General features: G+C 33.9%; 61 protein-coding genes, 2 pseudogenes, 1 riboswitch and 1 other annotated feature (2 of these 65 cut by a window edge). Of the genes and pseudogenes, 29 read left to right on the top strand and 34 right to left on the bottom strand.

From position 1 onward, the window contains the following. On the bottom strand, nt 1–1,129 hold the 5' portion of the coding sequence (pbuX, locus tag IDG63_RS05375) for a xanthine permease PbuX (RefSeq protein ID WP_000793023.1). The gene continues 140 nt to the left of window position 1, outside the view; 1,129 of the gene's 1,269 nt are visible here — the first part of the coding sequence; it begins with the start codon at nt 1,127–1,129; its stop codon lies off the left edge, out of view. Beyond that, nucleotides 1,129–1,707: a xanthine phosphoribosyltransferase gene (xpt, locus tag IDG63_RS05370; RefSeq protein ID WP_000421410.1), complete on the bottom strand. Its 579-nt coding sequence runs from the start codon at nt 1,705–1,707 to the stop codon at nt 1,129–1,131. Before xpt ends, pbuX begins: the two co-directional genes overlap by 1 nt. Nucleotides 1,708–1,937: 230 nt before the next feature. Next, nucleotides 1,938–2,040, bottom strand: a riboswitch (purine riboswitch). A gap of 179 nt (nt 2,041–2,219) precedes the next feature. On the opposite strand from xpt, the gene IDG63_RS05365 reads away from it, so the two are divergent. From IDG63_RS05365 to IDG63_RS05355, 3 genes are all read left to right on the top strand, one after another. Then, the gene (locus IDG63_RS05365; RefSeq protein WP_000763768.1) at nt 2,220–2,627 is read left to right on the top strand and encodes a general stress protein; all 408 of its coding nucleotides are present in this window, start codon (nt 2,220–2,222) and stop codon (nt 2,625–2,627) included. 142 nt (nt 2,628–2,769) lie between these two features. Next, nucleotides 2,770–3,432, top strand: coding sequence for a hypothetical protein (locus IDG63_RS05360; protein ID WP_000394698.1), 663 nt, complete (start codon nt 2,770–2,772; stop codon nt 3,430–3,432). 117 nt (nt 3,433–3,549) lie between these two features. Beyond that, nucleotides 3,550–4,506 (top strand): prolipoprotein diacylglyceryl transferase, encoded by a 957-nt coding sequence (locus tag IDG63_RS05355; protein WP_000956136.1) that lies wholly within the window; start codon nt 3,550–3,552, stop codon nt 4,504–4,506. A 715-nt stretch (nt 4,507–5,221) separates the two neighbouring features. Here the strand turns inward: IDG63_RS05355 and IDG63_RS05350 are convergent. Next, the gene (locus IDG63_RS05350; RefSeq protein WP_001792089.1) at nt 5,222–5,320 is read right to left on the bottom strand and encodes a hypothetical protein; all 99 of its coding nucleotides are present in this window, start codon (nt 5,318–5,320) and stop codon (nt 5,222–5,224) included. Between the two features lie 84 nt (nt 5,321–5,404). Between IDG63_RS05350 and IDG63_RS05345 the strand changes: the two genes are divergently transcribed. Then, on the top strand, nt 5,405–6,793 hold the full coding sequence (locus tag IDG63_RS05345; RefSeq protein ID WP_000991020.1) for an L-cystine transporter: 1,389 nt from the start codon (nt 5,405–5,407) through the stop codon (nt 6,791–6,793). 79 nt (nt 6,794–6,872) lie between these two features. Here the strand turns inward: IDG63_RS05345 and nfsA are convergent, their stop codons facing one another. Beyond that, a complete protein-coding gene (gene nfsA, locus IDG63_RS05340) occupies nt 6,873–7,628 on the bottom strand; it encodes an oxygen-insensitive NADPH nitroreductase (RefSeq protein WP_001289312.1) in 756 nt (251 codons plus the stop codon). A 491-nt stretch (nt 7,629–8,119) separates the two neighbouring features. Here nfsA and ahpC point away from each other — a divergent pair, with 491 nt between their 5' ends. The 5 genes and pseudogenes from ahpC (at nt 8,120) to IDG63_RS05315 (ending at nt 11,937) form a co-directional block, all read left to right on the top strand. Then, nucleotides 8,120–8,689, top strand: coding sequence for an alkyl hydroperoxide reductase subunit C (ahpC, locus tag IDG63_RS05335; protein ID WP_000052781.1), 570 nt, complete (start codon nt 8,120–8,122; stop codon nt 8,687–8,689). A gap of 15 nt (nt 8,690–8,704) precedes the next feature. Then, complete coding sequence (ahpF, locus tag IDG63_RS05330) at nt 8,705–10,228, top strand: alkyl hydroperoxide reductase subunit F (RefSeq protein ID WP_000930487.1); 1,524 nt, start codon at nt 8,705–8,707, stop codon at nt 10,226–10,228. A gap of 135 nt (nt 10,229–10,363) precedes the next feature. Next, nucleotides 10,364–10,600, top strand: a pseudogene (locus tag IDG63_RS05325) (hypothetical protein); the annotation flags it as partial. Nucleotides 10,601–10,672: 72 nt separating this feature from the next. Continuing rightward, complete coding sequence (locus IDG63_RS05320; protein WP_000746687.1) at nt 10,673–11,299, top strand: NDxxF motif lipoprotein; 627 nt, start codon at nt 10,673–10,675, stop codon at nt 11,297–11,299. Between the two features lie 254 nt (nt 11,300–11,553). After that, nucleotides 11,554–11,937, top strand: coding sequence for a hypothetical protein (locus tag IDG63_RS05315; protein ID WP_000868251.1), 384 nt, complete (start codon nt 11,554–11,556; stop codon nt 11,935–11,937). Nucleotides 11,938–12,002: 65 nt separating this feature from the next. On the opposite strand, the gene IDG63_RS05310 is transcribed toward IDG63_RS05315, so the two are convergent. Next, entirely contained in the window at nt 12,003–12,584 is a 582-nt protein-coding gene (locus IDG63_RS05310) for a histidine phosphatase family protein (RefSeq protein WP_000158374.1), read from the bottom strand. A gap of 177 nt (nt 12,585–12,761) precedes the next feature. On the opposite strand from IDG63_RS05310, the gene IDG63_RS05305 reads away from it, so the two are divergent. Beyond that, a complete protein-coding gene (locus IDG63_RS05305; RefSeq protein ID WP_000211676.1) occupies nt 12,762–12,971 on the top strand; it encodes a hypothetical protein in 210 nt (69 codons plus the stop codon). Nucleotides 12,972–13,009: 38 nt separating this feature from the next. Here the strand turns inward: IDG63_RS05305 and IDG63_RS05300 are convergent, their stop codons facing one another. After that, entirely contained in the window at nt 13,010–13,261 is a 252-nt protein-coding gene (locus IDG63_RS05300; RefSeq protein ID WP_000466748.1) for a GlsB/YeaQ/YmgE family stress response membrane protein, read from the bottom strand. A 299-nt stretch (nt 13,262–13,560) separates the two neighbouring features. Here IDG63_RS05300 and IDG63_RS05295 point away from each other — a divergent pair, with 299 nt between their 5' ends. Next, nucleotides 13,561–13,824, top strand: a complete 264-nt coding sequence (locus IDG63_RS05295) for a helix-turn-helix domain-containing protein (RefSeq protein WP_001055897.1) — start codon at nt 13,561–13,563, stop codon at nt 13,822–13,824. 137 nt (nt 13,825–13,961) lie between these two features. On the opposite strand, the gene IDG63_RS05290 is transcribed toward IDG63_RS05295, so the two are convergent. The 3 genes from IDG63_RS05290 to selX all read right to left on the bottom strand — a co-directional run bounded on the left by IDG63_RS05290 (nt 13,962) and on the right by selX (nt 16,063). Beyond that, nucleotides 13,962–14,534, bottom strand: a complete 573-nt coding sequence (locus IDG63_RS05290; RefSeq protein ID WP_000769720.1) for a PepSY domain-containing protein — start codon at nt 14,532–14,534, stop codon at nt 13,962–13,964. Between the two features lie 180 nt (nt 14,535–14,714). Further along, a complete protein-coding gene (locus IDG63_RS05285) occupies nt 14,715–15,083 on the bottom strand; it encodes a YxeA family protein (protein ID WP_000849169.1) in 369 nt (122 codons plus the stop codon). A gap of 368 nt (nt 15,084–15,451) precedes the next feature. After that, nucleotides 15,452–16,063 carry an enterotoxin-like toxin X gene (selX, locus tag IDG63_RS05280; RefSeq protein ID WP_000475328.1) on the bottom strand — a complete coding sequence of 204 codons (612 nt, stop codon included), beginning with the start codon at nt 16,061–16,063 and terminating at the stop codon, nt 15,452–15,454. A gap of 206 nt (nt 16,064–16,269) precedes the next feature. On the opposite strand from selX, the pseudogene IDG63_RS05275 reads away from it, so the two are divergent. Then, nucleotides 16,270–16,970 (top strand): annotated as a pseudogene (locus tag IDG63_RS05275) (tyrosine-type recombinase/integrase); the annotation flags it as partial. Between the two features lie 38 nt (nt 16,971–17,008). Beyond that, the gene (locus IDG63_RS05270) at nt 17,009–17,947 is read left to right on the top strand and encodes an Abi family protein (RefSeq protein WP_001817700.1); all 939 of its coding nucleotides are present in this window, start codon (nt 17,009–17,011) and stop codon (nt 17,945–17,947) included. A 265-nt stretch (nt 17,948–18,212) separates the two neighbouring features. On the opposite strand, the gene rpsR is transcribed toward IDG63_RS05270, so the two are convergent. From rpsR to rpsF, 3 genes are read right to left on the bottom strand one after another with little or no spacing between them, the layout of a single operon-like run. Next, a complete protein-coding gene (rpsR, locus tag IDG63_RS05265) occupies nt 18,213–18,455 on the bottom strand; it encodes a 30S ribosomal protein S18 (protein ID WP_000897044.1) in 243 nt (80 codons plus the stop codon). A 51-nt stretch (nt 18,456–18,506) separates the two neighbouring features. Further along, nucleotides 18,507–19,010 carry a single-stranded DNA-binding protein gene (gene ssb / locus IDG63_RS05260; RefSeq protein ID WP_000934799.1) on the bottom strand — a complete coding sequence of 168 codons (504 nt, stop codon included), beginning with the start codon at nt 19,008–19,010 and terminating at the stop codon, nt 18,507–18,509. Nucleotides 19,011–19,030: 20 nt separating this feature from the next. Continuing rightward, the gene (gene rpsF, locus IDG63_RS05255; RefSeq protein ID WP_001261460.1) at nt 19,031–19,327 is read right to left on the bottom strand and encodes a 30S ribosomal protein S6; all 297 of its coding nucleotides are present in this window, start codon (nt 19,325–19,327) and stop codon (nt 19,031–19,033) included. 243 nt (nt 19,328–19,570) lie between these two features. On the opposite strand from rpsF, the gene IDG63_RS05250 reads away from it, so the two are divergent. Next, nucleotides 19,571–19,762 carry a hypothetical protein gene (locus IDG63_RS05250; RefSeq protein ID WP_001052483.1) on the top strand — a complete coding sequence of 64 codons (192 nt, stop codon included), beginning with the start codon at nt 19,571–19,573 and terminating at the stop codon, nt 19,760–19,762. A gap of 85 nt (nt 19,763–19,847) precedes the next feature. Here the strand turns inward: IDG63_RS05250 and ychF are convergent, their stop codons facing one another. From ychF to IDG63_RS05230, 4 genes are all read right to left on the bottom strand, one after another. Beyond that, complete coding sequence (ychF, locus tag IDG63_RS05245) at nt 19,848–20,945, bottom strand: redox-regulated ATPase YchF (protein WP_001218732.1); 1,098 nt, start codon at nt 20,943–20,945, stop codon at nt 19,848–19,850. Between the two features lie 11 nt (nt 20,946–20,956). Continuing rightward, nucleotides 20,957–21,160, bottom strand: coding sequence for a DUF951 domain-containing protein (locus tag IDG63_RS05240; protein WP_000157349.1), 204 nt, complete (start codon nt 21,158–21,160; stop codon nt 20,957–20,959). A 29-nt stretch (nt 21,161–21,189) separates the two neighbouring features. Continuing rightward, on the bottom strand, nt 21,190–22,071 hold the full coding sequence (locus IDG63_RS05235) for a mechanosensitive ion channel family protein (protein ID WP_001077602.1): 882 nt from the start codon (nt 22,069–22,071) through the stop codon (nt 21,190–21,192). Between the two features lie 156 nt (nt 22,072–22,227). Then, nucleotides 22,228–23,073, bottom strand: a complete 846-nt coding sequence (locus IDG63_RS05230; RefSeq protein ID WP_001566903.1) for a ParB/RepB/Spo0J family partition protein — start codon at nt 23,071–23,073, stop codon at nt 22,228–22,230. 228 nt (nt 23,074–23,301) lie between these two features. Further along, nucleotides 23,302–23,671 (top strand) — a binding site (T-box leader). A 65-nt stretch (nt 23,672–23,736) separates the two neighbouring features. Between IDG63_RS05230 and IDG63_RS05225 the strand changes: the two genes are divergently transcribed. The 5 genes from IDG63_RS05225 to IDG63_RS05205 are packed head-to-tail and all read left to right on the top strand — an operon-like array spanning nt 23,737 to nt 30,827. Next, complete coding sequence (locus IDG63_RS05225; protein WP_000655703.1) at nt 23,737–24,840, top strand: aminotransferase class I/II-fold pyridoxal phosphate-dependent enzyme; 1,104 nt, start codon at nt 23,737–23,739, stop codon at nt 24,838–24,840. Further along, nucleotides 24,837–25,997, top strand: coding sequence for a cystathionine beta-lyase MetC (metC, locus tag IDG63_RS05220; protein WP_000175846.1), 1,161 nt, complete (start codon nt 24,837–24,839; stop codon nt 25,995–25,997). The genes IDG63_RS05225 and metC overlap by 4 nt, the downstream gene beginning before the upstream one ends. After that, nucleotides 25,966–27,807: a bifunctional homocysteine S-methyltransferase/methylenetetrahydrofolate reductase gene (locus IDG63_RS05215; protein WP_000077320.1), complete on the top strand. Its 1,842-nt coding sequence runs from the start codon at nt 25,966–25,968 to the stop codon at nt 27,805–27,807. The genes metC and IDG63_RS05215 overlap by 32 nt, the downstream gene beginning before the upstream one ends. Continuing rightward, nucleotides 27,804–30,032: a 5-methyltetrahydropteroyltriglutamate--homocysteine S-methyltransferase gene (metE, locus tag IDG63_RS05210; protein WP_000207619.1), complete on the top strand. Its 2,229-nt coding sequence runs from the start codon at nt 27,804–27,806 to the stop codon at nt 30,030–30,032. Before IDG63_RS05215 ends, metE begins: the two co-directional genes overlap by 4 nt. Before the next feature lie 42 nt (nt 30,033–30,074). Next, nucleotides 30,075–30,827, top strand: a complete 753-nt coding sequence (locus tag IDG63_RS05205) for a cyclase family protein (RefSeq protein WP_000195904.1) — start codon at nt 30,075–30,077, stop codon at nt 30,825–30,827. Between the two features lie 82 nt (nt 30,828–30,909). On the opposite strand, the gene IDG63_RS05200 is transcribed toward IDG63_RS05205, so the two are convergent. Further along, the gene (locus IDG63_RS05200; protein WP_000199069.1) at nt 30,910–32,091 is read right to left on the bottom strand and encodes an acetyl-CoA C-acetyltransferase; all 1,182 of its coding nucleotides are present in this window, start codon (nt 32,089–32,091) and stop codon (nt 30,910–30,912) included. Between the two features lie 538 nt (nt 32,092–32,629). Between IDG63_RS05200 and IDG63_RS05195 the strand changes: the two genes are divergently transcribed. Then, nucleotides 32,630–33,763 carry a low temperature requirement protein A gene (locus IDG63_RS05195; RefSeq protein ID WP_000245682.1) on the top strand — a complete coding sequence of 378 codons (1,134 nt, stop codon included), beginning with the start codon at nt 32,630–32,632 and terminating at the stop codon, nt 33,761–33,763. 389 nt (nt 33,764–34,152) lie between these two features. On the opposite strand, the gene IDG63_RS05190 is transcribed toward IDG63_RS05195, so the two are convergent. From IDG63_RS05190 to IDG63_RS05175, 4 genes are read right to left on the bottom strand one after another with little or no spacing between them, the layout of a single operon-like run. Continuing rightward, complete coding sequence (locus IDG63_RS05190; RefSeq protein ID WP_000677710.1) at nt 34,153–34,782, bottom strand: ABC-2 transporter permease; 630 nt, start codon at nt 34,780–34,782, stop codon at nt 34,153–34,155. Next, nucleotides 34,782–35,624 (bottom strand): ABC transporter ATP-binding protein, encoded by an 843-nt coding sequence (locus IDG63_RS05185; RefSeq protein WP_000209547.1) that lies wholly within the window; start codon nt 35,622–35,624, stop codon nt 34,782–34,784. The genes IDG63_RS05190 and IDG63_RS05185 overlap by 1 nt, the downstream gene beginning before the upstream one ends. A gap of 24 nt (nt 35,625–35,648) precedes the next feature. Beyond that, nucleotides 35,649–36,362, bottom strand: coding sequence for a DUF3169 family protein (locus IDG63_RS05180; protein ID WP_000698766.1), 714 nt, complete (start codon nt 36,360–36,362; stop codon nt 35,649–35,651). After that, entirely contained in the window at nt 36,359–36,562 is a 204-nt protein-coding gene (locus IDG63_RS05175; RefSeq protein WP_001246014.1) for a helix-turn-helix transcriptional regulator, read from the bottom strand. The genes IDG63_RS05180 and IDG63_RS05175 overlap by 4 nt, the downstream gene beginning before the upstream one ends. A 240-nt stretch (nt 36,563–36,802) precedes the next feature. Here IDG63_RS05175 and IDG63_RS05170 point away from each other — a divergent pair, with 240 nt between their 5' ends. The 3 genes from IDG63_RS05170 to tatC all read left to right on the top strand — a co-directional run bounded on the left by IDG63_RS05170 (nt 36,803) and on the right by tatC (nt 38,234). Further along, complete coding sequence (locus tag IDG63_RS05170) at nt 36,803–37,192, top strand: DUF1398 domain-containing protein (protein WP_000886005.1); 390 nt, start codon at nt 36,803–36,805, stop codon at nt 37,190–37,192. Between the two features lie 99 nt (nt 37,193–37,291). After that, entirely contained in the window at nt 37,292–37,516 is a 225-nt protein-coding gene (locus IDG63_RS05165; RefSeq protein WP_001794540.1) for a twin-arginine translocase TatA/TatE family subunit, read from the top strand. Further along, on the top strand, nt 37,476–38,234 hold the full coding sequence (tatC, locus tag IDG63_RS05160) for a twin-arginine translocase subunit TatC (RefSeq protein WP_072414207.1): 759 nt from the start codon (nt 37,476–37,478) through the stop codon (nt 38,232–38,234). Before IDG63_RS05165 ends, tatC begins: the two co-directional genes overlap by 41 nt. A gap of 91 nt (nt 38,235–38,325) precedes the next feature. Here tatC and IDG63_RS05155 read toward each other — a convergent pair whose 3' ends face one another. The 5 genes from IDG63_RS05155 to IDG63_RS05135 all read right to left on the bottom strand — a co-directional run bounded on the left by IDG63_RS05155 (nt 38,326) and on the right by IDG63_RS05135 (nt 43,321). Further along, nucleotides 38,326–40,038, bottom strand: a complete 1,713-nt coding sequence (locus tag IDG63_RS05155; RefSeq protein WP_180295465.1) for an FTR1 family iron permease — start codon at nt 40,036–40,038, stop codon at nt 38,326–38,328. Beyond that, entirely contained in the window at nt 40,019–41,248 is a 1,230-nt protein-coding gene (efeB, locus tag IDG63_RS05150) for an iron uptake transporter deferrochelatase/peroxidase subunit (protein ID WP_000186225.1), read from the bottom strand. The genes IDG63_RS05155 and efeB overlap by 20 nt, the downstream gene beginning before the upstream one ends. Further along, complete coding sequence (efeO, locus tag IDG63_RS05145; RefSeq protein WP_000737196.1) at nt 41,245–42,099, bottom strand: iron uptake system protein EfeO; 855 nt, start codon at nt 42,097–42,099, stop codon at nt 41,245–41,247. Before efeO ends, efeB begins: the two co-directional genes overlap by 4 nt. A 267-nt stretch (nt 42,100–42,366) precedes the next feature. Further along, a complete protein-coding gene (locus IDG63_RS05140) occupies nt 42,367–42,912 on the bottom strand; it encodes a GNAT family N-acetyltransferase (protein WP_000467653.1) in 546 nt (181 codons plus the stop codon). Nucleotides 42,913–42,991: 79 nt separating this feature from the next. Beyond that, nucleotides 42,992–43,321 (bottom strand): hypothetical protein, encoded by a 330-nt coding sequence (locus IDG63_RS05135; RefSeq protein WP_136817978.1) that lies wholly within the window; start codon nt 43,319–43,321, stop codon nt 42,992–42,994. 64 nt (nt 43,322–43,385) lie between these two features. Between IDG63_RS05135 and IDG63_RS05130 the strand changes: the two genes are divergently transcribed. Next, the gene (locus tag IDG63_RS05130) at nt 43,386–44,381 is read left to right on the top strand and encodes a YeiH family protein (RefSeq protein WP_000157630.1); all 996 of its coding nucleotides are present in this window, start codon (nt 43,386–43,388) and stop codon (nt 44,379–44,381) included. A 59-nt stretch (nt 44,382–44,440) separates the two neighbouring features. Here IDG63_RS05130 and IDG63_RS05125 read toward each other — a convergent pair whose 3' ends face one another. The 3 genes from IDG63_RS05125 to IDG63_RS05115 are packed head-to-tail and all read right to left on the bottom strand — an operon-like array spanning nt 44,441 to nt 47,022. Continuing rightward, nucleotides 44,441–45,007 carry an NADPH-dependent FMN reductase gene (locus IDG63_RS05125; protein WP_001028431.1) on the bottom strand — a complete coding sequence of 189 codons (567 nt, stop codon included), beginning with the start codon at nt 45,005–45,007 and terminating at the stop codon, nt 44,441–44,443. Nucleotides 45,008–45,020: 13 nt separating this feature from the next. Further along, nucleotides 45,021–46,082 carry an LLM class flavin-dependent oxidoreductase gene (locus IDG63_RS05120; protein WP_001096117.1) on the bottom strand — a complete coding sequence of 354 codons (1,062 nt, stop codon included), beginning with the start codon at nt 46,080–46,082 and terminating at the stop codon, nt 45,021–45,023. 13 nt (nt 46,083–46,095) lie between these two features. Then, nucleotides 46,096–47,022 carry a VOC family protein gene (locus tag IDG63_RS05115; protein WP_001028204.1) on the bottom strand — a complete coding sequence of 309 codons (927 nt, stop codon included), beginning with the start codon at nt 47,020–47,022 and terminating at the stop codon, nt 46,096–46,098. 311 nt (nt 47,023–47,333) lie between these two features. Here IDG63_RS05115 and glpT point away from each other — a divergent pair, with 311 nt between their 5' ends. Beyond that, the gene (gene glpT, locus IDG63_RS05110; RefSeq protein WP_001010111.1) at nt 47,334–48,692 is read left to right on the top strand and encodes a glycerol-3-phosphate transporter; all 1,359 of its coding nucleotides are present in this window, start codon (nt 47,334–47,336) and stop codon (nt 48,690–48,692) included. 82 nt (nt 48,693–48,774) lie between these two features. Here the strand turns inward: glpT and IDG63_RS05105 are convergent, their stop codons facing one another. The 3 genes from IDG63_RS05105 to mepR form a co-directional block, all read right to left on the bottom strand. Beyond that, nucleotides 48,775–49,215: a MepB family protein gene (locus IDG63_RS05105; RefSeq protein ID WP_000335330.1), complete on the bottom strand. Its 441-nt coding sequence runs from the start codon at nt 49,213–49,215 to the stop codon at nt 48,775–48,777. Between the two features lie 102 nt (nt 49,216–49,317). Then, a complete protein-coding gene (gene mepA, locus IDG63_RS05100) occupies nt 49,318–50,673 on the bottom strand; it encodes a multidrug efflux MATE transporter MepA (RefSeq protein ID WP_000651052.1) in 1,356 nt (451 codons plus the stop codon). Between the two features lie 106 nt (nt 50,674–50,779). Beyond that, complete coding sequence (gene mepR / locus IDG63_RS05095) at nt 50,780–51,199, bottom strand: multidrug efflux transporter transcriptional repressor MepR (RefSeq protein WP_000397416.1); 420 nt, start codon at nt 51,197–51,199, stop codon at nt 50,780–50,782. Nucleotides 51,200–51,410: 211 nt separating this feature from the next. On the opposite strand from mepR, the gene IDG63_RS05090 reads away from it, so the two are divergent. Genes IDG63_RS05090 through IDG63_RS05075 form a run of 4 tightly spaced genes read left to right on the top strand, consistent with a single transcriptional unit; the run spans nt 51,411 to nt 55,461 of the window. Continuing rightward, on the top strand, nt 51,411–53,366 hold the full coding sequence (locus IDG63_RS05090) for a BglG family transcription antiterminator (protein WP_000954264.1): 1,956 nt from the start codon (nt 51,411–51,413) through the stop codon (nt 53,364–53,366). A gap of 4 nt (nt 53,367–53,370) precedes the next feature. Beyond that, nucleotides 53,371–53,814, top strand: a complete 444-nt coding sequence (locus tag IDG63_RS05085; RefSeq protein WP_000050767.1) for a PTS sugar transporter subunit IIA — start codon at nt 53,371–53,373, stop codon at nt 53,812–53,814. 1 nt (nt 53,815) lies between these two features. Beyond that, nucleotides 53,816–54,100, top strand: coding sequence for a PTS sugar transporter subunit IIB (locus IDG63_RS05080; protein WP_000699542.1), 285 nt, complete (start codon nt 53,816–53,818; stop codon nt 54,098–54,100). A gap of 14 nt (nt 54,101–54,114) precedes the next feature. Then, on the top strand, nt 54,115–55,461 hold the full coding sequence (locus IDG63_RS05075) for a PTS ascorbate transporter subunit IIC (protein ID WP_001147984.1): 1,347 nt from the start codon (nt 54,115–54,117) through the stop codon (nt 55,459–55,461). Between the two features lie 92 nt (nt 55,462–55,553). Here the strand turns inward: IDG63_RS05075 and IDG63_RS05070 are convergent, their stop codons facing one another. Further along, nucleotides 55,554–56,579, bottom strand: coding sequence for an SDR family oxidoreductase (locus tag IDG63_RS05070; RefSeq protein ID WP_086095907.1), 1,026 nt, complete (start codon nt 56,577–56,579; stop codon nt 55,554–55,556). A 315-nt stretch (nt 56,580–56,894) separates the two neighbouring features. Next, nucleotides 56,895–57,671, bottom strand: partial view of a lipoate--protein ligase gene (gene lplA / locus IDG63_RS05065; RefSeq protein ID WP_000280836.1) — the 3' portion only. The gene runs 246 nt beyond the window's last position; 777 of the gene's 1,023 nt are visible here — the last part of the coding sequence; the start codon falls outside the window, past its right edge; its stop codon occupies nt 56,895–56,897.

Below are 57,671 nucleotides of genomic sequence, written 5' to 3'. Positions count from 1 at the left end.
GTACAGCGCTTATACCAGTACCTAATCCTACTGATACAGCGATAATTAATAAATTGTTTTGATTTTTAAAATCGATATGTCCTAATATACTAACACCATATGCCATTACCATGCCAAACATAGCTATCATCGCACCACCTAACACAGGTAGCGGTATGATATTTGCTAATGCACCAAGCTTAGGTATACAACCACATATAAGTAATAACACGACCATGCCGTATATAACATTATTTTTCTTAGCGCCGGATAAAGAAACAAGTCCTACATTTTGCGAATAGGCTGTATACGGAAATGAATTGAATATAGAACCTAACACTATCGCTAGACCTTCCGCAGTATAACCTTTACGAAAATCTTTTCTTTCTAACTTCTTACCGGTAATTTCACTTAACGCATGATAGACACCTGTCGACTCAATTAAACTAACGATAGCTACAATAAAGAACACTAACGTCGATGTCACATCAAAGCTAAATCCAGAGAATCTAAACGGCACTGGGATGCCTAACCAACCGGCATGATTGACTTGATTAATATCGACCATCCCAAGTAAGCCAGCACCTATCGTTCCTAAAACGAGTCCAATTAATATGGCAATACTCTTAATAAATCCAGTTGTGAATCTTTGTAAAACAAGAATAATGATTAATGTCATTAAACCTAACAAAATGTTCTTAACATCTCCATAGTCCTTTGCACCTTGACCTCCAGCTAAGTAATTCATTGCTACTGGCATTAAATTGATACCAATGATAGTAACAACACTACCCGTTACTACTGGTGGGAAGAATTTTACAAGATGTGAAAAGAAAGGCGCGATGATAATAACTAATATCCCTGATAAAAATAGCGAACCATAAAGTACATCTATTCCTTTCGTTTGACCAATTAAAATCATGGGCGCAACAGCCGTGAATGTACATCCAAGAACGATTGGTAATCCTGTTCCTGTTACTTTATTGGCTTGTAAAAATGTGGCAACCCCACACATAAATATATCTACTGTAACTAAGTAAGCGATTTGTTCAGGTGTAAACTTCAAACTTGTACCAACAATGATTGGAACTAAGATGGCACCTGCGTACATAGCTAAAAGATGTTGAACACTTAGGATTAAATTTTTCATTATTCTTCTCCCACCAATGTCACTTTGTTTCCTTCTAGTGAAGCAACCTTGCAGAGAGAAGAAACTGTTAAACCTGCTTCTTCTAAACGTTGATGCCCATTTTGGAAACTCTTTTCAACAACAATACCAATACCAGCTGTCTTAGCATTCGCTTGCTGTGCGATATCGTATAATCCTAATGAAGCATCACCATTTGCTAAAAAGTCATCGATGATGAGTACAGTATCTTCTTCTGATAAAAATTCTTTTGAAACAATGACCGTACTTGTTTTATTTTTAGTAAATGAATGAATAGATGTTTCATAATAACCATCCGTCAAAGTGCTAGGTTTTGCTTTTTTCGCAAATAAACATGGCACATCAAAATGCAGTGCAGCCATGATTGCAGGTGCGATACCGGAAGCTTCAATGGTTAAGATTTTAGTAATCCCTTTATCTTTAAATTGCTCGTAAAAAGTGCGACCAACTTCATTCATTAACTTTGCATCAATTTGATGATTTAAAAATCCATCGACTTTTAAAATCTTCTCATCAATGACAACGCCGTCTTCCTTTACTTTTTGTCCTAGTAACTCCACTCTTAAAACCTCCTCAGATTTGTGTGAAACATTTTGCTCTTAAATTGGTGCTAGATACAAAAAAATCCCCAAACTAAATAATAGTTTCAGGGTTTATGAGTGAACGAACATGCATAACGAATTTGTCATGCAATCAATGTAAAAGAAGTTTCATCAAATAAACTGTGACCATCATGTAAAATGATATAAATCACCCACCATGGTTACAATTTAATGGCTGAAGCTACTCCTAGTATTGTGTTGTTACTCATAGTCATGTCGTTCAAGGCAACATGGTAGAAACTTCTAAAGCCATATTCTTTAGATTATATGAGTTTATGTAAATTATTTAACGATAATAGCAAATTTTCGGCATTTTTTCAATAACTGCTTAGGTAATCTTTTAATAGTTTTATAAATGTACAGAGACGTTTAATGCGAATGAAGACTTATAACTTAATAATGTAAGGGTTTTACTTTATAATAAGAAGGGTAAAAGATTAAATAAACAAATTTTTAAAGGGGCGACAACTATGGCAGATATTACTGTAGTAAATGACACTGGCGAATTATACAACGTAATCAATCAAAAGAAATCTGAAGGTTATTTAGAATCAGAGCTAACAATTATTAGTAAAAGTAAATTACACCTAAATGACTTACACGACTCTGAAATCTCCCTTATCTCAACAAGTGGAACATTTAGTGATAGAATGACTAAACTGTTAACAGGAGAAGATGGTGAACATGCAGTTTTATCACGCTACAACTTAGCGCCTGATGAATTAGAAAAATATAAACAACTTATTTTAGACGATAAAATGTTAGTTGTAGCGGTTCGTGACAAATCATCACATCAAGAAGTGCATGAAAATAATTCAGCTTATGAAGAGATTGATATTACACATTTTGCTGAAGCATCTAAAGGTCCCAAAGCTTAGTTATCACACTGAATTCAAAATGAGATTACTGTACTGTCTAATTTAAGATAGTGCAGTTTTTTATACCATTTAAAAGTTTATGAACAGTCTTTTACAGCAGGCGATTATGCTATAATATTATTTAAATTGGGGAGGTGTTCTTATGGAATTTAAAACCATTCAATCTGTCAAAGATCCACATTACAACGAAGCACTTAAACTATACGATACTAAGTTAAATTTATCTTTAACTGAAGATAAACGTATCATCAAACGCTCATTAGAAAACAACAAAACCGAAAACGATTATGTCTTTATCGTAGGCTTAGAAAACGATGTTGTTGTCAGTCTAGCAACTGCACATTATGAAGCCACAACCAATTCAGCATTTTTAATTTATTTATTCGCAAAAGACCTACCCAACCATGATGAGTTAATGACGCAAACATTACATCAAATTGAACATGAACTAAACTTATTATCAAACCTTGTTCATTCTAGAAGTATTAACTTTTTAATGATGGAAGTCCCTAAAGAACCTGCAGATTTAACACAAGATAACGGCCTCATTATTGAACACCGTAGACAGTTTTTATACGAACATCAATTTGAAAGACAAACTGAAATTGATTACATTCATCCAACTAATGATGGTCACACTAAAAAAGTGGACTTATTTTTAAAGAAAAATATTAAACTGACAAAGGATATCTACGGTACAAGTGTTAAATCAAATTATATTTTGAAGTATGTATTTGCCAATGGTATCGCACGTGAAATTATTTATGCTTTATTAGAAGAAATGGATTTACGTAAACCATTTTAAACAAACTTGAAATCACTAACAATAACGTTTAAACTATGTATGAAGCAAGACTGACGTTTCACTGCCCGTAGACAAACGTCAGTATACATAAAGTATATGCAGAAAGGACTTTAAAGTATGTTAACTAAAGAATTTGCACAACGCGTAGAACTAAGTGAGAAGCAAGTACGTAAAATTGTTCAACATTTAGAAGAACGTGGTTACCAACTAAGCAAGACTGAATATCGTGGTCGTGAAGCAACTGATTTCAAAGAAGAAGATATCGAGCTTTTCAAAGACATTGCCGACAAAGTAAAACAAACAAATAGTTATGATCTAGCGTTTGATGAATTAGAAAAAGAAAAAGACTTCCTGCAAGTCATTGTCAAAAACGATGACAAAAACTTACCTACTAATCAAAATGTCGCTCAATTAGTAGAAGATTTACGCCTAGAAATCCAGAAAATGCGCGAAGAACGTCACCTACTTGGTCAAATGATGAATCAAGTACATCAGCAACAACAAGAATTAAAAGAACTTCAAAATCAACTTACATCTAAAATCGATTCAAATAGCGAATCCTTAAAAGCTATCCAAACATCACAAGAGGCTATCCAAGAAGCACAAGCATCTCAAGCTAAAGTATTGGCTGAATCAACAAATAAAGTTGAAAAGAATGCTGTTACTGAAGATAAAGCTGACAGTAAAGATTCGAAGGTTGCTGGAGTGAATACGTCAACAGACGCTAAGACGGATACTAAAGCAGACAATGCAGGCGATGGCACTACTACTAAAGTAGATAAAGAGGATCAAATTTCTGCAACTGAAGCAATTGAAAAAGCCAGCGTTGAGCAGTCTAAAAATGGCAATGCAGCTGAGACTTCAAATAAAGAAGCTACAATAGATGCAGAAGCGCAACATGATGCTGAACAACAAGTAGCAGAAGCCCATGCAGAAGCTTCTAAACAAGCTACTTCGAACGATTCATCGGAAGCGAAAGCAGAAAATGACAGCACAGCTTCACAGTCAGAAATGTCAGAACCAAAACCTCAAGAAGAGAAAAAAGGTTTCTTCGCACGTTTATTCAACCTGTAAACTTGTGATTTGAACACAAATTTAATACTCAATTCATAAAACCTGAAACAAGCTGATATACTCCATTCAATATCTACTTTGAAGAGAGCATATCAAACTAATTTGTTTCAGGTTTTTCAATTATTCATTATGATTAATATTGAATTTTGAATAAATTTTTATAGTATGTTACTTTTAAATGGGATGGCTCCTGTGTATTCCTAAATAGATTCATCTTAATAAGCCCATTCAATTTAAATGTTTGGCTGTGTTAGTAAATGACGAATCACACAAGGGCACACTCATATTCACATTTACTACAAACGCCTTTTTTCTCAAACAAAAATATTTGTTTACGGTAGCTTTTGAACTACCACCTGCACACACGAACCCTCAAAAGATGCTAATTTTGATTCGACAGAATTTTTTACAACGTGTTTGTTCGAAGCGTCTTTTCAAGGTTGATCATTTATTATCTTTTTATTCAATAAATATGAGGTTAGCAATTTTTATCAAACCGTCATAGCCACATCTCGATTCAAGGATGCATTTGTTTTCTCATATCTTATCTCTTATGACAGTGCACGATATATATCTTTTCCAAATATTCATCACTTTTTTCCTGTTAAAATCATTTCTATTATTAACGCTGTAATGACAACTTATTTAATTTATTGCATTTAATGCCCTGCTTCATTTTCAAATATCAACTTTAATCGACTAGGTCATAACACTATTAACCCTTTTCACCTTTCTCTACTAAATTCAAAACGATTTGTTTACAAATTCCCTTATGCCAACGGTCGAATTTCATCATGTTTACATTTAATTGCAAATGCCCTCTTGAAATATTTTAAAATTAATATTATTCTTAGCATACCAGTCGGAATTATATTCAAAAATTTGAGGAGTGACGTTCATGAATGCTTTTCTTACACTGATTAATATTATCGTATTGGTGATTTTCATCGTAATATTGCACATGATGGCTCGCAAACATATATCTTTTGCGAAACGTGTGTTTACAGCTTTAGGTATCGGCATTGTATTTGGCGTGTTATTACATCTTGTCTATGGAACACATTCGAATGTTATTACATCAACAAGTGACTGGTTCAACATTGTCGGACAAGGTTACGTTGCATTGTTGCAAATGATTGTGATGCCTTTAATTTTCATTTCTATTGTCGCTGCATTCACTAAAATTCAAATCGGAGAAAAGTTTGCTAAAATTGGTAGTCTCATTTTTATCTTTTTAATTGGCACTGTCACCATTGCTGCAATTGTTGGTGTTGTGTATGCCTTGGTGTTTGGTTTAGATGCATCAACAATTAATCTTGGTAACGCTGAACAAGCACGTGGAAGCGAAATTGCTAAACAAGCGAAAGATTTAACAGCACATACGTTACCACAACAAATTTTGGAATTATTGCCTAAAAATCCATTCTTAGATTTCACTGGACAACGTGCAACTTCCACGATTGCTGTCGTGATATTTGCTTCGTTTATAGGATTTGCTTATTTACGCGTAGCACGCAAACAACCTGATCATGGTGAATTGCTTAAGAGTGCGATTGACGCTATCTATTCACTAGTAATGGCGATTGTGACGTTCGTCTTACGTTTAACGCCATACGGTGTATTAGCAATTATGGCCAACACGTTATCGACAAGTGACTTTGGTGCCATTTGGACTTTAGGAAAATTCTTAATCGCATCGTACGCTGCATTAATTACGATGTATATCATTCACTTAGTTATTTTAAGTCTGTTAGGTATTAGCCCAATTCGCTATGTTAAAAAGACTTTGGAAGTATTAATCTTTGCATTCACATCACGCTCAAGCGCGGGTGCCTTACCGCTAAATGTACAAACACAAACAAGACGTCTAGGCGTGCCGGAGGGTATTGCCAATTTCGCTGCAACATTTGGATTGTCGATTGGACAAAATGGTTGTGCAGGTATTTACCCTGCAATGCTTGCAATTATGGTCGCACCCGTCGCTAATGTAGAAATTGATTTACAATTTATTGTAACGTTAATCGCTGTCGTGATTATTAGTTCATTCGGCGTTGCTGGCGTCGGGGGCGGAGCTACATTTGCATCCATATTGGTGTTGTCAACGTTAAACTTGCCAGTCGCTTTAGCCGGCGTGCTCATCTCCGTTGAACCATTGATTGACATGGGTAGAACAGCATTAAACGTGAACGATTCAATGCTAGCTGGTACAGGTACCGCCAAGTTAACTAAACATTGGGATAAAGATACTTTCGATTCAAATGATAATGCTGCATTAACTTCACACTAATTCATTGCAAGAAATACCCGCCCCCTCTAGCTATACTTATCATTTTAAGCTAGAGGGGGCGGGTTATTTTGGTATCTTGCTATCGCTGTATTAAGCCTGATTTTTGCAATTGTTCTAACATATCTAATCTTGCTTTGTTTCCTAGGAACATCTCAATTTGCTGCGACCATGTTTCTTTGCGATTCCCGTTTGTACGTTGATTATAGTACTCGCTGATTGTCTGGTCGTAATCTGCCATTTGTGCATACTGTGTTTCCTTATCAGCATGATACTTATTATGATGGAAGACATGGTCAAATGGTAAGCGTGGCTTGGCTGCACCATTTTCGTCATCTGCGGGTTCCCCTACTGCCATACCAAATACCGGGAAGACATAGTCAGGTAAGTCTAAAATTTCTCGAACTCGTTCAACATCATTTCTTAATGATCCTAAAAAGACAATGCCATACCCCATATCTTCAGCAGTTACCGCAATATTTTCGGCAACTAATGCTGCATCGATTGCACCTACTAGCAAACCTTCCGTTGAACCATATGCATTTTCCATATCAGTTTCAGCATGTTGATCAACTAAATGATGACGATAATAATCAATAACAAAGACGAATAAATAGCCATTTTCTACAACATAAGGTTGTCCAGAAACTTCTCGTAAATTTTCTTTAATCTTCTCATCGTCGATACCAATAATTGAGTATGCTTGCAGGAAACTTGACGTCGAAGCGCTTTGTCCAGCTTCTACCAATTTCTTAACAACGTCTTCACTTAAAGGTTTATTCTTAAATTTTCTAACAGAATGATGCTTTTTCACAAGATTATATACATGTTCTGACACGTTACCCACTCCTCGATACTTTACAATTAATTTAAAATCTTCATATTGCAATTGTACACGTCCAAACTTTTTTATAGCAATTATTTGCTTATAAGTTAATAATTGAACTTTTTAAAATATTGTCTCATACTTTAAAAATCCAGTTTCTCACTCATTACCTTCATCCATCTCGAACAAATATTCTCACACCATTATCAATAAGGTTGACTTAGTTGAGAATACAAATCTTCTTTTTTTACATTTTTTACATTAAAATCAAGATATTAAATATAGACACAACCTTTTAAATCATCAACTACAAAATCCATTATCAAAGCACTTTATATTATCTTTCTTTATTTTAAAAGTAATCATTCACTTTACAAAGTTATCCAGTTGACTATTCTGGATCAAAATGTAATAATGCTAACTAAGAGATTAGAATTATTATAATTAAGCGCAATCAATTGATAGTTCTAATTCATACTTAAATTCTTAGGAGGAAGATATTTATGTCATTAATTAACAAAGAAATCTTACCATTTACAGCGCAAGCTTTCGATCCAAAAAAAGATCAATTTAAAGAAGTTACACAAGAAGATTTAAAAGGTTCTTGGAGCGTAGTATGCTTCTATCCTGCTGACTTCTCATTCGTTTGTCCAACTGAATTAGAAGACTTACAAAACCAATATGAAGAATTACAAAAATTAGGCGTAAATGTATTCTCAGTATCAACTGATACTCACTTCGTACACAAAGCATGGCATGACCATTCAGATGCAATTAGCAAAATCACTTACACTATGATTGGTGACCCATCACAAACAATCACTCGTAATTTTGATGTATTAGATGAAGCTACTGGTTTAGCTCAACGTGGTACATTCATTATCGACCCAGACGGTGTTGTACAAGCATCTGAAATTAACGCTGACGGAATTGGCCGTGACGCTAGTACATTAGCTCACAAAATCAAAGCAGCTCAATATGTTCGTAAAAACCCTGGCGAAGTATGCCCAGCTAAATGGGAAGAAGGCGCTAAAACATTGCAACCTGGTTTAGATTTAGTAGGTAAAATCTAAGGAGGCATTACAACCATGCTTAATGCTGATTTAAAACAACAACTTAAACAACTATTAGAACTAATGGAGGGCAACGTTGAATTCGTTGCCAGCCTTGGTTCAGATGATAAATCCAAAGAACTTAAAGATTTGTTGACAGAAATTACTGATATGTCACCTAGACTATCTCTTTCTGAAAAATCTTTAAAACGTACACCAAGTTTCTCAGTCAATCGTCCTGGCGAAGAAACAGGTGTAACATTTGCAGGTATTCCATTAGGTCACGAGTTTAACTCACTTGTTTTAGCAATTTTACAGGTTAGTGGTCGTGCACCTAAAGAAAAACAGTCAATCATTGACCAAATTAAAAAATTAGAAGGTTCATTCCATTTTGAAACATTCATTAGTTTAACGTGTCAAAAATGTCCTGATGTCGTTCAAGCACTTAACTTAATGAGTGTGATCAACCCTAACATCACGCATTCTATGATTGATGGTGCAGTGTTCCGTGAAGAATCTGAAAACATCATGGCAGTCCCTGCTGTCTTTTTAAATGGCGAAGAATTTGGCAATGGTCGTATGACAATCCAAGATATTCTTTCGAAACTAGGCAGTACGGCAGATGCATCTGAGTTTGAAAATAAAGAACCTTATGATGTCTTAATCGTTGGTGGTGGTCCTGCTAGTGGTAGTGCAGCGATTTACACAGCACGTAAAGGTTTACGTACTGGTATAGTTGCTGATCGTATCGGTGGCCAAGTTAATGATACTGCTGGTATTGAGAACTTCATTACTGTTAAAGAAACAACTGGTTCTGAATTTTCTTCTAACTTAGCAGCGCACATTGATCAATATGACATTGATGCAATGACAGGTATACGTGCTACAGATATCGAAAAGACTGACGAAGCAATTAAAGTTACGTTAGAAAACGGTGCTGTCTTAGAAAGTAAAACAGTCATTATTGCTACTGGTGCAGGTTGGCGTAAGCTAAACATTCCAGGTGAAGAGCAATTGATTAATAAAGGTGTTGCATTCTGCCCTCACTGTGACGGACCTCTATTTGAAAATAAAGACGTAGCAGTTATCGGTGGCGGTAACTCTGGGGTTGAAGCAGCAATTGACCTTGCTGGTATCGTTAATCATGTTACATTATTCGAATTCGCTAGCGAATTAAAAGCAGACAACGTGTTACAAGATCGTTTACGTTCTTTATCAAATGTTGATATCAAAACAAATGCCAAAACTACTGAAGTTGTCGGAGAAGACCATGTTACAGGTATACGTTACGAAGACATGAGCACCGGCGAAGAACATCTACTTAACTTAGATGGTATCTTTGTTCAAATTGGTTTACTTCCAAACACATCATGGTTAAACGATGCTGTTGAATTAAACGAACGTGGTGAAATTGTGATTGATCGTAACAATAATACGAATGTTCCTGGAATATTTGCTGCTGGCGATGTCACAGATCAGAAGAACAAACAAATTATCATTTCAATGGGCGCTGGTGCAAATGCAGCATTAAATGCCTTTGACTATATTATCAGAAACTAAAGTTTCATTCATTTCACTGACAGTATCTTACATTTGTTAAGATGCTGTTATTTTTTTATCCCGACATAAAATCATGTTATGATAAACTTAATATATACAACGAGATGTGCGATAATGCTTAAAGTATGTACCTCTCGCAAACAAATCAATATGAAAAATGATATTGAGAAAGAAAAGTATGTGAACGAAATTATTATGCTTTTACGTACGATACCTACGTCTAAATTAGTACAACCAATTATGCAGTTATTTATAGATAAAGCTATCCTTAACAACGTCCAAAATGATGCATTATTGATAGAAAAAGCAACTCATGCACGTAATCATTTACGTCTATGGTCATTGCAAGGTCATCGTGACATTCCAAACTAATTCAATGTTACTCTATTAAACATGAATACATATTTTTTCAATTAAAGATAAACTAAGGAGTTATATTACATTATGAAAAAGAGATTACTACTAAGTACATTTTTAGCATCGACATTAATTCTTACAGGTTGCGCGTCCGATCAATCTGATAACGAAGATCATCATACAAGTACTGGCATCCATGCACCTAAAAGCGCTAAAAAATTAGAAACAAAAGATATCTTTAACTCAGATAAGAAAAATAGTGATATTAGTGATGCAGAGATGAAGCAAGCTATAGAAAAGTATTTGTCTGTAAATAGCGATATACTTGATAACAAATATATTATGCAACATAAACTAGATAAACAAATTGACAGTCAAACAAAAGTGACTGAAAAACAAGCAGAAACACTTAGCCACTTATCTAACTTAGCTGTTAAAAACGATTTGCATTTCAAGAAATTTGTCACTGAAAACAATATTCCTAAAGAATATAAGAAACCCGTTGAATTAATGATGAATTACTTCAAAGCTTTAAATAGTACAATCGCCAATGTTGATGAAGATATTGAAAAGCTTAGCTATCAACCGCAAAATAAAATCAATGTTGTCGACGTGCCAACAAAATATGCCGGTGATGTTAATAAAAAGCAACAAGATAAAATTAAAGATTTCTTAAAATCTAAAGGTATCAAGAGTGATGTTATCGATAAATAACTGAAAGCCATCATTGCGAAATGTAACACATCATTACATGAGTTTTAATTCATGACAATTCTTTATCTTTAAAAGTGACTAATCAATTTAGCTAAAGTCATCATTTGGGCATCAAGCAGCATATTACTGTTTGATGCCTTTTTAATTGCCTTAAATTCTCTATCTATGCCAAAATTCCCATTAGTTGACGCATTTGACTATATACCTAACATATTCCATACTTATATTGACTCTATAAACAAAGGATGATCATGATGAAAGTTCGAATTACTTTTATTATTTTAGCAATTTTATCGACGATTGTTTGCTTGTTCTTAGCAGCAATGCATCCAACAGGACCAAACACAGTAACTTTTGAACAGCCATATTTATTCACCCTCAACATCATTATAATGGTATTAGTCGCATTACCTTCACTTGTTTTAGCTATATATGATTATATGAGTTTTAGAATTTCTTCTGCTATTTTACAATTTCTAGGGGCTATCTCTTGGTTCTTTTTATCATTGATGTTATCGCTCACACAATTTACACCTTTTACATTAGCGTCATTTATAACTTCAATTATTTTGTTCACAAGCACAATTATCACATTAGCCATTGGTGGTAAGTCTGTTGAAAAGAATGATTCCCCTTAAATTCCAAATGAAAAAAAGGTTCTGAAGGCCGCTATAAAACACAGTTTTTCAGAACCTCTATACTTCTATTCAATGATATATGGTTTGCAATTTTCTACCTTTAAATCCACAGCTTCTGCCCTTGAAACTTTGTTAAAATAAACCATCAAACAACGAATGACAACTTGATGTGCAACAATGACAATATCATCTTTTTGTGTATCTTCATTGACAACATGATTCATAAAATGTTCTACGCGTTGATATACATCTTCATAACTTTCTCCTTCAGGCGCTTTTTGTGAAAAACTATGACGAAAGTCTTTAAAGTTTGGATCATTGAAATATTTTTCATATTTCGGATTCGCACTGATTTCATCTTTATATTCACCCTCAAATACGCCAAGTGAACGTTCTCTTAATAGAGGGGTAGTCGTTGATGCAATGTCATATGGAAAAATATGTTCAAACGTTTGCTGTGTTCTTAATAAGTCTGAAACATATACATGTTTAATCTGTTTCTCTTTAAAATAATCACATAAATCGTCTGCACTTTTTGTGCCAGTATCCGTTAACGGCACATCTAATTGTCCACAAAAATAAGATCGAAAATGTTTATTATCATAATTCGATTTTGATTCGCCATGTCTAACTAAATAAATCGTCATAATATTACTCCTTACCTTATGTATTTCATATCTACCATAACACTTTGACTACTAATTCGATATCAATCTTAATATTCTATTCTAAAAAAAGAATTAATTCATATTTTAAATTAATGACTCTAAAAATAGTATTGTCTTTAATCAAGTGATGTGTTACTATATGGGTGTAGTTCTTAAATGACTACACAGTCTTTTATATTCATGAACATAATACTCCTGGATGGCGCAACCCAACGTCATCCTTTTTTTATTTGTCAAATACTCGCTTTTTTATTTCCAAAATTTCCTCATATTAATTTATTACTTTTTAATCCTATCTTATCTACATTTTCAAATATTATAATACATATTGACCATTTTCACGCAAATAAAAAAGATGACAACTGAATGCCATCTTTATTTCAATTTCCAATTGAATTTTTTTATTATTTACGCATAGCTCTTAAAATTAACGTTACGATTGCAATTAAGATAATTGAACCAATTAATGCTGGCAAGATGTAAATACTTCCTAATTCAGGACCCCATTGTCCGAATAGTTTGCCACCTACCCATGATCCAATAATACCTGCGATAATATTGCCTAAAATACCACCTGGGATATCTTTACCCATAATAGCACCAGCAGCCCATCCAATTAAGCCACCGACAATTAACATTCCAATAAATCCAAACATAATTTTCAGTCTCCTTTTTCTATTTATTTTGCGTTATTCTAAGTAGTACCCCTTATTTACAATTCTAAAACAAATTCAAATTATTTTTATCCAAATATTTTTAAAAGTAGTAATTGAATATCAATTTTATTCAATGTAGCTATCGTTATTTAAAGTCTCGGTACTGGCAATATCATATACATTTACATTATTTTTTCTGCCGAATTCATAGCTTGATTATTTTATGTTATAGGACTAGAATATACACATATTATTAGAGCATCTTTGAATTTTAAATCAAGAAGCGAGGTTAATGAACAATGAATATGCATATTTTATATAACTTACGAACTAAACATAATTTAGAAATTGACGAATTAGCACAGCAATTAAATGAGAAATATGGTACTAAATATGAAGCACATCAAATTTGGGAATGGGAGAATCATCACCATGAACCTAAATTTAAAGATGCCATGCATTTAGCTGACTTCTTTGATGCCCCATATGAAATGTTTTTAGAAAGTAAGGTTAAAGAATATCAGAAACATTTAGAAGAAGTCGATATTCGCATGGATAAATAGATGCAAATAAACCCTCACAACACGTTTGGCATATATCCTTTCAAATCTATACTGGATATATTACATTACGTTGTGAGGGTATTTTATTAATTAATATGAATTAAGACATTTTACAAGCGTTAATGCAACGAATCTTTTTAGTGATCTTGCTCACTCTTTAATACTTTACCGTTCTTAGCATCAACAGTAACTTCTTGTTTTTTATTACCTTTTTTCAAATCGATATTGTAAACAAGTTTGCCATCATCTTTTTCAAGTGACCATTCTTTAATATCACCATCAAATTCTTTTTGTCCTTCTTTAATGGCTTTTTTGTAATCTATAGCATCGCTATATTTAAAGTTATCATTTTCATTCATTGTATCTTCTTTTTCAGTCTTTTTGTTAATCACTTTTTTATTTTTATCAGCAACAAGTACTTCTGACTCTTCACCAGATTTTTGTTGCGTCACTTTATAAGCCCATTCACCATTAGAATTTTCAAATGAAATTCCTTTTAACTTTTGACCTTTGTAAGTTTCTTCAGCTTTTTTTACAGCATCTTCTGGGCTTGTTTTAACATCTTTTAATGCAATAACATCTTTTGTTGTATTAGTGTCTTGATTAGTATTTGATTCTGTTGATTTTGTTTCATCTTTTGGAGTATCATTGCCACATGCAGTAAGCACCACCGCTGACATTGATAACACTGCTAATGATTTTAATTTCATAATATCACTCTCTCTTCCTATTTTTGAAACTCATAACAAAAGCTTATATGCTATATAGATTGTATTACCCCTTGTTTTTAATTTTATTCATAATTATTACAAATATTTTTAAATTAATCGTCATGCGTTACTTTCGTTCGTACTACTTTTATAAATGAACCATGTAATATAAGCATGCTATTATCGACTCAGTTTGTCTAATGCTTTCTTTGGTACTTCTTCCTTTTCAACTTCTTCAAAAGTTTCTACGTGATGACCTTTATGTGTAATTTTCAAGTATCTATGCGGTTTAACATCAAATGTAGCAGTATACATTAATTGCGTCTCTTTCCCTTCTTTATTAAAAGCACTTTGACTATAACTTCGGAGTTGATCATCCATTCTAGTAGACACCTCTGTTGTTTTAACATAAGAAACATCTTCCTTTACTAATGGGTTAAATTGATCTGTTATACCATGAGAGTCTATTGTTTTTAAAATGAATAAAGCAGCATAAGCGCCAATGATAGTAAGTGCAAGATATGTTATTGTTTTTAAAATCGTTTTCAAAAGATCACCTCTGACAAAATATAAAATAGGATGCCTCTGAAAACAACTTACATAATTGTAATTAAAGTGTAAGTATTAGGAGAAAATGATGGTATTTGAATCTGAAAGATACGAATCATTTTTAAACTAAGTTATTTTATAGAGACTTTATTATGGAATTGAAAGAAGTTAATTTTAAGGTTGTCGAATGTAAAAACATATTGATTAACCATAAAAGAGAAATTATTTTTGTAGATTTCGGCATAAAAGTCATTAAAGAATTTTCTATATGATGGTGCTAATCATAACAAAGAAAGCTAGGCACCTATAGATACCTAACTTTCAAAGTATTAGCGATAAAACACTATATATACTAATTTAACTTAATTTCAAACTTGTTCAATGTCATTAACACTTTTCACAAGTTTGAAAGTTACATTTTTTATATCGGCTGTATTAATTTTTACATTTTCCCTATCTTTTTGTAGCTCTTTATGCGACTCTAATGTATATTTACCGCCATCTTTTGTATTTATGACGATGTTACCTTTAGGCAAATGTTCTCCCATATATAAGCCATAAGAAATATGAGCAAATCTTATGATATGATCCAATTCTTTTAAAGTGACAACTTCTTTATTAAGGGTAATGTTCCTCTTAGGTGTATACACTCTATCAGCAACTCTGTATGTTCCTTCTAAATGTATACGAACTTGATTTTCATTTAAAGGTCTCTCTGAATAAACCCAATTCCTAGATTTATTAGATTTTCCATTTATTGTACCCTTGCTGTATCTATCGTACAGTTTTTTAACCAAAGCTTTTTCTGAATTATTTGGTACTTCTTCAACTTTTTGGAATTGTTTATCTTGTACACTTGGGGAATTTTGTGTTGACGCGTCTGCATTTGGATATATTCCAAATGTTCCCCCATAGATGATACCTAGCGATAGAATAGATTTTAATACGATTGAATTTTTTGAGTCATATTTTTTGAACATATTTAATTACCTCCTTGATGTAAAGCTTTTATTTGCTACAATTATAAAAATAATAGACGTGTTCATGAATTAAATTCATCTTAACTCTTGATTAACTTTAATTTTCTATCACTTTGTCTTTAATAACTATAAATCGTCTACACATAATTGGACAAAATCTATGCGAATAGAATTTGTTAATTTAAAATAGTAAGCAATTCAAAGTTATATGTGTAATAGATAAAATAGATATCCCTATAGTGATGCGTTACTAGCTAAACGTAATAACACTTTAGAAGATAATGAAGATAAGGAGTTACTGGATTGTTTCGACTATGTAATTAAGTATAAAAATATCCAACGACAAAACGTAATTATAAAATGGTAAAAGCTATGGTACAGTTTCAAATTGCTAATGGCATGCGTATCGGTGAGCTACTTGCAATAAAGAGAGAAAATATAAACTATGAAGATAAAACGCTAGATATCGACGGTAAAGTTAATTGGGAAACTGAAAAAAGACGGAAGCATTCGGAGTAAAAGAGACAACTAGAACAAGTAACAGCTATAGGGCTATAGGCCTCACTATCCATAGCATCGACTTACTAAGAACACTTATGCTTGTAATGATAAGTTTATTAATATAGGGTACATATTCACAAATGCAGCTGGTGGCCCTATCGACTCGAACAAAATTAGCAACATTATTAAAGGGGGGCGCTGATATTAGTTCTATTAAGAAACCTATAACAACGCATACATTACATCATTCGCATATATCTACACTTGCTCAATTAGGTATTAACTTAAAAGCAATGCAAGAGCATGTAGGTCATTCAGATTATAAAAAAATCTAGAGATATACACACATGTTACTAATCAGATGGCGAAAGATATGATGAATAAATTTGAACGATTGGGGAGTTAAAATTGGAAAAAGATGATACACTAGCAGAAATTAAGCCTATGCTCAATTTTGATGAGCAAATAGCGAAATTAAAACAGATGAATATATTTTTTAATATTATTGACACCGAAAAAGCAAATGAAATTCTTAGAAAAAATAATTACTTCTTCAAACTAGCTTATTTCCGAAAAAATTTCGAAAAAAAGAATGGCGGCTATTTCATAGAATTTGCTTATTTATCAGATTTAGCAACTATAGATATGAAATTAAGATACACAATGTTGCATTTAACTTTAGATATTGAACATAGTTTAAAGTGTCTAGTCTTAAAACTAATAACAGAAAATAACCAAGAAGATGGTTATAAAATAATAGATGAGTTCTTATGTATTGATAAATCATATAGCAATTCAAATTTTGACACAAATTCAAGAACACCAGAAGAAGTTATGGAAACCAAAATCAAAAATAAAAACGAAATATTCAAGCATATGAATAAACGAGGACAACTACCCGAGAAGTTGAATAAATACTATCAAAATCCACCCGCATGGGTTTGCATTGAATTCATGCAACTAGGTCAATTCGTTTCGTTTCTCAACTTCTATTACAAGAAGTACAATGACGAAGAATTGAGAGTTGCTAATATTTTAATGCCTTTAGTTAAAAATATAAGAAACAAATCAGCTCATAACCAACCCATCATAGCAAATCTAAATTATGACAGTAGATCACCTCAATATTTATTTGAAAAAGGGAATAATATAGGCATATCTAGAAACATGTTCGGAATAAAAAATTTCATAGATACTTTCGCTACGCTAGAATTACATAATCAAGTTTGTAGTAATGCAATTATCCAAGCAAGATATCACGATTTGGACCAACTTCAAAAGCGATATAAAAGAAACGAAAGCTATTATAATAATGCATTAGCTATCAAAAGATTTTTTATAGCTTTAGATAAAATTATTGACTTCAACAGACCAAAAGTATAAACTATCTAGTGAGGAAAGAGACTTATAGGTCTCGCGAGTTATTTTAATTCGTATGCAAGAAAAAGAAGAGCTATGCATTTTATTTAAAATGCGTAGTTCTTTTTTTATGCATCTAAATTCATATTATTTTTGCAATATAAACATATCTTTGTGCAAATTCCGAACACAAAACATTCACATCATCCTTTTTTGCCCTTTTTCTATACCCCAAAACACAAAAAGCCCCGTAAGCCTATGCCTACGGGGTTTGACAATAAATTATATATTATTGTTCTTCTTTAACATATGGTAATAATGCCATATGACGAGAACGTTTGATAGCTGTAGTCAACATACGTTGATATTTAGCTGAAGTACCAGTTACACGACGTGGTAAAATTTTACCGCGTTCTGAGATAAAACGTTTTAATAATTCAGTGTCTTTGTAGTCGATATGTGTAATACCATTTGCTGTGAAATAGCATACTTTTTTACGACGACGTCCGCCTCTTCTTGGTCCACCTGCCATGATTGTGTGCCTCCTTTGATAATTTTTTCGCTTTAATTTCGTTAATTTTTATTAGAATGGTAAGTCATCATCACTTATATCAATCGGTCCGTTTGCATTTGCAAATGGATTATCAGATTGTTTCGTGTTTGATGAATTATTGTACGAATTGTTTTGTCCTGATTGTTGACCACCGAATCCTTGACCGTAATCTTGGAATTCATTTTGTTGACGTTGGCCACCATTTTGTTGCGCATTTTTAGGTTCAAGGAATTGAACACTATCACACACAACTTCAGTAACAAACACACGACGACCTTCTTGATTTTCATAATTACGGGATTGTAAGCGACCATCTACACCAGCTAAACTACCTTTAGATAAATAGTTATTTACATTATCTGCTTGTCTTCTAAAAACAACACAGTTAATAAAATCTGCTTCGCGCTCCCCTTGAGCATTCGTGAACGTACGATTTACTGCAAGAGTGAATGTCGCTACACTCACACCTGAGGGAGTGGTTCTGTATTCCGGATCTTTCGTTAAACGACCTACTAATACAACTCTATTTAGCATTTAAACGCCCCCTCTAATTATTACTTGTCTTCGTCTTCACGAATAACCATGTAACGAATGATATCGTCACTGATTTTAGCTAGACGTTGGAATTCGTCAGTAGCTTTGTTGTTATCAGATTTAACACGTACGATGTTGTAGAAGCCATCTTTGAAATCATTGATTTCATAAGCTAGGCGACGTTTACCCCAGTCTTTTGCTTCTAAAACTTCTGCACCTTCAGTAGCTAAGATGCCGTTGAAACGTTCAACTAACGCTTTTTTAGCATCTTCCTCAATGTTTGGGCGTACGATGTACATAACTTCATATGTTCTCATTTTATATTTGCACCTCCTTGTGGTCTATACGGCTTATCAATCTTAAAACAGATAAGCAAGGAATAATTTTCATTACTCACAATAAAGAATTATATCATGCGCCATTACTTTTTACAATAATAATTCAAACTACTCTTCATATCATTTTTGACATTAATTCATTTGAAATTTTCTATGATATTTTTAAAAATACACTTCACAAAAGCGAACACGTGTTCTATAATAGTTGTGAGGTGGTAAGGAATGAATTTAAATATTGATTGGTCTAAAGATTTTCAAGAATTCCAAGAGATACTTAATAGTGGCATTCATCCTGAATGGCTTTATTGTGCAAAGGCTAATCTTGTTTTAGAGCCTGCTTATACTGGCGAAGGCAAACAATTTTTCAGCACTCAAGATATTATTAACGCGAGTAAAATTATTCCATTCTTTTAATAAATTATACGCATAATTAAAAGAGGCGAACAATTGATTCCGCCTCTTCTCCATATATACTATTTAATTAACTTCACTCTATCGTTTATACATTAAATCTGAAATGAACGATATCACCATCTTGCATAATATATTCTTTACCTTCTAATCGTTGTCTGCCCGCTTCTTTAGCGCCACTTTCGCCACCATATTGTACATAGTCGTCATAACTTGTTACTTCGGCACGGATAAATCCACGTTCAAAATCAGTATGAATGATACCAGCACATTGAGGTGCAGTCATACCTTGTTTAAATGTCCAAGCACGTACTTCTTGCACACCAGCAGTAAAATATGTTGATAATCCTAATAATTCATAAGTTGTTCTAATTAATCGATCTAATCCTGGTTCTTCGATACCTAAATCTTCTAAGAACATTTCTTTATCTTCATCATCTAATGTAGCAATTTCTTCTTCAATTTTTGCACTAATAACAATCACTTCAGAGTCTTCTTGCGCTGCATATTCACGAATCGCTTTTACTTTATCATTATCATCATCACCAATTTCATCTTCACCAACATTAGCGATATAAAGCATTTTTTTAGAAGTCAGTAATTGCGCTTGATTCACCCATTTTTGATCTTCTTCATTAAAGTCAATACTACGAGCGGGTTTACCATTTTCTAAAGCTTCTTTAATAGTTGTTAAAATACGTACTTCCATTTCAGCAGTCTTATCTTTTTGACGTGCTAATTTTTCAATTCTAGGCAAACGTTTCTCAACAGATTCTAAGTCCGCTAGTACTAATTCCATATTAATAACTTCAATATCATCAATAGGGTCTACTCGACCAGCAACATGAGTTACGTTATCATCATCAAATGCACGAACGACCTGACAAATCGCATCTACTTCTCTAATATGTGATAAGAATTTATTACCTAACCCTTCTCCCTTTGAAGCACCTTTCACAATACCAGCGATATCTGTAAATTCAAATGTAGTCGGCAATGTCTTTTTAGGTTGAACCATTTCTTCTAATTTAAGTAATCTAGCATCTGGCACTTCTACTATCCCTACATTAGGATCAATCGTAGCGAATGGATAGTTCGCTGCTAAAGCACCTGCTTTTGTTATTGCATTAAATAATGTTGATTTACCAACGTTTGGCAATCCAACGATACCTGCTGTTAAAGCCATTAATCATTCTCCTATCTTTGTGTATCATCATGAGATTCGATGATTTTTTTAAGTTTTTTATCAAACGTTTGACGTGGAATCATAATACTTCTTTGACAATTTTCACATTTAATTCTTATGTCTGTACCCATTCTAATAATCTTAAAACGGTTTGTTCCACACGCATGTTGTTTTTTCATTTCTACTATATCATTTATTCCATATTTTGACGCCATTAAATATGACCTCCATGTATTATAAACTACTAAACACCGTTTTCACTATGATTATAAGCAGTCATAATTGGTTGAGGTGTTTTAATACCTTCTTGTAAAAACATTTTTTGTACTTCTTTGCGAATAATTCGAGCTCCAGCAAATCCTTCACCTGGAATTGTTTCTGCAGATATTCTCAATATTACTCTTGTATCTTCAATAGCATCAATACCAATAACAACCGGATCACTAACAAATAAGTAATATTTACTACGTAAAGAAGTAAATAGTTTGTTTAGTTTTTTATCAACATTATCAATGTTTTCTTCGACAGACACTGGAATTTTAACGATAGCTGTACCATTTGTAATTGAGTAGTTCGTTATTTCACCCATACTACTATTTGGTAAAATTGTTAATTCTCCTGAAATTGTATTGATTCGTGTTGAACGAAGTCCTATTGATTTAACCGTTCCCTCTGCCACAGTCGTACCACCATTGTTTATTTTAACATAATCACCTACATCAAATTGACTTTCAAATATAATGAAAAATCCAGTAATAACGTCTTTAACAATGGTTTGAGCACCAAAACCTACTGCTAAACCTACGACACCAGCACTTGCAATAACACCTTCAACACTAATGCCAAATTTACTTAAAATCGTCGTAATAACTATAAACCAAACGATATACTTCACTACATTTTGAACAAGAGATATTAAAGTTTTAGAGCGCTTTTTGTTACTCTTTTTACTCTTATTTTGAATCTTAAATCCCTGTTCAATCATTTTATTCAGTATTTTAATAACTATGAGGGCTACGATAATATAAATAACAATCATAGCGATTTTAGTTGCAATGTTTTCATATGTTTCTATTTTTGTTAATGGCTCAAATAGAGATGAAATAATATTCATGACTTGATTCATGATAAGCGTTACTCCCTTCTATATGATATATCAATATTGTATTCATATTTTTATATACTTCCAACCTACGAAAGTCTCAATATATCTAGAATCAAATGTTCACTGATTACAATTTATTTACACTTGCACAAAGAGTTATTATATAAAATTGTGTAACTATTTACCATACCTACGATTTAATTGTTCAATTATTCTTAGAAAATCTTCTTGTGAATCAAACTCAAATGAGATTTTACCAACCGATTTTTTTATTGATATATCTACTTTGGTACCATACTGTTCTCGCAACTGTCGTTCTTGTTGCTTTATAAATTTAGGCTTAGTTATATCTACTTTGTCTGTTTCCGACTTTGACGAAACATTTTTTAATTCATTAACATGGTTTTCTAAATATCTAACACTCCACTTTTCTTTAACAACCCGTTTCGCTAACCTAAGCATTTGTTGTTCATCTTTAATTGCCAATAACGTTCGTCCATGTGCACTTGTCAGTCGCCCATCTTTTACCATGTCAGCAATCTTTTTCGGCAAATGTAATAACCTCAACATATTCGCTATATACGGGCGCGACTTACTCAATCGCTTCGCTACTTCTTGTTGTGTAATTTTCAAATCTGTCATCAAACGTTGATAACTTTCAGCTTCTTCAATCGCATTTAAGTCTTCTCGTTGTAAATTTTCGATGACCGCCAGTTCCATCATATCTTCATCTGTTAAATCTTTGATAATCGCTGATACGTATTTTAGACCAGCAATTTTCGAAGCTCTAAACCTTCTTTCACCAACTACAATGTAATAACCTTGAACTGTTTTTCTAAGCACAATTGGTTGCAAAATTCCATATTGCTTAATTGAATCTGCCAAATCATTTAAATGATTTTCATCGAAAGTTTTTCGGGGCTGATACGGATTCGGTTTGATATCCGATATATCTATTTGCTTAATTTGTTCATCTTTTGTTTTAGTAATACGTTGATCTTCACTTTTTGACAATTCACTCACATCACTTTTTATTTGATAACAACAGTTAAATATATTTTATGTATTCTAAATGAGTCAGACAACCATTAACCACACTTTATTTAAAAAATAATTCATTTTTCAACTTCAAGATACCAATTACAATTTCACAAACAAATTAACTTTTAAATCAAAATTTTCTGAATAATTGTTGACAAATCTTTTTTTACTCTGTAAGCTAATTAATATCTTATAACAGTTTAATGAAACGTAAACACAATAAAGAGGAAAGTAAAACACACCCTGCTTATACAGAGAGTCTTTAGTAGCTGAGAGAAGATTTTGAAAGCGTGTTTGAAAATGGCCTTGGAGTGTTGATGCCAATATGAGGTGTCTACGGGTTCGCCCGTTATAGCGATACAGTATTAACATTGATGTTAAATGGCGTACTGGATTCTTTACGCACGATTTTTTGTTAATAAGTATGGGATAGCACATTACTATATCCTTACTTACTGACTTTAATTGTGATAATTGTTCAGTAAGCATATTTACTTTTAATGCGTACTGAATAAGGTTATTTCAGCGATGGAATAACAAATAAAGGTGGTACCGCGAAACATAAGCTTTCGTCCTTTTTATCCGATTCATTCGGGTACGAAGGACGGAAGCTTTTTTTATTTTTTCTTATAGGAGGGTCTTAATATGAAGGATACACAGTTAGCCCAAATCACATTAACCGATGATTCAACCGGTGCTATAGCGAATCCAATCCATTTATCTACTGCCTACAAGCATCCAAAACTAGGACAATCGACAGGTTTTGATTATACACGTACTAAAAATCCTACACGCTCAACATTTGAAACCTGTTTTGCCAAACTCGAACATGGTATTGCATCATTCGCTACATCAAGTGGAATGTCAGCCATTCAATTAATATGTAATTTATTTAAACCACACGATGAAATTTTAGTTTCATTCGATTTATACGGCGGCACATTTAGATTATTTGAATTTTATGAGCAACAATACAATATCAAATTTAAGTACGTTGATTTTACAGATTATGAACAAGTTGAAAAAGAAATCACTGATAAAACAGTTGCATTATTCATTGAACCAATATCTAACCCACAAATGATTGCTATTGATGTAAAGCCATACTATCAACTTTGTAAAGCTAAAGGCTTATTGTCAATTATCGACAATACTTTTTTAACACCTTATCTTTCAACACCACTAGCAGAAGGTGCTGATATAGTCTTACATTCAGCCACGAAATATATTGGCGGACATAACGATGTACTAGCAGGTGTCGTAACCGTCAAAGATGAATCACTCGCGCAACAGTTGTTTGATTTTCACAACATGACTGGCGCAACACTTTCACCAATAGATAGTTATTTGTTGTTACGTGGACTTAAAACTTTGCATTTACGCATTGAGCGTGCGCAATCAAACGCTAGAAAACTTGCTAAAAAATGTCAGTCACTTCAAGCAATTGACGAAGTACTATATAGCGGGCAAACTGGCATGCTTAGTTTAAGACTTAACAAGGCCTATAGCGTCGCTAAATTATTAGAAAATTTAGACATTTGCATTTTTGCAGAAAGTTTAGGAGGTACTGAAACATTAGTGACCTTCCCTTACACCCAAACACATGTTGATATGCCAGATGCTGAAAAAGATAAACGTGGCATTGATGAGTATTTAATCCGCTTATCACTAGGTGTTGAAAATTATGAAGACATCGAACGCGATATCATCCAAGCATTAGATAAAGCTCAGATTGGAGAGATTGTATGACACTTTCAAAAGAGACAGAAGTGATATTCGATTGGCGTAGAGGTGTGGAATATCATTCAGCTAACCCACCACTCTATGATTCTTCAACATTCCATCAAACAAGTCTTGGTGGCGATGTTAAATATGATTATGCACGAAGTGGCAACCCTAACCGTGAACTTTTAGAAGAGAAGTTAGCACGATTAGAACAGGGAAAATTCGCTTTTGCTTTTGCATCAGGTATTGCTGCTATTTCAGCAGTACTTTTGACTTTCAAATCTGGTGATCATGTCATCTTACCCGATGATGTATATGGCGGTACTTTTCGCCTCACTGAGCAAATTTTGAATCGATTTAATATTGAATTTACAACCGTAGATACTACCAAGCTCGAACAAATCGAGGGTGCCATTCAATCAAACACAAAATTAATTTATATCGAAACACCATCGAATCCCTGTTTTAAAATTACTGATATCAAAGCTGTTTCTAAAATAGCCGAAAAGCATGAACTACTGGTAGCTGTGGACAATACATTTATGACACCGTTAGGTCAATCACCTTTATTACTTGGCGCTGATATTGTCATTCATAGTGCTACAAAATTTTTAAGTGGACATAGCGATTTAATTGCTGGTGCTGTCATAACTAATAATGAGGCAATTAGTGACGCTCTTTATTTAATACAAAATGGTACAGGCAATATGTTATCTGCTCAGGATAGCTGGACACTTGCTAAACATTTAAAAACTTTTCCAATCAGATTTAAACAATCTGTCGAAAACGCTCAAAAAATCGTGTCATTTTTAATAAAGCAAGATGAAATTTCAGAAGTTTATTATCCGGGACTCACTACTGCTCATTTAGAACAAGCTAAAAATGGCGGTGCCGTTATTGGCTTTCGTTTAGCTGATGAGTCTAAAGCACAACAATTTGTCGATGCACTGACATTACCACTCGTTTCAGTGAGTCTGGGCGGTGTTGAAACGATCCTTTCACATCCAGCAACAATGTCTCACGCTGCACTACCTGAAGAAGTGAGACAAGAACGTGGTATCACTTTCGGTCTATTCCGATTAAGTGTTGGTCTCGAAGATCCTGATGAACTCATTGCAGACATCAAATACGCATTAAAGGAGGCATTCAATGAGTCAATTCCTCACACAATTGAAAGATAATGTTTTAGTAGCTGATGGCGCTATTGGAACCATTTTATACTCTGAAGGATTAGACACCTGTCCAGAAGCATATAATCTTAGCCATCCAGATAAAGTTGAACGTATCCATCGTTCATATATCGAAGCTGGTGCTGATGTCATTCAAACCAATACTTATGGTGCAAATTTTGAAAAGTTAAAACGATTCGGTCTTGAAGATAAAGTTAAAGCTATACATCAAGCCGCCGTACGCATTGCAAAAAAAGCAGCAAATAAAGATACGTATATATTAGGCACAGTTGGTGGGTTTAGAGGTATCAAACAAGAGGATATCAGCTTACAAACTATTCTTTATCATACTGAAATTCAAATAGACACCTTAATTGAAGAAGGCGTTGACGCGCTACTTTTCGAAACGTATTACGACCTAGAAGAGTTAACAAATGTCATTTCACGAACGAGAAAGAAATACGACATTCCAATCATTGCTCAATTAACCGCTTCAAACACAAATTACTTAGTTAATGGTCAGGCAATCAATGAAGGATTAAAACAACTCGTTCAATGTGGTGCCAACATCGTGGGACTCAATTGTCATCATGGCCCGCACCATATGCAAGAGTCTTTCACACATATTGAATTACCAGAGCACGCATACTTATCTTGCTATCCAAATGCCAGCTTATTAGATATTGAAAATAGTGAATTTAAGTATAGTGACAATGCACAATATTTCGGCCAAGTTGCTCAAAATTTAATTCACGAAGGTGTTCGTTTAATTGGTGGTTGCTGTGGTACAACGCCAGAGCACATCAAATTTATTAAAGAATCTATTCAGACACTTAAACCTGTTAATGACAAAAAAGTGATTCCGATACCAACGAAAGCACTTTTCAATCCATCTCAAAATAAAGTTAGACAATCATTAACATCTAAGGTTCAAGAACGTCCAACCGTTATTATCGAATTGGATACACCGAAACATTTAGACACGGATAGATTTTTTGAAAATATCGCTAAACTTGACAAAGCTAATGTAGATGCGGTAACACTCGCAGATAATTCATTGGCAACTGTCAGAATTAGCAACATTGCTGCTGCAAGCTTAATTAAACAATATTACAATATTGAACCACTCGTACATATTACATGTCGAGACCGAAACTTAATCGGCTTGCAGTCCCATTTACTTGGATTATCGCTCATTGGCGTTAACGAAATATTAGCCATAACTGGTGATCCTTCAAAAGTTGGTCACTTACCAGGTGCAACCAATGTCTATGATGTTAATTCTAAAGGATTAACTGAACTCGCTCTAAGATTTAATCAAGGTATTAACACTGACGGTGATGCGCTGAAGAAACGTACACACTTCAACATCGCTGGCGCCTTTAATCCTAATGTTCGAAAATTAGATGGTGCCGTCAAAAGATTAGAGAAAAAGATAGAAAGCGGAATGTCTTATTTTATAACACAACCCGTGTACAGCAAAGAGAAAATCATTGAAATTTACCATGCCACTAAGCACTTGAACAAACCATTTTTCATAGGCATTATGCCTATCGCAAGTTACAAAAACGCACTCTTTTTGCATAATGAAGTGCCAGGAATCAAGATGTCAGATGAAATTTTACAACAATTTGAAGCAGTTAAAGATGATAACGCCAAAACACGAGAGCTAAGTCTTAAGCTTTCAAAGGATTTAATCGATACTGTTCATGAATATTTTAATGGTTTATACATTATCACACCGTTTCAAAATGTCGAAGATTCATTAGAACTTGCAGCATACTCAAAATCTATTACTGCTCACAAGGAGGCAATATTATGACAACAATTAAAACATCAAACTTAGGATTCCCAAGATTAGGTAGAAAAAGAGAATGGAAAAAAGCCATCGAAAGTTATTGGGCAAAGAAGATTTCTAAGGAAGAATTAGATCAAACATTAACTGATCTACATAAAGAAAATTTATTATTACAAAAGTACTATCACTTAGATAGCATCCCTGTTGGTGATTTCTCTTTATATGACCATATATTAGATACGTCATTATTATTCAACATCATCCCTGAACGTTTCCAAGGAAGAACTATTGATGATGATTTATTATTTGATATTGCTCGCGGTAATAAAGACCATGTTGCAAGTGCACTTATAAAATGGTTTAACACTAACTATCATTACATCGTACCTGAATGGGACAATGTTGAGCCTAAAGTGAGTCGCAACGTATTATTAGATCGCTTTAAATATGCCCAATCTTTAAACGTTAACGCTCACCCTGTCATTGTTGGTCCGATTACTTTTGTTAAATTATCAAAAGGCGGTCACCAAACTTTTGAAGAAAAAGTTAAAACGTTATTACCACTTTATAAAGAAGTGTTTGAATCATTAATTGATGCAGGTGCTGAGTACATTCAAGTTGATGAGCCAATCTTAGTTACAGACGACAGCGAAAGCTATGAAAATATTACACGTGAAGCTTATGACTATTTCGAAAAAGCTGGTGTTGCTAAAAAATTAGTCATTCAAACATACTTTGAACGTGCACATCTTAAATTCTTAAGTTCTTTACCTGTTGGTGGTTTAGGTTTAGACTTTGTCCATGATAATGGCTATAACCTTAAACAAATTGAAGCTGGAGATTTTGATAAATCAAAAACATTATACGCTGGAATTATTGATGGTCGTAATGTGTGGGCAAGTGACATTGAAGCTAAAAAAGTCTTAATCGATAAATTGTTAGCACACACTAATGAACTTGTCATTCAACCATCATCTTCATTATTACATGTTCCAGTATCTTTAGATGATGAAACATTAGATACAAGTGTTGGCGAAGGCTTAAGCTTTGCAACTGAAAAATTAGACGAATTAGATGCATTGCGTCGCCTATTTAATCAAAACGATAGTGTTAAATATGATAAATTAAAAGCACGTTATGAGCGTTTCCAAAATCAATCATTCAAAAACTTAGATTATGATTTCGAAAGCGTGCGTACTTCAAGACAATCACCATTCGCGCAACGTATTGAACAACAACAAAAACGTTTGAACTTACCGGATTTACCAACAACAACTATTGGATCATTCCCACAAAGCCGAGAAGTTCGAAAATACCGTGCAGATTGGAAGAACAAACGCATTACAGACGAAGCATATGAAACATTCTTAAAAAATGAAATTGCTCGATGGATTAAAATTCAAGAAGACATCGGCTTAGATGTATTAGTTCACGGTGAATTTGAACGTAATGACATGGTTGAATTCTTCGGAGAAAAATTACAAGGTTTCTTAGTAACTAAATTCGGTTGGGTGCAATCATATGGTTCACGCGCCGTAAAACCACCAATCATTTATGGTGATGTAAAATGGACAGCGCCTTTAACTGTTGATGAAACAGTTTATGCACAAAGCTTAACAGATAAACCAGTTAAAGGTATGTTAACTGGACCTGTAACAATTCTAAACTGGTCATTTGAACGTGTTGATTTACCACGTAAAGTCGTTCAAGATCAAATTGCTTTAGCAATCAACGAAGAAGTATTAGCACTTGAAGCTGCAGGAATCAAAGTTATCCAAGTTGACGAACCTGCATTACGTGAAGGCTTACCATTACGCTCTGAATATCACGAACAATATCTTAAAGATGCTGTTTTATCATTTAAACTTGCAACGTCTTCAGTTCGTGATGAAACTCAAATCCATACACATATGTGTTATTCTCAATTCGGTCAAATCATTCATGCTATTCATGACTTAGATGCTGATGTTATTTCAATTGAAACATCTCGTAGCCATGGTGATTTAATTAAAGACTTTGAAGATATTAATTATGATTTAGGTATTGGTCTAGGTGTATATGATATTCATAGTCCACGTATTCCAACAAAAGAAGAAATTACTACAGCAATCAATCGTTCACTACAACAAATCGACCGCTCATTATTCTGGGTAAACCCTGACTGTGGTTTGAAAACGCGAAAAGAAGAAGAAGTTAAAGATGCATTGACTGTGCTTGTGAATGCTGTTAAAGCTAAACGCCAAGAATAATCGCAGCATTTATCATATAATAAACTAAAAACGGGTGATTTTATGACACAATATCCTTTATGGCAACAATTAAATACTTTAAAACAAGCAACTTGGGTTGATTTAACGCATACGTTCGATCCGGAAATACCACGTTTTAGTGAGTTTGAAAAAGGCGAAGTTTCAACTTTATTCACGGTTAAAGATCATGGTTTCTATGTGCAACGTTGGAATATTGTAACGCAATATGGTACTCACATTGATGCACCAATTCACTTTGTCGAGAATAAACGTTATTTAGAAGACATTGATTTAAAAGAATTGGTATTGCCGTTAATTGTATTAGACTGTTCAACAGAAGTAGCGAACAACAATGATTTCATCGTAACACGTGCGCATATAGAAGCATGGGAAAAAGAGCATGGTACTATTGAACCTGGCACTTTTGTTGCACTTCGTACCGATTGGTCAAAACGTTGGCCTAATATTGAAACGTTTGAAAACAAAGATGCGAACGGACAACAACATGCACCGGGTTGGGGATTAGATGCTTTGAAGTACTTAATTGAAGAACGTCGTGTTGAAGCTGTTGGTCATGAAACATTCGATACCGATGCATCTGTGGACGTTGTAAAAAATGGTGATTTAGTTGGCGAACGTTATATTCTTGGTCAGGATAAATACCAAGTCGAGTTATTAACTAATTTAGATCAATTACCAACTCGTGGCGCCATCATTTACGCTATCAGCCCTAAACCAAAAGATGCACCTGGGTTCCCTGTTAGAGCATTTGCAATTAAACCATCAAATGACTAATATTACCCAATAAATCCATAAACAAATAAAAACAGGTTATGCCAACATGTAATTAATACTGTTGTGATAACCTGTTTTCTTATTATTTATACTTTGATACAACTGCAGCGATAGCTTGACCGCCACCAATACACAATGATGTTAAACCAGTTTCAACTTCATCATTCAGTTGATGCAATAATGTCACTAAAACTCTAGCACCAGATGCACCAATAGGGTGTCCTAATGCAATAGCGCCACCTTTAACATTCACCTTTTCAGGAGGTAATTTTAATTCACGATCAACAGCTAATGATTGTGCTGCAAATGCTTCATTTAATTCAAATACATCAATATCGCTTAATTCTTTTTTACTACGTTTCAAAGCCTTTTCTACAGCGCCAACTGGTGCAATACCCATAATAGAAGGATCTACGCCATGACTTCCAAAGCCATCAAGCACTGCCAATGGTTCGATATTTAATTCTTTAGCTTTGTCTTCTGACATGACTAACATCATCGCAGCACCATCATTGATTCCTGATGCATTACCTGCTGTAACTGTCCCGTCTTTTTTGAAAGCTGGTCTTAAGCGACTTAATTTTTCGACTGATACATTTTCACGTACACCTTCATCCTTAGTGACTAAGATTGGTTCACCTTTACGTTGAGGAATCGATACTGGAACTATTTCACTATCAAATTCACCATTTTGCTGTGCACGTACTGCTTTTTGTTGTGAGTTTACAGCAAATGTATCTTGTTCTTCTCTTGAAATACCATATTGCTCTACTAAATTTTCAGCAGTAATACCCATATGATATTGATTAAATACATCTGTTAAACCATCATATACCATGCTATCAACCATTGATTGATGTCCCATTTTAAAACCAAAGCGACTGTTGTTGACAAGCATTGGTGACTGAGACATATTCTCCATACCGCCAGCTAGCACGATGTCATTTTCACCAGTCACAATAGATTGATATGCTAATTGAATCGACTTTAACCCAGAACCACATACTTTATTCACTGTAAATGCAGGTACTGTTTCTGGCAAGCCACCTTTCATAGCAGCAATTCGTGCTGGATTTTGTCCTTGTCCTGCTTGTAGTACGTTACCGATGATAACTTCATCAATCTCACTTGGATTCAAACCCGTCTCTTTAATAATATGTTCTATTAAAGTCGCACCTAAATCATAGGCTGGCACGTCTTTAAACGCACCTCCAAAAACGCCAATAGGTGTCCTGTATGCTGCTGCTAATACGACTCTCGTCATGTCATATTCATCTCCTTATGATATATACAATTTTATTACTAATACGTCTAATGAACCAATACGCCACTAACATCCAATTTATGAAACCAATTGCTACGTATGTTACATTTTCATTCTTGTTATGCATTTAACAAATCATATTATACAATGATGTAATTTGTTTGGGCAATCGGAAACGTAAACGGTTTCACTTTAACATTTCACACTCTTAAATATGCTCTATCATCCTCATCTATAGTACAAAATTATGCTTTGATTTACCACAAATTATCATTAATCATTTCGCGTAATGACTCTAATTAAATTCTATCTATCATTGCATCGCTATTCACAGCTGGTTTCACCATCAATTTCTCATCAATTTTTTATTACCATGACGTCTCCAGTCAAATATTAAATCGCTGATGATTGTTAATTCCGCAATTACCTTGCAGTCACCTCTCCTTCCACTTCATCGCCAAATCTGCCCCTATTCACTAGAAAAAATAAATAGTATACTTAGTAAATTAATTACACATCTTAAAGGAGTTAAAATTTTATGGTTAATGCATTAACACCAAAACATTTAGCTGAAAAGCGTGCAGGATTCCATGAGTTGTTCTTTGATTTAATTTTCGTCTATGCCATTCAAAAAATTGCACATGTGATTTTAACAACACAAAATGGTTCCATTTCAGCTGATTTATTTTTCAAATACATCGTCATGAGTTTGTTCTTATGGTTAATGTGGTCTCATCAAACATTTTTTACAAATCGATTTGGTCAAGTTACATTCAAAGACGTCTCGTTTATGATGTTTAATATGTTCATCATGGTCTTCCTATCTAACAGCCTATATCCGGACTTTGAAAAGACATTCTTCCCATTCTTCTTATGCGTGGCAATTATGTATTTAAGTATCGGATTACAGTATTTATTACATATACGTACAGGGTTAGATTATGGCGATAAGCGTACATGTCAAGCTTTTGCGAGCGTAGCCTTTGTGATTTCATTTTTATCATTTCTATCATTAGTACTACCACAAAGTATCCATTACATCCCTGGATTTTTAGGCGTATTCATTGCAGCGACAGGACTTATTCCATTTCAGAAATATCTTGTATTATCACCTGTTAATATGATGCATTTAGTAGAACGTTTTTCGTTACTAACAATTATTATCTTTGGCGAGGTACTGGTTGGTTTAGCTTCGTCATCATTTAGCATTGATCATTTTAGTTACATTTATATATTCCAATTTATGATTTTAATTAGTCTTTTCGGTGTATATTGGATCATTACTGAAAATTACATTAATCATAAATTGTCATCTATCGGTTTCCGTTTATCGTATACGCATCTATTAATCAATATCGCTTTAGGTGTGATTAATGCTGCAATTGTTTTTAGTAATAACAATAAACTAAATGACTTGTTTGAAATTAATATGATGTATATCAGTGTTTTAATATTCTATATTGGATTATGGTTAATCACGCCTTATTTCCATAATGAACTGACAAACGCAAAATATATTTCTTCTTCACTAGGCATACTTGTAGTATCATATATCATCAGCCTTATCTTTAAGGGGCATGACCAAGTAATGATTATCTCGGTATCCGTTGCGACTTTCTGCATCATGCTGATTTATTTTAAAAATCAACGTCTACGTAATAAACATGAATAAATAGTATTCACCTCGGTCAAAGTATTTGAACTGAATCCAAAAGTGTCGAACTTCACATTATACTTTTGTGACAATCATCAGTTATGATACATGATCGAGTTTTTATATTTCCGAGGAAATCATTGGCATATACCATCATCAATTGATACACGCAAATAAATTTCAGCAACATACTCAATGATATATACACGTTAATCCTCACTATAAAAGGATGCAATTCCCACACAACCTAATCTTCTAAAAACAAATGATATGATATAGAGATGTCACCTCAACCTATCATCCCGCATTTCATTCCACAACACCAAAAAGAGCAGATGATAATCGTATTGATTTATCACCTGCTCTAAATATTATTTCAAGGACTAGCTTCACACCAAGAATATTGATTATAGTTCTTGTTTGTTAAAAATTTTAATAGACAATATATAAGAAACGCTCGTTATAACTATACCAATGACCGCATATGCTATGACAACTAGCCATCCTTCAGTGCTAATTTTTTCAAATTCTAATGCAGATGCACCACTAACCATACCATATATAAAGAAAAAGACCACGAAAGAAATAAGTAGTAGTATAGATGCACATATCATAATGACATTAGAGTTTTCAGCGCCAAATTTAAATGTCAATGGGAAAATGATAGAGTATGCCCCTATGATACCAAAACTCATTAAACCTGACATAATACCAATCATCACACTTTGGGTCACGATTGTAGTCACAACTAATCCAATCATTAAACTTGCACCGAATAAGATTAAATAAAAGGCAAAGTATGACTTAATATAATCATTACGTTTAACCGGTAAAGTAGATACATAATACATCCATCTTGAGTCTTTTTCATGTTTAATATTATCAGTAATGGGTGTGATTAACATAACCCCAGCCATTGCCGAACTCATCAACGGATTAAATACTGCAAAGTATCCCGCAGCTATGATAGCGACTATAAAATAAATATATGTTTGCTTTCTCGTTGCATAAAAACTACTTAGGAACATACCTTTCATTATACTTCACCTCGCATTATGATTTTCGTAGCGTCATCAATGTGTTTTAAAGGTTCTGCATTTTTAATTTCTGCATAATCTTTAACTAAAATTTGATATTTCCCCTTTGACAATCTAGAAGCAATGATTAAATGCTTAGGAATTTCAACATCTTTATCTCCTGTCGTAACAATTCCATATTGTGCTAAAAGTATATCTTTCTGTTCAGTTAAAATCATTCGTCCATCTTTCATAAACACTAATTTATCAGCTAAATGTTCTATATCTTCAGAAATATGCGATGATATTAAGATGCCTCCACCTTGAGCGACAAAATCTTCTAATAGTTCCATTACTTCTTCTCGTCCAGAAACATCCATACCTGCAGTTGCTTCATCTAAGATTAATAACTTCACATCATGAGAAAGCGCAATTGTTAAAGCTATCTTCATTCGCATCCCTCTTGAAAAAGTTTTAATTTTAGTTTGTAGTGGTAACTCGAAATATTTGATTAAATCAAAGAATTTTTGACTATTCCAAGTCATATAAATAGATTGAAATACTTTATCAATATCTTTAATAGTCAATTTATTAGGCACTCTCAAATCATCAAACACTACACCTATGTGTTCTTTATATTCGACATCATCCACGGTATGTTCTTCTCCAAAAAATGTGATACTACCGTTATCTTTATGTCGATTGCCTACTAGAATATTAATTAATGTCGATTTACCCGAGCCATTTTTCCCGATTAATCCTACTGTCTCATTAGTAGCAATCGTTAAAGATGCATCTTGTAATTTAAAATCCGAATCTTTGTATTGTTTGTTCACACGATCTACGTTTAACAATGTTGTCATATCCATGCTCCTCTTTGTTTAATTTTAATAAAAACGTCTTCTCTTCAATAAATAACTAAAGGCGTTATATATGAAAATAGCAATGATAAGTAGCAAACTAAAGCTTTGATTAATTCCTGTAGCAATTGAATAAGACCCTATAAAAATAATGGCTAGTATCAATATGGATAAGTTGATCGCATATGTTTTAAATAATGCAATTAATTCTATATGGCGTTCACCCTCATCCAATATTTCCAATCGCTTTTCAGTGTAATTCTTATCAGCAATTTTTGGCATTCTATCATCAAATCTTCTATTAAACAGCGTAAATTGTGTATTGAAAATAGCACTAGCAAAAAATGGTATTAAAAAGAATAGTATTGCATTTGCTGCAGCGTGCCCTACCACAAAAATAAGCAATACTAAAAAAGCAATAACTGTCTGCAGAATACTTAATATACTTCCATTTAAAACATAACGATTCGCAAGCAATTCATATTGATCTGTTGCATCGATATCTACCTCTTCATCTACAAGTCGCTTATACTTCAATGCACGTCTTTGATTCATCAAAACAATGGCTTCTACCAATATGATAATAATCGTCGCAACAATCGATATTACAACGACATTGGTATATGTCGCAAACGTCAAGTTCTCAATACCCAATCCATCAAAATTACCTAAAATTCCACCAATGATACCCCCTACAAGTCCACCTAGTAAAAGATATCCGATATATCTTAGTATTTTCATACCTCATCCTCCTCAATAATAAAAACAGTTTCCACCGTTTCATTGAAAATTCGAGCAATTTTTATTGCCGTTAATACTGATGGCATAAAATTGTTTCGCTCAATTAGCGATATGGTTTGTCTTGAAACGCCCGCTTGTTTAGCAAGTTGCGTTTGGTTTAAGCCATCTCGTGCTCGTAATTCTTTCAATCGATTACGCACATCGCATCAACTCCTTAACTACACTGTAAATGATATGCGTCTTTTTGACAACTATATTTGTCAAATCCACACAAAAAAATATGATTGTCCACCTATGTATGACATTTTGAAACAAACACCTCAACGCCTACAAGTCATAATTGTTTACTTTCGTTACACCTTCCTGCATAATTAACAGCATTCTAATTTTAGTATGATGCACGCATTTTCACTAAATCAAATCATTCAAAGGAGATTATTATGGCATTTACATTATCTGCAATTCAACAAGCACATCAACAATTTACTGGTGTTGATTTTCCAAAACTATTCAAAGCATTTAAGGATATGGGTATGACGTACAATATTGTTAATATTCAAGATGGTACAGCAACATACGTACATCAATCAGAAGATGATATCGTTACGTCATCTGTAAAAAGTAATCATCCTGTTGCTCAAAAATCAAACAAAACAATAGTTCAAGACGTCTTAACAAGACATCAACAAGGGCAAACAGATTTTGAAACATTTTGTGATGAAATGGCTGAAGCTGGCATTTATAAATGGCATATCGATATTCAAGCGGGCACTTGTACTTATATCGACTTGCAAGACCAAGCTGTTATTTCAGAATTAATCCCTCAATAAACTATATTTATAGCAACATTTTAATTATTTCATAAAATTTTATTGATAATCATTATCGTTCGGTATAAAGTAAATACTATATACTACTTATGAGTGAGGTTGATTATCATGATAACTAACACTTTTATTTTAGGCATCACAGGCCCAACAAGTCTTGTCGTCATTAGCATTATCGCTTTAATTATTTTTGGTCCGAAAAAATTACCACAATTTGGCCGTGCCATCGGTTCTACTTTAAAAGAATTTAAATCTGCAACAGAAGATTTAGATAAAGAGTCTCACGATACACCCAGTAAGGAATCGAAACAACAGCGAGAGCAATAGCACTGACCACACCTTACTAGTTCACTTTAGCGAACTACGCCATCGGTTAGTAAAAATTTTATTGTCGTTCGTCATTACGGTCATCGTCGTATATGTTTCATCATTTTGGTGGATGACACCATTCATAACGTATATTACCCGTGCACATGTGTCCTTACATGCATTTTCATTCACAGAAATGATCCAAATATACGTGATGATTATATTTTTCATCGCGTTTTGTTACATTTCACCAGTCATGTTTTATCAATTGTGGGCATTCATTGCACCTGGATTACATAATAATGAACGTCAATTTATTTATAAATATAGTTTTTTCAGCGTGTTATTATTCTGTGCTGGCGTCGCTTTTGCATTTTATGTTGGCTTTCCAATAATCATTCAATTCGCGTTAAAATTATCATTAACTTTAAACATTTCGCCTGTCATTGGCTTTAAAGCGTATTTAGTTGAACTTATCCGTTGGCTTTTCACTTTTGGCATTTTATTCCAATTGCCAATATTATTCATAGGACTTGCAAAATTCGGTCTTATAGATACCACATCATTGAAGCATTATCGAAAATATATTTATTTCGCTTGCTTTGTATTAGCAAGTATCATTGCACCACCCGATTTAACATTAAATATATTACTCACATTGCCACTCATATTGCTCTTTGAGTTCAGTATGTTCATTGTTAAGTTCACATGCCGAGGCAAACCGCCAACACATTAACCTTATAAGAATTAATGCTGTGATTATCGTTATACTGCAATACCGAATATTTCCAACATCGCAACAAAAAAACAGGCACTCGGCCTGTTTTTTATTTTTTAAATTTAAAGATTAAGATAGCAACTACCATAATATAAGCAGCTTGTGCTATCAATGGTTCATAACTTGGATAGAAGCCCAACCAGTTAATCGTTGGGAATCCTTCAATAACATGTCTTGGCATCGCACCTAATAATTGTAACTTTTGAATACTTACGCCAAGCATTTTGAATCCCATAATAAAAATAAAGATCGACAATACTCTAAATATATAGAATATAGGTATCAATCTGACGATAAATCTAAATAATACCGCAAAGACAATTAATATCACTATGGCCAAGGCAATACCAATAATAAAATCTTTTGTCGCTAGCTCACCTATCATCCCCATATAGAAAATGATAACCTCAACACCTTCACGCAACACAGATATTAAACCAATCGTCGCTAACAATACCAAATTACCATTACTAATCGCATTGGCATACATATTTTTAATCATATCATTCCAGCGTTTCGCATTTGAACGTTTGTGCATCCAAACACCAACGATAAACATTAATATGACCGCAACGATACCTAATCCCGCTTCCATACTTTCACGAAGAATGCCACTATTCCCTAAAGTTTCTACAAACGTAATTGCTAAGATAATACTCAGTACAAGTCCGGCAATTGCACCACCAATCACACTTGCAGTCCCCTTATTATCTTTGACTTTACGCGTCATGGTAGTCAATGTCATTACAATTAATAACACTTCTAGTCCTTCACGTAAAAAGATAATCATCACATCGACAAAGCTATAACTATGGCCAACAACCTCTTTAATTTGATTGTTTATATCTACTAAACCATCTTTGACATGCGATTTATTATGTTCGTCTAATACACTTTGATAATATGGTATTTTATCTTCAATTTTCGTATACAAAGCCCCGTCTTTAGTTTGAATTTGACCTTCAACATACGGCCAAATTTCTATAAAATGTGTAAGCGCAGCATCAGCATCCGACAATTGATTGTCGTCGATAGCTTTAATCGCCTTCTCTAACGCATCATTTAATTGTGATACATGGTATTGATCATTTGCAGACGTATCACTTTTTTTATCGACATGATCAATATTTGATTTAAAAGTTGTCCAAGCATGTGACACTTTTGCCGTATCTAATGGTGACTTATGAATTGCAATTCTAAGTTGTAATAATGCGACTTCAATTTGTCCATATTGATTTGCGTCATAATTGCGAATCACTGTTTCATTACTTGTCCAAATCTGATTCAAACTATTGTTCAAAGATTCTAATTCCGCTTTATTTTTATCTTTAATCGCTTTTGTCATCGCAGCATCTTTGGCATCGACTTGCTGTTGCAATAGTTTAATTTTAGAACCCGCATCTTTACTAGCCAATTTCTCTTCATAAGCAATTAATGACTTCGTTAATTGCGAAAGTGTATCTTTTTGATTATCATTCGCTTTTGCATCTTCAAGCTTTCTCACATCTGATTTGACAGCATTACCTTCACTATTATCTTCAAGCGATAATTTCTTAACTGCACTTACCACTTGCTCAATTGTTTTCTGCTTATTGTCATTCGATATCGAATTATTAGAAAGTGCAGATTTCGCATCCGTTATCACACTATATACATCACTAATACTTTGTTGTTCTGCTGCCTGACTTTTCAGTAACCCAAAGCTACACACCATAGCAGCAGTTATTAGCATTGCTACAAATTTAGTCAAATAATGTTTCACCAAGGTATCCTCCCTTACTAACACCTGGTAATACTAAAAATGAAGCAGAACCTCTATGTGTAATATATTCATTTAATTTATCATTACTACCTAAATTATTTTGTATATCGATAAATTGTTTTGTCGCTTTTTGAAAAGCAATGAACAACAAGCCTGTTTCGTAGTTACCTGTGCGGTCATCCGTGCCATCAACATAATTAAAGGCTCTACGTAAAATTGACGTATTTGCTTCTTTCGCTAGTCTCGTATGGGCATCTTTATCAATAATATACTCGCCATGACTATCTTTCGCTTTTAAGTCAATTTCATCAAACTCTTTCCCGCCTGTTAACGGCGCACCACTATGTCGTTTCCGACCAAATGTAGCCTCTTGTTCTTCCAGTGCAGTACGATCCCACGTTTCAATGTGTATTTGAATACGTCTGACAACACAATAAGTTCCATGTTTCGCCCATCCGTCATCAATAAACACATAATCTTTAAGTTGATTACTCTTTCTAGGATTAATTGTTCCATCTTTAAATGCCATTAAATTTCTAGGTGTTTCCTTACCTTTAGCAGAGATAAAACCAGATTGCGCCCAACGTACCTTAACAATATCTCGAAATGGACGAACTAAATTATGAACCGCATGAAAGGATACTTGCGAATCATTTGAGCATGCTTGAATCATAATATCACCATCGCTGTAATCGTCTATTAACTGATCATTCGGAAAATGCGGTAAATCTTTAAAGGCATCGGGAATTTTACTAGATAACCCAATTTTCTTCATCAAAGACTTACTAATCCCAAAGGTAATCGTTAACTTGCTTGCACCTAATCCTATCGATTCACCGGTATCTACTGGTGGCATTAAAGGATTGTTACTCGTCTTGCCAACTGTATCACCATCCATCATACGATCAGCCATAACCGTCCACTTTTTAAACATTGCCTTAATTGCATCTCTATCTTTTGACTTCAAATCTAACGCAACGAAATTGCATGTTTTTTGCGTGGGTGTGGTAATGCCTGGTTGCACTTTACCATAAAATTCATACGCATCTTTTTCCGGATCTTCTGGTGTATTGAACATTGATTTGAAAGACCACATGCTACCAACACCACTTGCGCCAATTGCAACACCGGCACCGCCAATACCTAACATTTTCAAAAATGTACGTCTTGAAAATTGCGTACTATCGTTAACTTGTTCATAATTTGTCATTCAGTAATCACAGCCATTTTACTTAGTGGCTCTCCTAATGCATTAACAGCATCCGCAAATGCTTTACGGTCTTTCTTAGATACTTTTTCAAATGACTCATAACCGCCGTTGTTATCTTTATATTTATCCAATAATTGATTCACTTTATCGAAGTTCATTTGAATATCATCACTTAATTTTTTATCTTTTTTCTCTAAAATAGGTTTAAATAAGTCATAAATTTTTTGTGCACCTTCAACGTTCGCTTTAAAATCATATAAATCTGTATGTGAATAAATTTCTTCTTCACCTGTGATTTTAGAAGTTGCAACTTCATTTAATAGGTCAACAGAACCTTGTAACATTAATTTTGGTGTGATATCTAATGTATCAGCTTTGGCATGCAATTCTTTTGCATCTTTCAATAATTGTTGTGCATCTTTTTTAGTCACATCATCAATTTTCTTATCTTCGTATAATGCTTTTTCAATCTTATGATATCCTGACCATTCTTTTTCTTTTTTCTCTTCTTTCATATCTGCAAGACGTGCATCAATTTTAGGATCTAAATCTCCAAATGCTTCTGCAACTGGTTCAGAGCGTTCATAATACATACGAACTTTTGGATATAACGCTTTTGCTTGGGCCATATCATTATTTTCAATCGCTTTAACAAATTTTTCTGTACCTTTTAAAAATTCATTTAACTGTTCATCAGTATATTTATCATATGCTTTTGTTGCTTGTTTTAATTCTGCTTTAACACCATCATCTTTTTTCGATGTCTTTGAATCATCCTTCTTACTATCGTCGTTCCCACATGCAGCAATTAATAACGTTGATGCTAATAATAGCGTTGTTAACTTTTTCATTTTGACACCTCATTATAGAAATTCTATTATCCCCATAGATGTGTTCTTATAAATATTATTTTCGCATTCCCTACACGCTAAAATAATACATTACACTTAAAACGGCTGTTTTAAAGCATCCTCCCATAAACATCATCTAGTTGATAATAATTATCAAAATCATTATATTGTTATAAAATAATGCTGTCAACAACCTTTTATTTTCGAAAATTAAATAAAAGATCGATGCCATTTTAAATGTCATCACTCTTTTGTAAGTCTAATTTGTCATTTTTGGTCGTATTCTGATTTTAATAAACTATAGATGTAACTCGATGAATAAATACCATTTAGTAATTCATTGTCACGTAACATACCTTCTCTAGTAAATCCCAGCCTTTCAGGAATAGCTCGGCTTTTTTCATTATTAACTGCGGCACTAATCTCAATTCGGTTTAAGTCAAGCTCTTCGAAACAATACTTTATCAATGCCTCAACTGCTTGTGTCATAATCCCATGACACTCAAATTGTTTATCTAAATAATATCCTAATGAAGTTTTTCTGTGCATGTGATTAATTTCATGTAAACCGATGACACCAACTAACGTTCCTTCATACCAAATGCCACACTGAAATCCATTACCATCAGCAAATTGCAAAAGTCCTCTTTTAATAAATGCACGCGTATCTGATGGTTGCTCAGTTGCATCTACCCAAGGTAACCATTCCCTAAGTGAATTTCTTGAACGATTGACTAAATTGAAAAGCGCTTCTGTGTCATGAGCTTCTAAAATTTTTAATGTTATTTGTTCATTCACTTTCATTCCAAACATACCATCACATCCTCATTCATTTTTCATATAATTCTGTAAATTATCATAATAATAACATATTAATATTACGCCTTGTATCTTAAATTTGTTGTCCTTCCCCAACTTGCATTGCTTGTAGAATTTCTTTTCGAAATTCTCTTTGTTGGGGCCCCGCCAACTTGCATTGCTTGTAGAATTTCTTTTCGAAATTCTCTATGTTGGGGCCCCGCCAACTTGCATTGTCTGTAGAAATTACGGACCCAATTTCTCTATGTTGGGGCCCATCCCCAACTTGCACATTATTGTAAGCTGACTTTTCGTCAGCTTCTTTGTTGGGGCCCCGCCAATAAGCGTTGTAGTACCTATTACTTTGGTTGATGTCCTTGATACCTATCACACAACTTAATTTAATCACTACTTTATTAACCATTCCAAATTTATATTTAAAAATACGACAAAACAGTGCTAAAATGCTATTAAAGGAGGCACTGCTCATGGCATCATTGAAAAATAAGCATTTTATGATTGGACTATCATTAACATTTATAGTCGCATTATTTAGCTTTTTAGCAGCTAAATTGCCAATCTTAGATAAGGTTGGCGCATTAACTATCGCGATATTAATCGCTATTCTATATCGTCACTTTAGAGGATATCCTGAACAATATAGCTCAGGTATTACGTTTTCATCTAAATATTTATTAAGATTTGCAATCATCCTATATGGACTTAAACTCAATATATTCGATATTATCGGTCAAGGTAGTAAACTATTAGCCATCGATGTAGGTGTCGTTATTTTCAGTATTGTAATGATGCTCTTTGTCAACAAACTGTTGCATGGTGACAAAAACATCGCATTATTACTAGGTGTCGGCACAGGCGTTTGTGGTGCTGCCGCTATTGCCGCAGTCGCTCCAATATTCAAATCACGTGAAAAGGATACAGCTATTAGTATCGGTATCATCGCATTGATTGGTACGATATTCTCACTTATATATACAGCTATCTACGCTATCTTTTCAATGACGACAAATGTTTATGGCGCTTGGTCTGGTGTTAGTCTTCATGAAATTGCGCACGTTGTCTTAGCTGGTGGCTTTGGTGGTAGTGATGCACTTAAAATTGCACTTCTTGGTAAACTTGGTAGAGTATTCTTACTGATTCCATTAACCATCGTACTTATTTTAATTATGCGTTTCCGTTCATCAGAATCATCTAGCAAGGGTCGAATAAGCATTCCATACTTTTTAATTGGATTTGTCATTATGGCCTTAGTGAATACATATGTAACTATTCCATCAGTATTGTTAAATATTTTAAATACTATATCAACAATTTGCTTATTAATGGCCATGGTTGCTTTAGGGTTAAATGTTGCATTTAAAGATCTTAAAAATCGCGCACTTAAACCGCTTATGACAATCATTATTACCTCAATATGCTTGTCATCACTTGCCTTTATCGTCGTTCATTGGCTATATAGTTAATATGAAAAGACGCTCAAACACTTACAAATTTAGTGTGCCGAGCGTCTTATTTTTATACTTTAAAAGTCGTATTGGTTGTTTTCTTCTTCAAACACTTGTTGTTGTACTTTGGCAGTTCGCATTGTGGATTGTGCCAACGCTTTTAACCGAAATACAACATCATCATTGACAATTTGTTGATTTGAAAAATCTTTCTCTTCAATAAATACATACGTTTGCATCGTATGTGCTTTCATGTAACTCAATATTGGTTTTAAATGCATTTCAGGAATTAAATAATGTTTACTAGAACCTGCTGTCGCTACAAGTCCTATTACCTTGTCACGAAACGCATTGACCGGAAGTAGATCAAACACATTTTTCAAAGCACCAGGGATGGAAGCTTGAAAAATTGGAAAACCAATAAAAATCACATCAGCCTGCATTAACGACGTCGTTAATTTATATACATCTCCTGTAGTATCTAGATAATTCTTTCCAACGCTAAATTCTAATTCAAGTTCTCGTAAATCCATCAACTCTATTTGATGTCCCTCATTGATGACTTCTAGTTCATTTTTTAAATCATCCATAGCAATTCTCGTTTTAGAACCTACTGTGGAACCTGACAATAATACAATATTCATGATGACGCCCCTCCTATTTTGATAAATGCTTTTTAATCGCCGGTATAATTTCGTTGCCAATTAACTCAATATTCTTCATAACATTTTCAAATGGCACACCGCCAAAATCAAGCTGTGCCATAAAACGTTGATGACCATACAACTCGTGTTGATACAATATCTTTTCAATAATTTGTTGCGGGCTTCCAACCATTAGCGCTTCTCGATAATCTGACGAATTAGCAAATTGCTGTTTCGGATAACCAACACCACGAATAAATGACATCCCTGTATTCAAATGTGGATAAAATTCTCTCATAGCATCCTGAGTTGTTTCAGCTGTATAAAACAGACTCGCTGTACTTACTGGTAAAGACTTAGGCGAAGCATCGAAACCTGCTTCAGTTGCCGCTTGACGATAAGCATCTATAGAACCTTTAAAGTTCATTGCTGGGCCACCAAGGGTTGTAATCATCATTGGCACGCCTTGTTTTCCCGCTTTAATAGCACTTGCAGGTGGACCACCAACAGCACGCCATATTGGCAATATATTATCGATTGGTCTTGGGAATATTTTCATATTTCTAAGTTCTGGACGATATTTTCCAGACCAAGTAATACGCTCAGTTTTATTTAACTCTAAAAGTAAACCTAATTTTTCTTCAAACAATTCATCATAGTCTTTTAAATCATAGCCAAACAAGTCAAAAATACCTGTTCTTGATGCTCTGCCAGCTACAATTTCGGCTCTACCATGAGAAATCAAATCTAATGTCGCGAAGTCTTCAAATACTCTTACAGGATCTGTTGCACTAATAATCGTTGAAGAACTTGAAACTTTGATATGCTTTGTCGCTTGGGCAATTGCACCTAACACAACCGTATGGGCCTGTGTTGTAAAATGCTCCTGATGACTTTCACCAACTGCAAAAACATCAATACCTGCTTCATCTGCTAATTTACTTGCTTCAATAATTTCATTAATACGTTGCTCATAACTAACTTTTTCACCTTTCAATGGATTCAATAAATGATCACCTAAGGAATACAAACCAAACTCAAGAGGCGTATTTTTATTCATTTCTAATTTTGCCATTAAACATTCTCCTTTATATTTCGTGTAACTTACTTTCAATTTGTTCACGTTCTGCTTCTAAAAAGTCAGGCAAGTTCAATTGACTTCCTAATTGTTCAACAGGTGTATCAATAGTAAATCCAGGCGCTTCAGTCGCAAATTCATACATAATTGAATTATGGCGATAGTATAATGATTTAAAGAAATAGCGATCAATTATACCTGAATTACTTTGTGGTTGTTGTTGTAATTTCTTGTAAATTCCATCTAAGTCACTCATTTGAGGTGTATTAACTGCAATATGATGGATATAACCTCGTCCAGGTCTTTCACGTTGTCCCTGTTGCTCAATAACTACAAAATCCGAATATAAACCTTGTGGTGCTAATGTCAGCACATCGAATGATTTATTATCTCTTTTGCGATAACCTAAGACATTTTCCAAAAATTCTACCGTACGCGCTGCATTTCTAACTCTTAATTCGACTGGCCCTATTCCTAAAATTTGATATGCTTGAGGTATTTCACTATAAGCGTTATGTTGCCATTGATGTGGTACTTCAAAACTATCATTAACAAGCAATATGATTTCTAAGTCGTCTTCATCTTTAAAGACAACACCTTCTTGTCCAAGATAGTACAAACGTTCAGACTTAATACCATTATTATCAAGGCGTTTTTCAAAATAATGAAGTGCCGCTTGATTTGGCACTAATAAAGAAAATCGATAAATCGTTTCAGTACCCGGCTGCTTATGACCCGCATTGGGAATTTCAAAAAAGCTTAAAATTGTTCCGGCTGTACCTACTTCGTCCCCATAAAACAAATGATACATTGAAGGATTGTCTTGATTAACCGACTTTTCAACTAATCGTAATCCAAGGACATTTGTGTAAAAATCCTTATTACGTTTTGCATCTTTTGTATACATGGATATGTGATGATGCCCTACTATATTCATACTATCCCTCCCATTAGTATAAATTTTATACCAGCTTACATAAAAAAGATAGTTATATGCCATTTACCCCTTTTCTGCAAATAAAAATATGTTTGTACTCATTCGTAGATACACAGCTAGTATGTATAACGACATAATAATTGCATAATTATAAATTTATGTGTAGCAATTTATTTTTTCTAAATGTTTATAAAATACTTCAATAACTAAATATGCAAGATTTCACAAAAGTATATTGACAACGCTTTCATACATGTCTAATATAAGTTTATCGCACAAAATGCATATAAATACATATTAAGGAGGATTTTATGAATTTTCTTAAACCTGCAAAGCATATTAAGCCTTTGCCAGAAAATCAGATAGATGATACCTATAAACGATTACGTCTCCAAGTATTTCTTGGTATTTTCATCGGTTACGCTGGGTACTATTTATTACGTAAAAACTTTTCATTAGCGATGCCAGCATTGCAAGAGCAAGGTTTTACAAAAGCGGAACTGGGTTTTGCACTTTCTGCTGTTTCCATCGCATATGGATTTAGTAAGTTTTTTATGGGTACTGTAAGTGATCGGAGCAATGCTCGGATATTCTTAGTTCTTGGATTAGCACTCACTGCTATCGTCAATTTGTTAATGGGATTTGTACCGTTCTTTACATCAGGTATCGGTATTATGTTTGTCCTATTATTCTTAAATGGATGGTTTCAAGGTATGGGCTGGCCACCTTCAGGCCGTGTTCTCGTTCACTGGTTTAGTGTAAGTGAACGCGGAAGTAAGACTGCCCTTTGGAACGTTGCGCATAATGTTGGTGGAGGTATTATGGCACCTATTGCTGCTTGGGGTATTACAACAACAGCATTTATCAACTTTGGTTATTTAAAAGGTTTCGAAGGTGTATTCATTTACCCTGCACTCTTAGCACTTATCATTGCCGCAATTTCATACGTATTGATTAGAGACACACCTCAATCTCAAGGTTTACCTCCAATCGAAATTTATAAAAACGACTTTGCTACAAGCGATAAGAAAACATTAGAAACAGAATTAACTACAAAAGAAATTTTATTTAAATATGTACTGAACAATAAATGGGTATGGGCAATTGCCTTTGCAAATATATTTGTTTATTTCGTGCGTTATGGTGTACTTGATTGGGCGCCAGTCTACTTAAGTGAAGAAAAACATTTCGACTTAAAAGCATCAGGTTGGGCATACTTCTTATACGAATGGGCTGGAATTCCTGGCACATTATTATGTGGTTACATTTCTGATAAATTATTCAAAGGTCGTCGTGGACCTGCAGGTTTCTTCTTTATGTTAGGTGTCACAGTATTTGTATTAATTTATTGGTTAAATCCTCCAGGCAATGCTTGGTTAGACAATGTCTCATTAATTGCCATTGGTTTCTTAATATATGGACCAGTTATGTTAATTGGTTTACAAGCATTAGATTATGTACCTAAAAAAGCAGCTGGCACAGCAGCTGGATTAACAGGATTATTTGGTTATCTGTTTGGTGCTGTAATGGCCAACATCGTCTTAGGTGCTGTAGTTGATAAATTCGGATGGGATGTCGGTTTTATTTTATTAACAGCAATCAGTGTGTTTGCAATGTTGAGCTTTATCCTCACTTGGAATAAAGTAGGACAAGAAACCGTTCATCATTAAATGATAAAAAATAAAGTCATATGGTTATCTTATCGAAAGATGATATATTCATCTCTTATAAGTTCAACCATATGACTTTTTATTAGTATTCAAAAAAATATTTACATTGCCACTTTTGTGTTTGCCCTGCTGTTTTATTCAATTGATTACACCACTTAGGATAAACTCTAAAAGCCATCTTACCTTTATGTTCAAATGTAGTTAAGATGCCTTTTTCTACCAATAATTCCCTAGGAAATAAAAAATAACCGCTTAATTCTTCATCAATAACTATAATCATTAAGTAATCTGCAAATGCCTCTTTCGAGTATGGTTGATTACAATTGTTCTCGTCTTTTGTCCAACATGTAACAAAATATCCCGATTTAGTCGGTGTTTTCTTAGCTAACCTACTTTGATATGTTTCCTCTTTAAAGCTAAATGTTAATGCTTCGTAATCTTGATTATATTTTTCTTCAGTTAAATCTTTAACTTCTGATTCTTCTCTAAAAATATTTTTCAACAGTATTTTAGATTTACACAATGCCAATCTCACTTTATTTTTTCATAATCGTATCATATATTTATTTTTTTCGAAAAATACCCTTCCGACCGAAATATACTCAGCCAGAAGTGTACGAAATATTTAACCTTCTATTAATTCAGATGTATCAACTGTCAAACGATCACGTAATAAATAAACGATTAACATTGCTGCTAAAGCACAAAGTGACTCAGCAATTAATAATGACCAAATGACACCTGTTAGTCCAAACAAAGCATTCATAATAAATAATACTGGAATGATAATCGCACCTTGTAAAATGGCCATAATTGTAGCACCACGACCTTGCCCAGTCGCTTGAAGCATACCAGTAAACAAGAAACCTATACCATTTAATAATAATGATGTCATTGTTACTTTCAAAATAAATGTCGCCATCTCAACAATGGCTTGATCAGTAGTAAATAGTCCGACCATATGATGTCCAATTGTAAATACAGCAATCATACATACAACAAAGATAACGCCGATAGACATGATAACTGCTTTGATAACGTCTTTCATACGGCCTTTATTTGCCATAAAGTTATATGCAATTAATGGTACAACACCTTCACATAATCCCATGATAATAAGTTCTGGAAATTGCACAAGTCTAAATGAGATACCATAACTTGCAATCGCGAAGTTTCCATAATGTGCTAAAAATAAATTTAAAACTAATCCTGTGAATCCCATTAAGATACTCATTAAAAATGCAGGAATACCGATTTTAAAGATTTCAGAAAGCATTTCTTTATTAGGTTTCGCAAGTTTAATATTAACTGACACAACGTCACTATTTTTCATAAAATAAACGATAAAGAACAGAGCAGCAGCAACATTACTGATTGCAGTACCCAAAGCTGCACCAACAACGTTTAAATCAAAACCAAAAATTAAAATTGGATCTAAAATAATATTTAAGCCTACACTAGCTAACATACCAATCATAGAAATCATTGGTGCCCCAATTGCACGTGCAAATTGTTCTAATATGAAGAACAAAATTACAAAAGGTGCACTTAAAAACATTACTTTCAAATAATTACTTGTTAAAGCTAACGTTTCACCTCTCGCACCTAAAATTGCTGCGATTTGATCACTGAATGGTAAAGTAACTAAAATCACGATAAGTCCTAGTGCAATACCACCATAAATAGAGAAACTACTCACAAATTTACTCTTACTATAGTCTTTCGCACCTAATAAACGTGAAATATAAGTTCCTGCACCAACGCCAAATAAATTACCCAACCCCATTAAGATAGCAAATACTGGCAGTGTCAGAGAGATAGCAGAAATCATGTGGCTATCTTCTAAAAATCCTATAAAGTAAATATTTAATATGCCATAAATAACGCTTAATAAAGTCCCTATCATCATTGGCAATGAGAAATGCATCATCGCTTTAAATACTGGCGATTTCTCAAAATAATATAATTGTTCGTCTTTCATTGTTCAATACTCCTTGTCTTTTTCAATAATTAGCTTACTAACAATTAGATATCTAACTATAATATTAAAGATAAAGTGACTGATTTCTACCAGTCACACTTATCATTTATTGTAAACTAGATAACATTTTAGTTAAGTTTGCTTTCATTTGTTCATTTTCTTCTTCAGATAACTGCGATACGAGTGTTTGCTCCATTTCATCAAATATCGAAGTGAATGCTTCTACAAGTTTAATCCCAGAGGTAGTCAGTCCTATATTCTTTCTTCTCGTATCTTGTGCATCGACATAGCGATAGATCAGCTTTTTACGTTCAAGGTTCCTTAATAAATTACTGACAGTTGGACCTGTTCGTTGTAATGCTTTAGCAATATCATTTTGTGTCAGTCCATCTTGTTGATGTGCATAAAGATAACCTAACGTATGACCTTGCTCATTTGTAATATCAAATTGCTCTAACTTTTGATCAGCCTTTTGTTTCATCTCATGACTAATCATTCTAAATAAATACGAATAAGTGAATTCCATTTATTGCACCACCATTTCGTTAGATGTCTAACTAAATATACTGCGACATTTTTAAATTGTCAACATGAATATCTAATTTATTTTAAAAGTTCCTATAAAATCTTGTGCCATAAACATTTTGATATGCAATTTTTCGGATTAAAATATGAAAGAGATTGCATATCTACGTTTTTAAGAAATCGCTTACAATTACAAATAGGAGGATATTACGTTGTTAAGTTATAGACAAATCGAAATTTTGTATCTTTTAATTCATGAGCAAACGTTTATTCCAATCAATACCATTGCTAATCAACTTGGTGTATCACCTCGTACCATTCAATATGATATAGCATATATTGAGCAATATGCTGAAACTTATCATTACCAAGTCAGCCGTAATAAAGCTGCAGGCATCAAAGTAACAACAGCTCACGCGACACTATTAAATGAATTAGAGCACAATCTAACAAATCAAATTCATTTTTCAAAAGATGAACGACTCACACATATCGCTTTAAAGTTATTCGAAACAACCGATCCTGTTTCAACAAAGCAACTTGCGCAAGATGTTAATGTTTCGCGTCGGACAATTGCAGATGATATTAAAATGATACAGGCCCAACTAGATCAATACCATTTAAAGTTAAATTATGTCCACAATAAAGGATTCAATATTATTGGTGAGGAAGATCACTATCGTAAAGCGTATGCACACTTTATACATCAATATATGAAACAAGCTGCACCTTTTATAGAGGCGGATATCTTTAATTCAGAATCAATCGCATTGGTTCGCCGTGCCATTATTAAGACATTAAATAGTGAAAATTATCATTTAGTTCAGTCGGCTATCGATGGCTTAATCTATCATATACTCATTGCCATTCAGCGTCTAAATGAAAATTTTTCGTTCGATATACCTATCAATGAAATTGATAAATGGCGACATACTAGTCAGTATGCTATTGCTTCAAAAATGATAGAAAACTTAGAACGCAGTTGTAATGTCACATTTCCAGAGTCTGAAATTATCTTTATCACGTTACATTTACTAGGCTCTAAAATGACTGAACATACAGCATCTTCAATTACCTTTGAATACCATGATTTATCGCAAAATATACATGAATTGATTACTTGTGTTAGCCAAGAATTAGGCATTGATATGTCAAAAGATAACAAGTTACATACCAGTCTGATCACACATATCAAACCAGCTATACATCGTATTAAATACGATATGCTACAACCTAATCCTTTGAGGCAAGAAGTTATGCGTCGCTATCCTCAAATCATTGAAGCCGTTAGCAAGCATATTAGCCCAATTGAACAAGATGCTGCTATTCGCTTCAACGAAGATGAATTAACATACATTACAATTCACTTCGCATCAAGTATAGAGCGTGTTGCAACACATAAACAATCAATGATTAAGGTTGTCTTACTATGTGGTTCTGGTATAGGCACGTCACAACTTTTAAAATCAAAACTAAATCACCTGTATCCTGAGTTTCACATTTGGGATGCCTATTCCATTTATCAATTGGAAGAAAGTCGATTATTGCAAGATAACATTGATTATGTCATTTCAACAGTACCTTGTGAAATATCAGCTGTACCAGTTATTCATGTCGATCCATTTATCAATCAACAATCTCGTCAAAAATTGAATCAAATTATCAATGACTCAAGAGAACAACGAGTCATGAAAATGGCAACTGATGGCAAGTCACTCGCAGATTTATTGCCTGAACATCGCATCATTATAAATAAACAACCATTATCAATTGAATCCGCAATTGCAGTGGCTGTGCAACCTTTAATCAATGATGGCATTGTCTATTCAAATTATACAGCTGCAATTTTAAAACAATTTGAACAATTCGGGTCATATATGGTCATTAGTCCACATATTGCACTTATTCACGCTGGTACTGATTATGTACAGAATGGTGTAGGTTTCGCACTAACATATTTCACTGAAGGGATTATCTTTGGTAGTAAAGCTAACGATCCCGTTCACCTTGTAATTACATTAGCAACGGACCACCCCAATGCACATTTAAAGGCATTGGGACAGTTAAGCGAATGCTTAAGCAACGACTTATATCGACAAGATTTCTTAGATGGGAATATTTTTAAAATTAAACAACACATTGCTTTAACTATGACAAAGGAGGCTTAATAACGTGTCATTAGACATTTTGTCAACAACACGCATCATTGTAAAAGAACAAGTAAATGATTGGACTGAAGCTATAACTATAGCTTCTCAGCCATTACTACAAGAACAAATTATTGAACAAGGCTATGTTCAAGCAATGATTGATAGCGTTAATGAACTTGGACCTTATATCGTTATCGCACCTGAAATTGCAATTGCACATGCAAGACCGAACAATGACGTACATCAAGTTGGTTTAAGTCTATTAAAGTTGAACCAACATGTGGCATTCTGTGATGAAAATCACTACGCATCACTCATTTTTGTATTGAGTGCCATCGACAATCATTCACACTTATCTGTATTACAAAATTTAGCAACCATACTGGGCGATAACCAAACAGTCCAGCAACTATTAACTGCAACAAATGCACAAGACATTAAAAACATTTTAAAGGAGCATGATTAATATGAAAATTTTAGTAGTATGTGGCCACGGTTTAGGAAGTAGTTTTATGGTAGAAATGAACGCACAAGAAGCACTTAGGCAACTTAATGCACCATCTAATATCGAAGTTGAACATAGTGACATTATGACAGCAAGTCCAGAGATGGCTGACTTGTTTATTTGTGGTAGAGATTTAGCTGAAAATGCCGAACGTCTAGGGGATGTCTTAGTTCTTGATAATATTTTAGACAAAGCTGAATTACAACAAAAGCTCTCAGAAAAATTACAACAACTTAACATGATTTAAAGGAGGTACGACCTATGCAAGCAATCCTTAATTTTATAGTCGATATTTTAAGTCAACCAGCCATTCTTGTTGCACTGATTGCCTTTATAGGTTTAATCGTTCAGAAAAAACCTGCCGCAACGATCACTTCAGGAACCATTAAAACGATATTAGGCTTCTTAATTTTAAGTGCAGGTGCTGATGTCGTCGTTCGATCTCTTGAGCCATTTGGCAAAATATTCCAACACGCATTCGGTGTGCAAGGTATCGTACCTAACAACGAAGCTATCGTCTCACTAGCCTTAAAAGATTTTGGAACAACAGCTGCACTCATCATGGTCTGTGGCATGATTGTTAATATTTTAATTGCCCGCTTCACTAATTTAAAATATATCTTTTTAACAGGTCATCATACATTTTACATGGCTGCGTTTTTAGCAATCATTTTAACAGTCAGTCATATTAAAGGCTGGCTAACGATTGTTATCGGCGCACTCGTATTAGGATTAATCATGGCAGTATTACCTGCATTACTCCAACCTACGATGCGAAAAATTACAGGGAATGATCAAGTAGCTTTAGGTCATTTTGGCTCAATCAGTTACTTTGCCGCAGGTGCTGTAGGTCAATTATTCAAAGGTAAGTCTAAATCAACGGAAGAGATTAAATTTCCAAAAGGCTTAAGTTTCTTACGAGAAAGTACAATTAGTATCTCGATTACGATGGCATTACTTTACTTCATCGCATGCTTATTTGCAGGCGTTAGTTATGTACACGAATCTATTAGTAATGGTCAAAACTTTATTGTTTTTTCATTAATTCAAGGTGTGACATTTGCTGCTGGTGTATTTATTATTTTAACGGGCGTTCGCTTAATCTTAGCTGAAATCGTCCCAGCATTTAAAGGGATTTCTGAAAAGCTTGTACCAAATTCTAAACCTGCATTAGACTGCCCTATTGTGTTCCCTTATGCACAAAATGCAGTATTAATTGGATTCTTTGTCAGCTTTATTACAGGTGTCATCGGTATGTTTATCTTATTCTTATTTGGTGGCGTCGTCATTTTACCTGGCGTAGTTGCACACTTCTTCTTAGGTGCAACGGCTGCTGTATTCGGTAATGCAAGAGGCGGTATTAAAGGTGCTGTTGCTGGCGCCGCTCTAAATGGTGTCCTAATCACGTTTTTACCATTATTATTCTTGCCATTTTTAGGCGAATTAGGTGGTGCTGCAACAACATTCTCAGATACAGACTTTTTAGCTGTCGGTATCGTGTTCGGTAACGCAGTAAAATATATGGGATTATTTGGTGCGATTCTATTTATTATTATCGTAGGTGCGACAGCAATTTTATTAAAAGGCCGTCAAAAGCCACAGCAATAGTGTTAACGTAAATATATAAAACACCGTCACATATTGAGTGAATGCCTCTTTTATCAAGAGGAAAGCCACTTACTTATGGACGGTGTTTTGTATTATATTAAATGATACTTAGCCATACTATCGACAGCTGCTAAAATTGCTTCTTTTTGTGTCGCAATCGGTTCCCAACCAAGAAGTATTTTTGCACGTTCGTTACTTACATTTCGATTCATATCTAATAAAAGTTTACCTTCTTTAGCTTGATGATTAAATTTAGCACCTAGACTCAAAACAAAGTCTGGTAATTTTTTAGTAGAAACTTTTTGAGCTATTTCAGGTCTCTTTTCTTTAATTAATTTTGCAATTTCCAACAAATTAATTTGTCCATCAGCTGTAGCAATAAATCGCTGGCCATTAGCCTGTTCATTTGTCATTGCCAAAATGTGTAGTTCAGCTACGTCTCTCACATCAACAACATTCAATGGAATTTGCGGTACACGTTTCATTGAACCATTCAATAAATTTTCTAATAAATGAAAGCTTCCTGAAACGTGTGCATCTAATGATGGCCCAAAAATTGCAACTGGATTGATTGTGGCAAATTCTACTGTTGTATTTTCATTCTCAACAAAATCCCACGCTGCCTTTTCAGCTAACAATTTTGATTTTTCATATACTGATAAGCCTGGTTCATCTTCATTTGTCCAATGACTTTCATTTGTGATTGAATTTTTATCTTTATTGCTAAAACCAACTGCACCAAAGTTTGCAGTCATCACCACACGCTTCACGCCAGCATGTTCTGCAGCTCTTAAAATACGTTGTATGCCTTCAATGGCAGGCTTCGCCATCACTTCTGCATCGTCTGTTTTACCGAAAAACACCGGAGATGCTACACTCAAGACATATTTACAATCTTTCATTGCTTCATCCCAATGTTCATCTTGTGATAAATCCGCTTCGACAAACATTAATCGCTCTGTGGAAATGCCATTGTCTTGCATTGTTTTAATTACTTTATCAGCTTTACTTAAATCACGTATCGTCGTTTGTACCTCATAACCTTGTTCTAATAATCGTGAAATAATTCGCATGCCAACAAACCCTGTACCACCGGTTACTAATACTTTATTATTCATCACATAATCTCCTCTTTGTGTCTATTGATTACTCATTATAGCAGTCATTATATTTTGACGTATATAAATAGACTTTAGTAGCTAGTATTTAATCTTACTTATATAAATGAAAATGAATTTATTCCTTTAAAAACTATCATTAACCATTTTCAAATACCCAATCACTAATAAACACAAACGCTATAAATATGATGTCTTTGCTAATTAATTAAATTCATTTTCAATCGTATGATCAAATTACATAACTACATAGTCACCATTTTAAAAGCAAATACACATATTCATTGAGGGTGTGACATTAACGCCTAAACAATATTAACTTAAAATCATCTCAACCAATGATTCTACCGTAACATTACCAAAATAATAAACGATGTCTAATTGCTTTAACTGATGCATTAAATCTTCTCTTGTCATTTTTGTTCCTTGTAATGCTTCTTCCACATCTTTTATATCACCTTGTCCAAAGAAATCCCCATAAATACGACAATCTGCGATACGATTTTGTTCAACAGAAATGGTAATATCTACAGTACCTGATGATAATCTTTCACTTCGATTATATTCATATTTAGGTGACTTCCCATAATTCCAATCCCAATTTTTATACTTTTTATCAACTAATTCATCAATCGCTTCCCAATCTGCATCCGTTAATTCGTATCGTTTTGCCTCTTTAATGTCATCGATTCCCAAAATCTGTGTCACCATTAAATTTTTAAATTCTTCAATGGTTATACCACGATACTTTTCATCCAGTGCTTCTCTAAGATGACCAACACGTGCGCGCACAGATTTAATCCCTTTCGATGCAATCTTTTTGCGATTAGGCTTTAACACTTTATCCATTGCTTCATAATTAACATCAAGTAATAGCGAATAACCGCCATAAATACGATTATTCATTAATGTCATTGCGGCGCCTGACACTTTTTTACCATTCAATGTTAAATCATTTCTACCGCTTTGTATCACATCTGTTGCACCTAATGTATGCAACGCCTTTATAGCTGGCTGATAAAATCGTTGAAAATCACCATAAATTGAAGTGTCTTGTTCTAAAATACAACACATATTAACGGCACCTTTATC

This window comes from Staphylococcus sp. EG-SA-14 (genome assembly GCF_017151935.1).
Lineage (GTDB): Bacteria > Bacillota > Bacilli > Staphylococcales > Staphylococcaceae > Staphylococcus > Staphylococcus aureus.
Note: the sequence above shows the minus strand (reverse complement) of the source record. Positions and strands in the feature narration are given on the sequence as shown.

Bases quoted from the DNA above. Each gene is read 5' to 3' on its own strand.
- IDG63_RS05365 (WP_000763768.1), top strand. From the start codon at position 2,220: ATGGCAGATATTACTGTAGTAAATGACACTGGCGAATTATACAACGTA.
- IDG63_RS05360 (WP_000394698.1), top strand. From the start codon at position 2,770: ATGGAATTTAAAACCATTCAATCTGTCAAAGATCCACATTACAACGAA.
- IDG63_RS05355 (WP_000956136.1), top strand. From the start codon at position 3,550: ATGTTAACTAAAGAATTTGCACAACGCGTAGAACTAAGTGAGAAGCAA.
- IDG63_RS05345 (WP_000991020.1), top strand. From the start codon at position 5,405: ATGAATGCTTTTCTTACACTGATTAATATTATCGTATTGGTGATTTTC.
- ahpC (WP_000052781.1), top strand. From the start codon at position 8,120: ATGTCATTAATTAACAAAGAAATCTTACCATTTACAGCGCAAGCTTTC.
- ahpF (WP_000930487.1), top strand. From the start codon at position 8,705: ATGCTTAATGCTGATTTAAAACAACAACTTAAACAACTATTAGAACTA.
- IDG63_RS05320 (WP_000746687.1), top strand. From the start codon at position 10,673: ATGAAAAAGAGATTACTACTAAGTACATTTTTAGCATCGACATTAATT.
- IDG63_RS05315 (WP_000868251.1), top strand. From the start codon at position 11,554: ATGAAAGTTCGAATTACTTTTATTATTTTAGCAATTTTATCGACGATT.
- IDG63_RS05310 (WP_000158374.1), bottom strand. From the start codon at position 12,584: ATGACGATTTATTTAGTTAGACATGGCGAATCAAAATCGAATTATGAT.
- IDG63_RS05305 (WP_000211676.1), top strand. From the start codon at position 12,762: ATGACTACACAGTCTTTTATATTCATGAACATAATACTCCTGGATGGC.
- IDG63_RS05300 (WP_000466748.1), bottom strand. From the start codon at position 13,261: ATGTTTGGATTTATTGGAATGTTAATTGTCGGTGGCTTAATTGGATGG.
- IDG63_RS05295 (WP_001055897.1), top strand. From the start codon at position 13,561: ATGAATATGCATATTTTATATAACTTACGAACTAAACATAATTTAGAA.
- IDG63_RS05290 (WP_000769720.1), bottom strand. From the start codon at position 14,534: ATGAAATTAAAATCATTAGCAGTGTTATCAATGTCAGCGGTGGTGCTT.
- selX (WP_000475328.1), bottom strand. From the start codon at position 16,063: ATGTTCAAAAAATATGACTCAAAAAATTCAATCGTATTAAAATCTATT.
- IDG63_RS05270 (WP_001817700.1), top strand. From the start codon at position 17,009: ATGCTCAATTTTGATGAGCAAATAGCGAAATTAAAACAGATGAATATA.
- rpsR (WP_000897044.1), bottom strand. From the start codon at position 18,455: ATGGCAGGTGGACCAAGAAGAGGCGGACGTCGTCGTAAAAAAGTATGC.
- ssb (WP_000934799.1), bottom strand. From the start codon at position 19,010: ATGCTAAATAGAGTTGTATTAGTAGGTCGTTTAACGAAAGATCCGGAA.
- rpsF (WP_001261460.1), bottom strand. From the start codon at position 19,327: ATGAGAACATATGAAGTTATGTACATCGTACGCCCAAACATTGAGGAA.
- IDG63_RS05250 (WP_001052483.1), top strand. From the start codon at position 19,571: ATGAATTTAAATATTGATTGGTCTAAAGATTTTCAAGAATTCCAAGAG.
- ychF (WP_001218732.1), bottom strand. From the start codon at position 20,945: ATGGCTTTAACAGCAGGTATCGTTGGATTGCCAAACGTTGGTAAATCA.
- IDG63_RS05240 (WP_000157349.1), bottom strand. From the start codon at position 21,160: ATGGCGTCAAAATATGGAATAAATGATATAGTAGAAATGAAAAAACAA.
- IDG63_RS05235 (WP_001077602.1), bottom strand. From the start codon at position 22,071: ATGAATCAAGTCATGAATATTATTTCATCTCTATTTGAGCCATTAACA.
- IDG63_RS05225 (WP_000655703.1), top strand. From the start codon at position 23,737: ATGAAGGATACACAGTTAGCCCAAATCACATTAACCGATGATTCAACC.
- metC (WP_000175846.1), top strand. From the start codon at position 24,837: ATGACACTTTCAAAAGAGACAGAAGTGATATTCGATTGGCGTAGAGGT.
- IDG63_RS05215 (WP_000077320.1), top strand. From the start codon at position 25,966: ATGAGTCAATTCCTCACACAATTGAAAGATAATGTTTTAGTAGCTGAT.
- metE (WP_000207619.1), top strand. From the start codon at position 27,804: ATGACAACAATTAAAACATCAAACTTAGGATTCCCAAGATTAGGTAGA.
- IDG63_RS05205 (WP_000195904.1), top strand. From the start codon at position 30,075: ATGACACAATATCCTTTATGGCAACAATTAAATACTTTAAAACAAGCA.
- IDG63_RS05200 (WP_000199069.1), bottom strand. From the start codon at position 32,091: ATGACGAGAGTCGTATTAGCAGCAGCATACAGGACACCTATTGGCGTT.
- IDG63_RS05195 (WP_000245682.1), top strand. From the start codon at position 32,630: ATGGTTAATGCATTAACACCAAAACATTTAGCTGAAAAGCGTGCAGGA.
- IDG63_RS05190 (WP_000677710.1), bottom strand. From the start codon at position 34,782: ATGAAAGGTATGTTCCTAAGTAGTTTTTATGCAACGAGAAAGCAAACA.
- IDG63_RS05185 (WP_000209547.1), bottom strand. From the start codon at position 35,624: ATGACAACATTGTTAAACGTAGATCGTGTGAACAAACAATACAAAGAT.
- IDG63_RS05180 (WP_000698766.1), bottom strand. From the start codon at position 36,362: ATGAAAATACTAAGATATATCGGATATCTTTTACTAGGTGGACTTGTA.
- IDG63_RS05170 (WP_000886005.1), top strand. From the start codon at position 36,803: ATGGCATTTACATTATCTGCAATTCAACAAGCACATCAACAATTTACT.
- efeB (WP_000186225.1), bottom strand. From the start codon at position 41,248: ATGACAAATTATGAACAAGTTAACGATAGTACGCAATTTTCAAGACGT.
- efeO (WP_000737196.1), bottom strand. From the start codon at position 42,099: ATGAAAAAGTTAACAACGCTATTATTAGCATCAACGTTATTAATTGCT.
- IDG63_RS05140 (WP_000467653.1), bottom strand. From the start codon at position 42,912: ATGTTTGGAATGAAAGTGAATGAACAAATAACATTAAAAATTTTAGAA.
- IDG63_RS05135 (WP_136817978.1), bottom strand. From the start codon at position 43,321: ATGGTTAATAAAGTAGTGATTAAATTAAGTTGTGTGATAGGTATCAAG.
- IDG63_RS05130 (WP_000157630.1), top strand. From the start codon at position 43,386: ATGGCATCATTGAAAAATAAGCATTTTATGATTGGACTATCATTAACA.
- IDG63_RS05125 (WP_001028431.1), bottom strand. From the start codon at position 45,007: ATGAATATTGTATTATTGTCAGGTTCCACAGTAGGTTCTAAAACGAGA.
- IDG63_RS05120 (WP_001096117.1), bottom strand. From the start codon at position 46,082: ATGGCAAAATTAGAAATGAATAAAAATACGCCTCTTGAGTTTGGTTTG.
- IDG63_RS05115 (WP_001028204.1), bottom strand. From the start codon at position 47,022: ATGAATATAGTAGGGCATCATCACATATCCATGTATACAAAAGATGCA.
- glpT (WP_001010111.1), top strand. From the start codon at position 47,334: ATGAATTTTCTTAAACCTGCAAAGCATATTAAGCCTTTGCCAGAAAAT.
- mepA (WP_000651052.1), bottom strand. From the start codon at position 50,673: ATGAAAGACGAACAATTATATTATTTTGAGAAATCGCCAGTATTTAAA.
- mepR (WP_000397416.1), bottom strand. From the start codon at position 51,199: ATGGAATTCACTTATTCGTATTTATTTAGAATGATTAGTCATGAGATG.
- IDG63_RS05080 (WP_000699542.1), top strand. From the start codon at position 53,816: ATGAAAATTTTAGTAGTATGTGGCCACGGTTTAGGAAGTAGTTTTATG.
- IDG63_RS05075 (WP_001147984.1), top strand. From the start codon at position 54,115: ATGCAAGCAATCCTTAATTTTATAGTCGATATTTTAAGTCAACCAGCC.
- IDG63_RS05070 (WP_086095907.1), bottom strand. From the start codon at position 56,579: ATGAATAATAAAGTATTAGTAACCGGTGGTACAGGGTTTGTTGGCATG.